Here is a 50,805-nt window from a genome sequence, read left to right on the forward strand (position 1 = left end):
CGGTGCCGTAGTCGGCACCGCCGCGAACCTCGTCCCGCAGGATGACCCGGCCACTCCCGGTTTTGACGGGATGGTGGAAGTCAACCATCCAGGCGGTGGGTGCTGGCAAGGCGTCACGCCCGACATCCGCCCCGGAGACGTGGTTCAGGTTCTAACCCCGGGTGTCGTGGACCAGACGACGGCCTCAAATGTCACGGTCACCCAGCCGGCCACGAAAATCAATTCCTCCACGGTGGTCATGAAGGGAACCGCGGTCGCGGCCGGCGGCGGCCAGATTCCCATCGATCAGCTGGAGGTCCGTGTCGTTGCCAACAAGCAGGCATTTGCCCTGAACGGGCGGCGGACGATCCGCGCCGGGGGCGCGGCCAAGGACGGCGGCACCCTTACCTACGACGGCCCGGGGCTGACTACCTGGACTGCCACGTGGCCCAACCTGGGCGGTGTCAGTCCGGTTGACGGGATCTCTGACGCCGACAGGGCCACATCACCTGCCAATGCCGAAAGCCGGGGCCTGTGGCTGGGAGTGAATCCCGGAACCTCAGCCGAAGGCACCATCTTCGAGTTCGGACAGATCGGCGGCCCCGCCGCGCCCTGCACCGCGCCTTTCGCTAAGGGACCGTCCACTCCGGATATGACAGCCGCGGCGGACACAGGTGTCTCGTCCACGGACAACATCACACGAATCACTACCCCCACGTTCACCGGAGCCGTTGCACTGCCGGATGCCACGACCGTTGACCTCTACGTGGACGGGGTGTCCAAAGGCACGGCGACGGTCGCCGCGAACGGGAGCTACTCGCTGACCCCGACGGCGGCGCTGACCGCCGGCCGGCACTCGATCACCGCCAGCGAGTTCACAGCCGGGGGGACGGAAACCATGTCCGCCGGCGCCCTCACCGTCACGATCGACACGGTCGGACCCGTGCTTACGGGAAAAGCGCCGGCACCTAACGCAATGGGAATCAGCCAGACCGGAAACGTCACGGCCAGCTTCAACGAGGCCATCTCCGGGCTGAGCAGCGCATCCTTCACACTGAAAAACAATCTTGGAGCCGCAGTTGCGGGTGCGGTCAGCTGGAACGCCGCGACGAGGGTTGCCACGATGAACCCCACAGCGACGCTCGCCGCGGACAAGCGGCACACCGCGGCCCTCGCATCAGGGATAAAGGACCTGGCCGGCAACCCCCTCGTTCCGGCATCCTGGGCGTTCACAACGGGCCCGCGACCGGTTGTAACAGCCAGGACGCCAGGGGTGTACGCCGCCGGTGTCAGCCGGGTCTCCAATCTCACGGCGACCATCAGTGAGGCCGTCAGCGGCGTCACCGGCGGAACCTTCGCTCTCAGGAACGCGGCGACCGGGGCACTCGTCGGCGCAGCAGTCAGCTACAACGCAACCACCCGGGTCGCAACGCTGAACCCGACCGCGACCCTGGCCGGACGCACAAAGTACACCACGGTGCTGTCCACCGGCATCCGGGACGCCGCGGGCAACCCACTCATTGGAACCTCGTGGAGCTTCACCACAGGCCCCTAGAGCCGGAAGAAAACTGAGAGGAAGTCCGGCCCCGCGCCAGCCCCAGGGTACCGGGCCGGACCCCGTCGTGGCCCAGCCCCCTTGCCCGCACGCCGCCAAGCACGGCACGCTGATCATTGGCACCGTCTCTCTCACCGACAGAAAACCACCACCGGACGCTCCACACGGGCCTGCGCTGAATCTTCCAATCCATGCCAGCAATACGCAGGGTCTGACGGCTCCGACGGGCGCAGCTTCGTTGTCAATGTGCCTTGACAGAGCGGCTTCGCACGGGCACGCTGACGTTATGGCGACATACAGCGGCGGGCCCACCGTCCATAGGGCAATGAAGGGGCCTCGATCGACGGGTGCGTCTATGTCGAGCCCGCAGAGTTGGAAGGCGGAGGTAGTCGCCACCCTGATGGCGATACAGCAGGTCCGCCAGACCTGCGACCACACTGAACTCGAGACCGTGAAGTACGCACGGAAGGCGGGCCTTTCCTGGGCAGAGATCGCCACCTCTCTCGGGGTAACGCGCCAAGCGGCATGGCATCGGTGGCACGGAATCGACGAGACCCTGCCGGAGGGCGACGCGTGGGGCCCCTTCTCACTGAATGACTCGGTGCCCGAGCGCTTTAGCGGCCCACGGTAGGCAAGCTTTTTCTCACGCCTCCATAATTGCATCCCAGCTCAATCTGCACTGCTCTCCGTACGGGTAAGACCATACTCGGATAAGGGCGCATACGTAGTGCACCAGGACCGCGGGTTAATTCCCCCAGTTGCCCCAGTAAGCACGGCAACGAACGCACCGACGCGTGGGTCATCAACCCCACCGACATCATCCCGTTGACGGACTACCCGCCCGGGACGAACATCTATCTGCGCGCTGAGCCCCTGCACCCCGGCGCGCAACCAACCCTGCTGGATCTGGGCGGGCACCGGATCACCGCGTTCCTGACCAACTCACCGCGCTGGCACGGCCCGTTCCTGGACGCCCGTCACCGGGCCCGCGGCCGGTGCGAGAGCCGCATCAAAACCCTGAAAAACACCGGCTTGGGCAAACTGCCGTTCTTCGACTTCGCAGCGAACCAGGCCTGGGCCAACATCGCCGTCCTGGCCAGCAACCTCGTCTCCTGGCTGCAGCTCACAGCACTCCCGGACGGGCACCACGCCAAGAATTGGGACATCAAAGCCTGGCGCTACCGGCTCTTCGCGACCGCCGGGAAAATCATCACCCGCGCCAGACGCAAGCACCTGCTGCTTCCCGAAAAAGCACCCGAGCGGGCACTCATCGCTCTGGTCCTGGACGCCGTCACACACCTGCGGGCCCCACTGCCCGTCCCCACCTGAGAACCAGCCACCAGAAACTGACTCGACGAACAGAACCATGCAGCATCACACCGGCCGTGGAACCGGCGCCCGCCCCGGGCGGCCCAATGAGTGATCCAGCACGCCCTCGACCCACCAGACCAAACCGCCAGCGAAAATCAGGCCCCGGGCGACGGCTCAGACAACCGACGAAAAATCGGGGCTAGGTGACAACGGCGGCACCTGTCGGCACATGATGCGCTGCCGGCCGTCTGACGTTGCGGCCCATGAACCTGTCCTTGAGCGTGGCCGCAGCCTGATTAAGGGTGCGGACACTTTAGGCCGCGGTTTTCAGCAGCCCTGTCGAATGACGGACACGTCCGAGTCTGAAATGCGAAGCAAAGCAGACGTCACGTTGTTTTCCCGGGTTGATTCTGTCAGAAAGTGGCCAGGGTCGGCCTCTGCCTGTACGCAAAAGTTACCTGGCAGTTCAAGGTCTTTGAGCTCAATGTACTGGCCTTCAAGATACCAGTCGTAGACGTCCACCCATCCCTCAGAAAGCCCCTGCCTTACCGTCAGCGCCGTGTCTTTCTCGTCCGTACCGCAGTCGAAGTCTGCGTCGTCGTATCTGCTGGGTTTGCCTTGGAGGTTTCCGTCGTCCCGCAGGCAAAAACCTTCTTTGCGGGATCCTGTCCACGTTGTGCCGTTTTCAGGCCGTATCTGGTAGCGCTCAAAATCCTGGACGTGAAAGTGGTCGTGTCCGTCAACCATTTCATACCGCATGATGGCTTTTGTCTTGACCGTTCGGGCGCTGCCATCAGATTTAAGGATGCTTTGCGAGACGGTGAGGTCAAGGTCCCCGACGCCGGCCCGGGACCCGGTCACGTCCAGCGGGGCATTGCCGCCGTTGAGCACGTTAGTTGTGAACCGGAGAACCTTCTGGTCCCCCTCATAGGCCACATGAAACGACTCCAGCGGCAACATGACCAAATCAGGGAGCAGGTCACCATTTGCCGCAGGGGACTCCTGCTGCACGGAAGCTGAACCCTGTGCCGTCGGAACGGACGCGGAGGGCCGCGCCGCCTCCGAGCCGGCGGGGGCCGTGCACGAGCTCATTGCTACCATCATTGCCGCGGCGAAGAAACAGCGCCCGCGGCTGGAAAAAGACATTCCAACCTCCAAATAGCACTAATGTCACGCTTGGTCCCCCGGCCGACTGACGCTACTGGTTCTGAGAGCATACTCCCACCACCCTGCGCCGTAAATAGGAGGACGACGCCACTGAGGAACAATCAAAATAGGGACATGGGTTTTCTCAACCGTCTGCTTACAAGAGAAGCTAGTAGCCAAAAAGTTCAATCACCCGTTTTTCACGTTGAAATTTAATCCCTTCACCAGGTTTCTCCTCATCATGCCGGGACACGCTTAGAGGACCAAGTTCAAGGATGTCGGGAGGCTCTGCCCCGGGACGGGAGCAGGTTATGGCGGCGGCGTGATTCGCGTACGCGGCGAGGGCGTGTAGGTCGCGCAGCCCAAGTGAGTACAACCTTGTCCTGGATCTCGCCCCGAGTGCTTTGAGTTGGGCAAGGCCGGAAATGAGGGCAGCCATGAAAGATTCGCCAGCGCCGGAAGGGTATGGGACAGCCAGGGATTCACCGGGCATCGCGGCGCATCCCTTACGCGAGAGGATTACCGGGCCGTCGGCGCCCCTGGTGAGAACGACCAGCGCTGGTCCGTGATGCAACCAGCTTTGCAGGCTCTTTAGCGGGATGCTGTCGGGGTAGAGCCAGCTGAGATCCTCTTCTCGGACCCTGACGATGTCGCTGGCGGTGACGAAGAGTTCGACCTGCCGGCGGATTGTTGTGGCGTCCGGAGTGAACGAGGGTCGGAAGTTGGGATCATAGCTGATGGTGGCATGCTCTCGGGCTGCCTGAACAAGTGCGAACGTGGCGTTGTTTCCTGGCGGGAGGACTGCGGCGAGGGATCCGGTATGAATGTGCGTTGATTCTTCGACCGCTGCTTGGGCCGGCAGTGACGCGCCGTGGATATCCCAACCGATGGACGCGGAATATTCAGCGTTGCCCTCGGCGTCCAGAGCGGTCATGAGGGTGGAGGTTGGTCCTATTCCGCAGTTGATCCCGATGACACTGTTTGACTTTAAATGTTTCTCGATGAGGTGTCCGTTCCAGTCGTTGGCGTAGTGCGTCACCAGCGTAACTGCCAGTCCAAGCCGGGCGGCTCCTACTGCGAGGTTGATGGGGCTTCCCGCGGGACGCACGAGCGGAAGGGGGTCGTTGTGGCTGGTGATTATGTCTACGAAGGATTCACCGACAACAGTCAGGTCTGCCTTCAGAGCTTCAATATCCGGCATGAGGTTCCTTCTTTTGGCCTTTATGGGCGCTGTGCCTGGTTCATTAGGGTGTGACGCCTATGAGCAGTGGTGTATCAGCAGTAGAGCTGCGCAGATCGTTTTGCTCAGCGGGAAGAGCTGACCATCTCATGTGCTCCCTGCGTGCGGGCAGGCGGTTGCCTTGTTGTTGTGGGTGTGTGGCAGACGGTGTCTATCCGTTCGAGTCCGGGGCACTCCCGGTTTTCCCCGCCCCTGCTTGATGGATGGTCCTTCCGCGGCGCGTACCTCAGGATCGCCGTGGCCGTCCTAGCCTGTTCACAGGTGAACCTGGTTCCGTTGTTCGGATCGACCCAGGGTTCGGGGTCTCCCGGGTGGGCGGTTAGCTCCAGGGCGGGCAAGGGCGCTGTGGGCGGGCCGTCGTTTTGTGTGACAAACAGGTCCGGGTGTTTTTGCGGGTCGCAGTAGACGCGGGGTCTGCGTTTCCGGATGAGTTCCTGGGAGCTGCCGGATCTATGCCCGGCCCAGTGAAGGCTGAGGGGCTCCGGGACCGGTTCCGGGCCATTTCTGTCTTGAGCGCGGTTGAACCACTCGTTGGCGTCGGTCTCTGGACAGGGGCCGTACTTTTCGTACCGGAGCCATGTCCCAGCGGCTTGGACATAGATCGCGTCCGGTTCATGGGCAGGGATGTAGACGGTGACTGTGAGGTGGCCGTTCAGGTCAGGCCCCCGTTCCGCGTGCTGTCCGGTCTCCGTCATTGCTTCGTTCATCTGACCGATTATTCTGAAACGGGTGGCTAAAGTGTGCCGGCCGCGATGTTCAGCATGCGCCGGAGAGGCTCGGCCGCTCCCCACAGCAGCTGGTCGCCTACGGTGAAGGCGCTGATGTACTGCGGACCCATCTCCATCTTCCGGATGCGGCCAACCGGGATGTCCAGGGTGCCCGAGACTGCCACGGGGGTCAGGTCGGCCATTGAGGCTTCCTTGGTGTTGGGCACCACCTTCGCCCACTCGTTGTCTTCATCGAGCAGCTTCTCGATTTCGGCAACGGACAGGTCTTCGCGAAGCTTGAGGGTGAGCGCCTGCGAGTGCGACCGCATGGCGCCAATCCGCACGCAGAGGCCGTCCATGATCACGTGGTCCTCGTCGGAGGTGCCAAGGATCTTGTTGGTCTCGACGCCGGCCTTCCACTCTTCCTTGGACTGGCCGTTGCCAAGGTCCGCGTCGATCCAGGGGATCAGGGACCCTGCCAGTGGCACGCCGAACTGGGTGGCGTCGATGGCGGTGCGCTGGTGGGCGAGGACCTTGCGGTCGATGTCCAGGATGGCCGACGCCGGGTCGTCCAGTTCCGTGCTGACCTCTGCGTTCAGCGTGCCGAACTGGCTCAGCAGCTCGCGCATGTGTCGCGCGCCGCCGCCGGACGCCGCCTGGTAGGTCATGGACGTGCCCCACTCCACAAGGCTGTTCCTGAAGAGGCCGCCCAGGCCCATCAGCATGCAGGACACCGTGCAGTTGCCGCCGATGAAGTCCTTGGTCCCGTTGGCGATGCCCTTGTCGATGACGTCGCGGTTGATGGGATCCAGCACGATGATCGAGTCCTCGTTCATGCGCAGCGTGGAGGCCGCGTCAATCCAGAGGCCGTCCCAGCCGCGGCTGCGGAGTTCGCCGTGGACCTGCTTGGTGTAGTCGCCGCCCTGGGCGGTGACGATAATCGGCAGCTTGGCCAGCGTCTCTACGTCGAAAGCGTCCTCGAGCTTGCCTGCCCCTTCTGCGAAGGAGGGGGCGGCACCTCCCGCGTTGGAGGTGGAGAAGAACACCGGGTTGATGTTGGCGAAGTCGCCCTCGTCCTGCATGCGCTGCATCAGGACAGAGCCGACCATGCCGCGCCATCCGACCAGGCCGACGGAGGGTGTAACCGCTGTAGTCATTGGGACTGCCTTAACTTTCTCGCGGCGCCGGGTGGTTTTCGGCGGTGAAGGAACAGGTAAAGGAACAGTGGGGGTGCTATCCGCAATCGGTCGCAGTCACATCGACGGCGTTTTGCGTTGTCGGTGCGCCCGCGCCGGATCCCTGTGGAGTCCGTGCGAAGCGGATTTCACGGTCCGGATCCGCACGTACTCGGGTGCCCTGTGTCGGGGGCCCCACGAAACGGCGGCGGGATTCGAGGTCTGACGTTCCCGATGAGACGCCGCGCGTGCCGGGTTGCCGGTGAATACTGTCGTTTCCGGTACGTCTGCGCCTTTCATGAGAAAGGCATCGGCGCCGACTGTTGACCCATTGTGCATCGTCACCCCGTAGTGGACGAAGGCTGAGACACCAAGGGAGCAGCGGTTGCCCACAACGATGTACCCGGACTTAAAGGTTCCGTCTTCCAGAGAATGGCCTTGGATAAGGGTTCCTTCGTTGAAGGCGCAGTCATCGCCGATGGTCACGAGTGTCTTCTCCGGTATGCCGAGCCCGGCGTCATAGAGCCGCTTGCCGACTTTGACGCCCAGCATTCTCCAGACCACGGGTTTGAAAGGAGTGCCGTTAAAGGGCGCTCCGGTCATCAGCTTCCAGAACCGCTCGTGATGCCAGTAATAGGAGTCGTAGATGGAACAGTATTGCGGCTTCAGAGGGCGGAAGCCCAGGACTGCATGCTCCACCAGCACGCTAAACAGTATGCGGAACAGCAGGAAAGCGAGCATCGACAGGGAGATCGCCAATACCCCAAGGAAGCTGTAGGTCGTGACGGTAACGGCGCCCCAAAGCGTCGCGGCAAAGAACAGGAACCAGTTCGCTGCCAGGAACAGCATCATGGTCACGATGTTGTGCCGGTTCTTTGCCTGGAGGAGCCGGTTCTTCGCCTCCTCGATCTTGAGCTCATCGAACCGTGCATCCCGCTGGACAGAGCGGGGAATCTCGAACGGGGGTGAACCGAGCAGACCCACGTCCGTCCGGGTCGGGCCGTCGATCGGGATCATCACTTTGGTGGCGAGGAGGCAGTTCTCACCGACGCGGGCTCCGATAGGAAAGGTGAGGTTATTTCCGAGGAAGTTGCGGCCGGCGATCCGTACCCGTGACAGGCGGAATGAAGTGCTGGAGAAGTCGGCGTTCATCATGTTCAGACCATCTGAAACCATTGTTCCTGTTCCCACAATGCTCAGGAAGGGGGATTCGTGGCTAAAAGCGGGGCCGAAGTTTGATCCGGTCTGCTCCACCTTGCACAGGTCGTAGCCCAGCGCACGCAGGTAGTGCACGATGTAGGAGCTGTCGCCAAAGAGTTCTTTATACACGCCGGCGTTGGAGATTCGGGCAATGAGTCGCTGGATGGCAAAATGCACTCCGTAGAGCGGATAGACCCTGTCGGTTTCGATGAAGTGATTGAGCAGACGCGGAACGCTGAGGACAAAGAGCAGCCCGGTGATCAACCCGACTATGAACAGGGTCAGAGTTGCGGCCATAACGTGGAGAAAGAAATTTGTGTCGTTCAGCTGCAGGTGCCCGGTGTCCAAGTATGAAGGCAGCAGCGCGGCGAGTCCAAGGATACCGACGGGAAGGACCAGGACAAGCCGGTTGACCAGCTGAAGAATGCTGAAAATGACTCTCCTGCGCGTAGTGCAGCTCACGGCGGGGACCCGCCGATAGTTGGTGCTGGTGAGTACTGCCGGGGAGCCGTGCCAGACCTGTCCATCGGGTACAGCCTGGGATGTCTGCAGTGAGGAGGCGTGTCCGAGTTGCGTGTCGTTCCCCATTGAAGTTCCGATGTCGAGAGTGGTTTCCTCCGACACAAGGACGTTTCTCCCCAGTGTCACCGGACCAGTCTCGATAATGCCCGGGCGGGCCCGGTAGCAGAGGAAGTAGGAGCCTTTGTGGATGACGGTGTTGTCGCCAACGGTGAGCAGGTCCGGGCACGCGGGCAGGGTCTTGGAGAAAATCACCACCCCCTTGCCAATCTTTGCCCCGAGGAGCCGCAGGTACAGCACGTATAGCGGTGAACCGGCGAACAGCACGAGGGGATTCGCCCGCGTCAGTGTCTTTACCGTCCAGAACCGGACATAATCCAGGCTCCAGATCCGGATTTGCCTTGGCCTCCAGCGGCCGACCAGGATCCACTTCAGGATGATCGGGGTCATGGACAGCAACAGGAACATGAGCGCGCCGAAGCCGACGGAACGCAGCCACATGTCAACGAGGTCGCGCCCTCCTGACACCCATTTGAAACCAAAGACCAGCAGCCAGGCGGCGTACATTGTGTAGCCCAGGAAAATCCACAGCTGGATGGCGCCGCACACTACGTATTTGAAGGTCGTGGGAAGCGGAACAGCTGCGTCCGTGATCAGATCGGTCCCGTACCCTGTCGGTCCCGTAGCTAATGCGGGTTGCACTTCTGTCAGCACCGCAGCCAATTGACGGACCGTGGGGTTCTGATAGATGTCCTGCATGGCCGGTGGCGTCAGGTCGGTCTCTCGTCTGATGCGGGCGCAAAAATGTGCCATCAGGAGAGAATTGGCGCCAAGGTCATTGAAGAAGTGCGCGTCGGTCGAGACGCGGTCAAGCCCCAGGATCACACCGAGTTGCTCCGCCAGAGAGGTTTCTGCCGGGGTTGCTGGGGCGGTGTAGGCTCCGGTGCCTGCCAAGCTTACCCGTTCCAACGGGCGCGGTAGTTGTTTCCGGTCGGCTTTGCCGCTGGGCATCATGGGGATGGTGGTGAGCTGCTCATAGTAGGCGGGCACCATGTAGCCGGGGAGCCGCGTGCGAAGCATCTGGTAAATGTCGGGGGTGTCCACGTTTTCAGCGTCATGGCGGAGCGTGTAGTACGCGGCCAGTTCTAGCTGTCCCGGTTGGGGCTCGAAGGTACCCACGACTGCCTGCGCGATTCCGGGGAACTGCAAAAGGAATGATTCGATTTCAGCCAGCTCGATGCGGTAGCCGCGGATTTTGACTTGGGTGTCGATTCGGCCGAGGTATTCGATTTCCCCTTCCTTGTTGATCCGGCCCAGATCCCCGGTGCGGTAGATTCTCCCTGAGGGGTTATGGCGGATTTTGAGGAAGTCGGGTATGAAGGCCCGGGCGGTCAGGTCCGGGCGGTTAACGTATCCCCTTGCCAGGCCGACGCCGGCGAGCCCGATTTCACCTGCTTCCCCCAGGGGCAGTGCGTGGCTGCCGTTGGGGTCAAGGATGACAGCGGAGTAGGTGGGCAGGGGCACGCCCAGGGAAATGGGCTTGTCAGGGTCCAACAGGGCCCACGTGGCAGTGACTGTGGCCTCGGTCGGCCCGTAGACATTCAGGAAGCGGCGGTCGGGTGTGTGCCATCGTGTCACCAGGTCCCGGGGGCAGGCCTCCCCGGAGACGAGCAGGAAGCGAAGCTCGGGAAGATCCTCGTCGATGGTAGCCAGAAGAGTCGGCACGCAGCACAGGGCGCTGATCCGTTTCCCTACCAGGTACTCGCTCAGTTCAGTTCCCAGGAGAGTAGAACCGGCGGGTTTGGGTACCAGCGTCGCCCCCGCGAGCCAGGACACCCAAATTTCTTCAACCGAGAAATCAAAGGCTATGGTCATGCCCTGATAGACGCGGTCGGTGGACTCGATGCCATACAGGGCGGAGGCGACGCGGACGAAATTGCAGATGCTTGCGTGCTCAATGGCGACGCCTTTGGGTCGGCCGGTAGAGCCTGATGTGTAGATGATGTAGGCGAGTTCGTCCGTGCTGCCGCGTGCCGGCGGTAGCTCGAGGCGGGTGGGGTTCTCCGCCTCGATATGCGCCTGCGCATGGTCCAGGCAGATGGTCAGCGCGGCCACTTCAGGCAGCAGGTCCTTCAGATGCGATAAGGAGAGGACCATGGTGGCATCGGCGTCTTCGATGATGAACTTCAGCCGGTCGGGAGGGAATCCGGGATCGAGGGGGACATAGGCTGCCCGGATTTTTAGCACCGCGAGCATTGCGATGTAGGCACGGCTGGGTTGGTCGAAGAGCAGCGCGATTCGGTCCCCGGGGCGTGCTCCGGAGACGAGCAGATGGCGTGCCAGCTGGTTCGCCTGCTGATCCAGCTCCAGGTACGTGAGGGTTGTGTCCTCGGCATCCACCGCCAGGTGATCGGCCCGTCCCTGTGCAGCAAGGGTGTCGCAGCGGTCCTCGAAGAGCTGATTCAGCCTTTCGCCTTCCCTCCACCGGACCACGTGGTCAGGGAAAGCCGAAGTCAGGATCGGTCCCGCCCCGTCCAACCCCGTGGTCAGGACACCACGCAGTTCAGCGGGCCGGATATCACCCTTGCGGGCCTTCACGTTCTCTGTCATTATGCTGATTCCTTGGTAAGCGACGATGGTCCCCACGCAGCCTGCTGCGAGTGTTCGTCGTCAGTTCGACCGGCGCATCGGCGCAAGGCGGTGTCCGGCGGTGGCGGGTTCCGGGGCATGAGGGTCGTCCAGCATTCTTCGCGTCCCCCGCCCAGGGCTGGCAGCGGCACGGCTTTTGGCGGGCTGGTTCTGCGGTTCCCTGATGCGTGGGGTAAGGCCGAATGCTGATCCAAGAGCCTGTATGGCGTCCCTGAGGTGGGCGGCTCCGGTAGTTGCCGCAAGGGTCGTTTCCGATATTTCGATGAGGTCGAGGTCAGCCTTGGCCTTTGACAGAGTGCTGAAGAAGGTCGCGAGGACTTGGGGAGACGACCTCATGCCGAGGCCGGTGAGCTCGACCTTGCCTGCGTGTGTCCTGTGCAGCAGATCCTCGAAGTCCAAGGCCTTCTGGCGGGTCCGCAATACGGCCAGGGCGCGCGTGAGCTGATCAGCAGGGAGCGAGAAGGCGACGTCGGTTCGGGCACCGGGGCAGCGTGTATCTTGAGCAATTGACTGTACGTGTATCCCTGACTGCCATAGCGATTCGAATAGCAAAGACGTTCTGCCAGGATCATCGGGAAGCCCGGTGACCACGATTTCCGAGATGGACTGGGCGCCTGCCACTTCTGTGATCACGGCATGCTCTGGCGCTGGTCTGCTAAAGGGCCGCCGGTCGAGGCCAGGCAGGATCAGTGTTCCGGGGTCGTCTGTGAATGAAGATCTGACATGGATGGGAAGACCGAACCGTCGTGCGTACTCCACGCTGCGCAGGTGCATGACCTTGCTACCACAAGCAGCGAGTTCGAGCATTTCTTCGCTGGACAAGGCTGCAATTTTCCGTGCTGTAGGAACAACGCGGGGGTCAGCTGTGTAGACGCCGTCTACGTCCGTGTAGATCTCGCAAACACCTGCTCCCAGGGCCGCGGCGAGTGCTACAGCGGTCAGATCAGAACCGCCCCGCCCCAGCGTGGTCACTCTCCTGCCTTTTTGCGTCCGGCCCTGGAATCCGGCGACGATAGGGATCCCGTCATGGTCCAGGCAGTTGCGGATTCGCCCCGGCCTAACATCGATGATGCGCGCCCTGCCGTGCACGCTGTCTGTTATCAGCCCGGCCTGGCTTCCTGTGAATGCGCGCGCGGCGTGGCCGGCATCGATCAGGGCAATGGCCAGCAGGGATGATGAGACGAGTTCGCCCATGCTCAGCAGGGCGTCCAACGTTCCTGGGTGCGGCTGCCGGGAAACGTCGGCGGCAAGATCGCACAGGTGATCGGTGGTGTCACCCATGGCCGAGACCACCGCCACGACCCGGTGGCCCGCTTCACGCGTTTGGGCTATCCGTCGGGCAGCGCGGCGGATCCCGGCAGCGTCTGCCACCGATGATCCTCCGAATTTCTGTACGATGAGCGCTCCCCCGGATGCGGTCGGATCGACCTCTTGGCGCAGCTGTTGGCTCCATCCAATCCACGGCGGGGTCTTGGGCGGGTAACGACCGTACGCGCTGCTCCCGGCCGTCGGCGTTCCCTGGCTTACTGTCTCTGCCGACTGTTCAGCCCCAAAGAAGTTGCCCTCTGCCGCAGAATCGAATTGCATGCTCATTTGCCTATCCCACAGTCCTTGAGTTCCTCTATGCGGTGCTTTCCACCCGGGGCGCAATCAGGCGACGGTCCTCAGGACAATCTTTTGGCCAGTGATGGCTTCGGCTGCTTCGGCCAGGATTTCCAGTCCATGGCGCAGCTCTGTGGTGCTGATGGTCAGGGCCGGCATGGTCTTGAGTACTTCGCCTTCGGGGCCGGACGTTTCCACGAGCAGTCCGCGGCTGAATGATTCGGCGGCAATTTTTCCTGCGGCCGTCGGATCTGGGTAATGAATCCCGGCGAGCAGGCCGCGGCCGCGTACTGTTGCCCCTTCAGTGGCATTTGCTATCAGCCTCAGGCCCTCATGCAACTGCGCTGTCACGGCTGCAATTTCTTGTTCGAATTTCCGGTCCTGCCAGAAGTGTTCCAAGGCCGCGGCCCCCGTGACGAATGCCGGGTTGTTGCCCCGGAAGGTGCCGTTGTGTTCCCCGGGTTTCCAGAGATCAAGTTCAGGCTTGAACAGCGTGAGCGCTAAGGGTAATCCGAAACCGGAGATGGACTTCGAAAGGCAGACAATGTCCGGGACGATGCCGGTGTTCTCGAAGCTGAAGAACGTCCCTGTCCGTCCGCAGCCGGCCTGCACGTCATCGACTATGAGCAAAATGTCGTGTTCGCGGCAGATCTCGGAGAGTTCCCGGAGCCACGACGCCCGTGCTGCTCTTAGGCCGCCTTCTCCCTGAACGGTTTCGACTATGACAGCTGCCGGCTTTTCGAGTCCTGATCCTGAATCAGCCAAGGCGGACCGGAGCCATAAAAAGTCAGGGGTCTCACCGGCCAGGAATCCGTCATATGGGATGCTGGACGCGTGAGTGAGCGGGATCCCGGCACCTTGGCGCTTCATGGAATTGCCAGTAACCGCCAACGAGCCAAGGGTCATCCCATGGAAGGCGTTGGTGAAACCAAGGACATGAAAGCGCCCTGTGGCCTTGCGGGCCAGTTTCAGCGCGGCCTCCACGCTGTTCGTGCCGGTGGGACCGGGAAACATGACTTTATAGTTGAGGTCCCTGGGTTTCAGGATCAGCTCGTGGAATGTCTCCAGGAAACGCCGTTTGGCCTTTGTTTTCATGTCCAGGGAATGAACGACGGCTCCGGAAAGCAGGTACTCCAGAAGCGGTCTCAGGAGTGCAGGGTGGTTGTGCCCGTAGTTCAGGGCTCCTGCGCCGGAAAAGAAATCGAGGTACTCGTGGCCGTCCTCACTGTAGAGAAAGCTGCCGGAGGCACGGTCGAAAACGGTGTTCCAACCACGGCAATAGGAACGGACTTCAGATTCGAGGGACTCGAAAATATCAGACACTTGGGGATTTCCTGCCAGCTACTGTAGAGGACCGGGCGACCTCGTCCGGTTTGACTTCGCTCTTCAATTGACAGCCGCACGGGGGGCTGCGAACACGAGTCGTCGATGCCTTGGATTTTCCCCAGTAGCGAATCCCGGGCTACCTACCGCCAGCCAACCTGCGGCTGCATTTACGGCAATTCCTACCTACAGAATCGAATCTATCCACACAACCGGGGGAAAAACACGAGTAATCGGTACCTGTTTTTCAGAGTCGTCTACTACCTGCTTCCGGTAGATGATCTCGTCTGCTGCAGGGTACTACGTGTGTCTCGTTAAAGCTCTTCCTACTGCCTAACCCGGGCAGTAGTTTTCATCCATGAAGGCGCTCCATCCGATGGCAAACCCGCTCACAAGGCAGGCGGAGCCTTCCTCGCTTTAACGCTGTTCCTGTCGGCATGCTCGTAGCCAATTGCAACGCCTCCTGCCCCAAAACATGCAACATCGCGCTCCACAGCCCAAGCGGTTCCGGGACCCCAGGCTCTCGTGCCGGCTCTGGGTGTGAAGGCGGGGGAAGTACGGGAAGCTTTCGCGAAGAGGAACCTCATCGGACACCTTCAGGCCCTGCAGAAAATCGCCGATGAAGAGGGAGGAAATCGAACTGCCGGCACGTCTGGATATGAGGCATCAGCCCGCTACGTCGAGGACCAGTTACGCGCCGCCGGCTACACCCCTATCCGGCACGTCTTCACCTATTGGGACGAAGACCAGGAAGCCGACAGGGAGATCTTCAACATCCTGGCTGACACAGCCGGAAGCGAAGAGCACACGATAGTTGTGGGCGGTCATTTGGATTCGGTATCCGAAGGCCCGGGGATAAACGACAACGCAAGCGGCGTGGCCGCCATCATCGAAACCGCTCGCTGGATGGCCGAAACCGGCGTCCAACCCAAAAACAGGGTGCGTTTCGCGTTCTGGGGAGGAGAAGAAATTGACCTGTTGGGTTCGCAGCATTACGTCGATGCACTCAACCAGCGTGAGATCGCCCAAACCGCCCTTAACAGCAACCTGGACATGGTGGCATCACCCAACGGCGGGCGCTTTATTCACGACGGCGACGGCTCCCGCTACGGCGACGCAGGCCCTCCCGGCTCACAGGAAATCGAGACCCTATTTCGTGACTACTTCGCAAAGAACTCCCTCCCGGCCGAGGCAACCGTATTCGACGGCGGATCCGACTACGAACCCTTCCTTCGGGCCGGCATCGCAGTCGGCGGGCTCTTCACGGGCGACGTCGGCACAAAACGGCAAATCAAGTAAGAGAATACGGCGGGACTAGGGACGAAGACCACGACGCGTGCTTTCACAAGAGCTGCGATACGGTTGAGAACATCAACCAAGAGCTGCTGAAAGACATGGCCGGGGCCCTGGGCTACGCCACCCTCGCTTTCGCCACGACAACCCAGATCCGACCGGACAAATGAGCACAACCCGCCGGAAAGGCCGCATGCAAAGATATGAGCCGGAGGCTATGTCCTATTAGGGATGGCCCCCCATGCGCCTTCCCTAAGGGCATGGATTCGCGGCTCGGCGTACTTGTTTCACTGGTCCAACAGCAGCGCCATCGCTGCCACGCCGGTATTGGGCAAGCCCAGAGGACCCGGATTCACATCCTCAACAACCCACCGTCCAGAACCGCTCGTCCACCCAGGCAGCAGGGGAAGGACACCAGCAACGTCGACCAGAGAAGGATCGAGAGACAACCCCCTGCCCAGCGCTTTAAGAATGGCCTCCTTACGCGTCCACAGCACTGTCTGTAGCAAAGGCCTCTGGGACGGCGGAAGTCTCTGGACATATTCGCGCTCACCGGCAGTCATCGCCACAGCCACGAATCCCTCGAACCCTGCGGACGCGCGGCACTCCAGATCCACCCCCACGCCCAGAACCAGCTCGTCCACCACCGCCGCCATAAGGCACCAGTCTCCGGACCTGCTCAAGCTACCCTGGACCAGAAGCCCGTCGGTACCGGTCCGGTAGCGGGGCGCTCCGTGTGCCCTGTCTTTACCGCTGCAACGCCCGCAGACGTAATCAGCGTAAAGGGAGCCAGGATTCACTCCCGCCACCCTCGCCACGTGCAACCGCAGTGCTATCCGCCCAGCCAAAAACCTGTCGCGCTGCACGGCGGTGCTAAGCCTTAACGCCAACCGCCTCTCCGCACCACCCAGGGTGCGTGCCTGTCCAAGGTCGACATCCGATAACTTCACAGCCGCCAGCATGGGCTTGCTACTGCCAGACTCTGATGACTTACCCACGACGCCTCCGCAAAGTAGCATCCACGGCAATCCTTAGATAACCCCCGAAGTTAGGCAAAGACTATACCCCGGTCATTTCTCGATGACACACCCCCTTGACTGGGGCCGAACCTCACCCGATGCCGCAAGTCGGAAAGTCCCGTGCCTGCAGCCCGCCCGTGACTACGGAATCAGCAGGGAGACGGTCTACCAGTACCTGCGCCACGCCAAATTGGACTGAACCGCTCCCCTGCCGGCGCCGTCGTTGTGCCATGGCCGTAGCTTGACGGAAGGCCGGTTATCGGCGGTTTAAATTTGGTCTGGAAATAGATGCCTTCCCCTCGATTCTTCGACTGTTGTCCGTTTCCATCTAAATCGGCGCAGTGTCAATACACCTGACGCAGTCTCGTCGATTGTTCATTACATCTGTCGCACCGCAGGTCAGAGCCACGTGTAATGGGCTTGCTGAGGTTAGCTTTCACCGATGTGCAGCCCGCGTCTACCGAACGCTGACGGTTTTGTCAGCCGGTCCTTTCGATGCGGTAGATAACAACCTGGTCGGGGTGGATTCTTGGGGAAGAGATTCCGACCTCGGTCAGAACTGTGGCGGGGAATTCCGCTCCGGGGAATTGCACGCCGTCCACCGTGGTGCTGCCCAGGGACCCAGCCGGGATCGACTGGCTGGTGGCGATCGGTTCGCCCCACCATTGCGGGGGTTGGAGCCCGGAGGGTGTGGTGCCGATGAAGACTGGCTCCACCCTGTATGTGGCCTGTGGGTCAAGGCCGCGCAGTTTCAGGCGGCCGGTGGGATCCGGGTAGAGACTGTCCAGGACTGCGACCGCGAAGATCGCTTGTGAGCGGTCGGGGCTGATGACGCCGTGGGCGATGATGTTCTGGTTTGGACTGTCCAGGCGGACGACGTCGCCGCCGAGTAGCAGTGTTCGTTCTTGTTTGTAGAAGTCGATCCACTGTGTCAGGGCGGTGATTTCTCCTACGGTGGCTTCTGCGAGGTCCCATTCGATGCCGAGGTGGCCGAAGATGGCGGTGCCGGCCCGGAATGCGAGGTCGTGCTGGCGGCCGGTGGTGTGGGACCGGCCGGAGGCGATGTGGGAACCCATGTATTCGGGTGGGAGCAGCTGGGTAGACCAGCGGAGCATGGTTTGCCGGTCGTGCGGGTCAATATTGTCCGATACCCAGACGCGGTCGGTGTGCTCCAGGACGCCCAGGTCGACGCGGGCCCCACCGGATGAGCACGATTCGATTTCAAGATTCGGATGCTCTGAACGGATTTCCCGCAGCAGTGAGTAAAACGCCAGCGTCTGTTCGTGCACCCCGGCCCTGCCTCCGTTGAGCTGGTTTCCGGCTTCGATCAGGTCGCGGTTGTGGTCCCATTTGATGTAGTCGATCCGGTACTCGGCCAACAATGCCAAAATCTGTTTCTTGACGTGTTCGTAGGCTTCGGGGATGCCGAGATTCAGGACCTGTTGGTGGCGGGATTCCACCGGCCAGTGGCTGCGGGCCGCCATGATCCATTCCGGGTGCTCCCGGGCGAGATCGCTGTCGGGATTGACCATCTCGGGTTCGAACCACAGGCCAAACTGCATTCCCAGGTCGTGGACGTGGTCCACGAGGGGGTGCAGGCCGGTCGGCCAGATGTCCGGGGAGACGACCCAGTCGCCCAGTCCGGAGGTGTCGTTGCGGCGTGAGCCGAACCATCCGTCGTCTAGGACGTACCGTTCAACGCCGATGGCGGCGGCACGGTCGGCCAGGTCGGTGAGTTTGTCGAGGTCGTGGTTGAAGTACACGGCTTCCCATACGTTCAGGGTTACGGGGCGATCTGCGGGGACGCGGGTGGCCCGGTTGCGGACGTGGGAGTGGAAGCGTCGTGCGATCCCGTCGAGTCCGGTCCCGTAGGAGGCGTAGACCCACGGGCTGCTGTACGTTTCGTTCCGGGTCAGCCGGATTTCCCCGGGCAGGAGCAGCTCGCCGCCCCCGATCAGTTGTTCACCGGTGGAGACGCGGTCGGCGAAGTGCTGGTGGTTGCCGCTCCAGGCTGTGTGGACGGCCCAGACCTGGCCATGGCCGAAACCGAATCCGGGAGTGCCGGCGTGCAGGACGTAGGCGCTGTCATGGCCTGTGCGGCCTTTGCGGTTTTCCCGCAGGTGGGTTCCCGTGCGCAGGGAGCCGCGCTGGGGGGTCCGTTCCCGCGTGTGGGCTCCGGCGAAGTCGAGCAGCTCGGTAGCTTCGGCCGGGATCGGGAAGGACAAGGCGAGGTCCTCAAGGGCGTATCGGTCCTCTGCGCTGAGATTTTCCAGTGCTGCCCGTCCCCGGAGCAGGCCGCCGGGCAGCAGTTCCAGGGTCAGTTCCAGTCGTAGGCGCCGGGTGTCATCGACGGCAGTGAAGACCGCGGTTCCGGGGCCGGAGGGGGTAAATCCGCTGGCAGGGTCACCATCGAGCGTGATCGCTTGGGTGCGGAATTTCGGGGACCATCCGGAACCGGCGAACGTGCCCCGCAGACCGGGCCGGCCTGTCCAGCCGCTGTCGTGCTCCGGCAGCAGTGCAGGCCGTGGGGGCAGGTCGATGGTGCTGGAACCTTGGACCGGGACACTTGCCCGGAGCAGGGTGGTCGCCTGCGATGCGGTAAGTTCGGGCAGTTCGGCTCCCCAATGGATGATCGCCGGCAACTGCCCGTTGGTGGCATCGATCAGCACGGTGACACCGGCCGTGTTCAGCTGCAGGATCGCGCTGGGGTGTCCGTGGTTCTTGGCGGGCATGCTGTTCCTCTTGGAGTGTGCGGGACGGGGCGGTGGTCGGTGTCGTGGTTCGGACCGGGTGTTGTTGTCAGGGACGCCCTGGCGGGGTCCCAGTGCACGGGCATCGGGTCGGAAATGATGCCTTCGAAAGAGCCGTCGCTGTTGGCGTCATGGCAGGCCATCATCATCCATTGGCCGGCGCGGTCTTGGATGAGCCGACCGCTGTAGAGTGCGGCCGGGGTGATGACGGTTGAGGCTGCGAGGTCATATGGTCCGGTTTGCTGCCCGACTTCGAGGCTCCAGATTCCGCCACCTTGGTGGCTGGGTGCTTTTGTGGCGGACAGTTTGTCGAGTCCGCAGGAGAAGAAGAGGACATTTCTGCCATCGATCGTGGTGGTCTGGGGAACCTCGACGTGCGCGAAACCGGCCCCGGGGCTGCTCAGGGGCGGCATTACGGACCAGGTGAGCAGGTCCTGTGAGCGTGCGTGTCCGATAACGCCGCGGTTGTCCACGTCCCCGGTGTTGGCCCTGGCCGTGATCAGCATGTGCCATCCGTCACCTGCCGGGTCGGCGAACACCCAGGGGTCCCGCCAGGCCTCTTCGGGCCAGGTGGAATCGCCGTATCTTTCATACCAGCGTGCGTCGGCTTCGATGATGGTGTCCCGTTGTTTGGTCCAGGTGCGCAGGTCCGGTGAGGTGGCGACGCCGATGGCCTCAATGTTGTGCGTTTCGTAGAACCGTGCCCCGGTGTAGAACATCCGCCAGGTCCCGTCCTGGCCCTGCACGACGCTCCCGGTCCAGGTCGATGTCGCGTCGAACGCGTCCGGGTCATCGGGTTCCAGCACGACGCCCTGCGGTTCCCAAGTCCTCAAGTCGGTTGAGGTGGCGTGCCCGATCCGGGCGTTGCTGTGCCGCAGCTCCGGGTCGCCCAGGCTTTTGGGGGCGTGGAGGTAGTACATGTGATAGCTGGCGCCGTCGTCGGCGAGCCAGAAGTCCCATACCCATGAGTCTTTGAGACGGAAAACCAAGTGAATGCACCTATCCTGTGTGGCGGCAGCGGCCCTTCGTGGAGGAACGCCGCGCGGTGTTTGTCAGCCTTTGACGGCGGAGCTGGAGATGCTGGCTACGAACCAGCGTTGGAAGATGAGGAAGACCGCCAGGACGGGGACGATGAACATCGTTCCGAAGGCCAGTACCTGGCCCCATTCGGGTGGTTGCTGGTTCTGGAAGATGCTGATGGCCAGTGGGAGCGGGCGGACGGTCGGGTCTGAGACCATCAGGACCGGCCAGAGGTACGATCCCCACTGGGCCAGGAAGGTCAGGATCGCGACCGTGGCGAACGCCGGTTTGGTGATCGGCACGACGACTTGGAAGAACGTCCTCAGGGGGCCGGCGCCGTCCAGGCGGGCTGCTTCCTCGATTTCCCCGGGGACGTCGAGGAAGAAGGTGTAGAAGAGGAAGATTGAGAACGCGTTGGCGATGAACGGAATGGCTTGGATGGCGATGGTGTCCCGTTGGCCGGAAAACATGTAGTACAGCGGCAGCGCGACGGCCTCGAACGGAATGATCGTCAGGACGACTACGAGCAGGAAGATGATCTTCTTGCCGCGCCACTGCATTCTGGCGAACGAATACGCGGCCATGGAATTTACGATCAGGCTGCCGGCGACCACCGCGGTGGTGACGATGATGGAGACAGCAGCGAACTGGCCGAAGTGCCCGGTGGCGTCTGAACTCAGGTGGTCAAAGACGCCCCTGTAATTATCGAAGGACAGGTTCGTCGGAACGAACCCGCTGAGACCGCTGAGGACCTCGGACGAGGGCCGGAAGCTTCCGATGATGAGGTAGTAGACGGGCAGGAAGAAGAACAGCGATACCACTGCCAGCAGCAGGTAGTGCAGGGCGGTCTGCCAGCGACGGGCACGTTTCATGCTTCCGCGCCGTTGGCGGGGTTTCAGGGCCGTTGACGTCGTCATTGGATGCCTCCTCGCTGGCGCGCCGCGGCGCGCTGAATGATTGCGATCACGGTGATGATCAGCATGAAGATCACGGTCATGGCTGCGGCCTGGCCAACGTTGTTGTTGTCGAAGCCTGTGTTGATGATCTGGGTCATCACGGTCTCGGTGGAGTTGCGGTCCACGCTGCCTGAACGGCTCAGCAGGTACACCTGGTCGAAGAGCCGGAAGGAGAAGATCGTGGTGATGAGGGCCACGAAGATCAGGGTGTTGCGGATCCCGGGCACGGTGACGTTGATGAACTGCGCCCATTTGCTGGCGCGGTCCAGGGATGCCGCCTCGTAGAGTTCCGCAGGGACGCTTTGCAGGGCTGCAAGGACGATGATCATTTGGAAGCTGACGCTTTGCCAGATCGACATGACGATGATCGCGCCCAGGGCGGTGGCCGGGTCCCCGAGCCAGTCGTGGCTGGTGATGGTCCCGCCGCTGAAGAGCCCCAGCAAGGCGTTGAGAAGCCCTTGGTCTCCCCGGGAGTAAATAAGCCGCCAGATCACGGCCGTTAGGGCCAAGGGGAAGACCAACGGCATGAAGATGAAGGTCCGGAAGACCACCATGCCGCGAAGCTGGCGGTTGACCAGGACGGCCAGGGCCAGGGCGAGCAGTGTCTGCACGGGGACGACGATCAGGGCGAAGGTGAAGTTGTTCAGCAGCGCCTGGCCGAAAGCAGCGGCCAGGTCGGGGTCGGTGAACAACCGGGTGTACTGTTCGAATCCGACAAAGCGCGCCGGCCGCGGGCTGTTGAGCTGCACGCGGTAGAAGGAGAGCACGACGGCGAGCACGAACGGTGCGACGAGGAAGATGGCCAGTCCGAGAAGGGCGGGGCTGGCGAAGAGCGGTCCGGCAAACCGGTGTCCGGTGAGACCGGATTTCGGCGGCCGCCTGACAGGGGCTGCGGGGGCCTGGAGCTGTTGCGTTTGCGTGGTCATGATGAGGGCTTTCGCTGTGGGCGAGTCCGGCGGGTCCGGCCGCGTGAAGTGACAGGCGGCCGGACCGCTACGGAGTTTTACTTCTTGTAGCCGTCGTTGTCGGCGAAGTTCTGGTCGATGGCTCGTGCGGCGGCGCTGAGGGCTTCCTTGGCGTCCTTGCCGGCATAGATGGCGGCCTCTGCTTTGCCGACCTGGTCGGTGAGGATCGGGTAGCCGGCAGTCACTGGCCTGGTGACGCTGACACAGGAATCCGTGATCTTGTCCTCCTGGCCGCAGGCCCTGCTCAATTGCTCGCCCAGCAGCTCCAGTTTCTTTCCCGGCCCGTAGAGGCCGGAAGCAGCCAGGGCCGTCTTCGTGGCGGGAGGGGCGCCGTTCGCGTCGGTGTAGGTGCCGACGCTGTCATCCGTCATCAGGAAGTCCAGGAATTTCCCGGCAGCGGCCCCGTTTTTCGTGGTGGCTCCCATGCCCCACGCAAACGTGCCGGACGTAGTCTTGGTGCCTTTGCCGAAGTTCGGCAGCGGGATCGAGACCAGATCCTCGCCCAGCGCCTTGTATGTCGGGTAGGTCCAGTGCCCGACCCAACTCAGCGCGACGCGGCCGCTGGTGAAGGCAAGCCCGTCGGCGTTCGGATCGGTGTACTTCTTCCAGCTGGCGAACTTCGTCAGCGACTTGATGTTCGCTTGCGAGTCCAGGGCGCCGGAGGCTTTGTTGTCCTTGAGCATCGTGCCGCCACCGGACCAGATGACCGGACCCGCGGAGCAGCAGGTCCCCCATTCACCGGCGAATCCGTACTGTTCGGACAGGTCCAGCGGTTTGCCGCCCGGGATCACCGTTGCCAGCTTGTCCAGAACACCAGTGAATTCATCGGCCGTCCAGGCCTTGTCCGGCGTCGTCGGGTAGGCCACGCCGGCGGCGTCCAGGAGCTTCTTGTTTCCCCAAAGCCCCAGCCCGGCGTTCATCATGCCAACGCCATAGACGGAATCATCGACAGTGTTCTGCGCCTTGATGGAATCTGTCTGGTTCGACAATGTCTCCTCGGACACCGATCCCTTCAGCGGAGCCATTTTGCCGTTGTACACAAAGCTGGCCAGGGTGGGGCCGTCAAAGTCCAGCACATCCGGCAGGTCCCCCGGGGCCGCGGAATTCACGGCCTTGGTGTACTGGTCGGAGGGGAAAAGCTTGAGGTTCACCTTGATTTTGCTCTGGGAGCTCTCGAAGTTCGAGATGATCTTCTTCAAGGCATCGTTCTCGGCCGCCTGGCCGTCGACGGCCCAAACGTTAATGGTGCCTTCGCCGCTGCCTGCCTCGACGGTCGGCCCGGCAGCACCGGTGCCCGGGCCGCCACAGCCAGTGAGAACCAGGGCGGCGATGGAAGCGGCAGCGGCCGCCGTGAGAATCCCCGCTCCACCGCGGGGCTTTGGAATGGTCATCATTGATCCCTTCGAAAAATTTTTATACTGCTCGAAATCGTGTGCGTTGCCTTTGCATACCGTCAGGCGGGAAGCGTGAGAAGGATCACTACTCGCCGATTCGAGAACGAGTCTACCCGGGTAGAATTTTTTCGGCAAGAGGCCCCATATCTGCCAGTTGAAAAAGTTTCCTGCCTCAAATCCCTGCTCCACGCGGGTAGACTGATCCTTATCGCAACGAAGTGAAAGGGCGGTCCTAATGGCAGGTCTGCAAGCGCACGCCAGATCCGGAAAGGTAACGCGGACCGATGTGGCCCGCTATGCCGGGGTCAGCACAGCCGTTGTCAGCTACGTCATCAACGGCGGACCGAAACCGGTCGCGGCAACCACAGCGGCCCGTGTCAGGGAAGCCATCAAGGCCCTGCAGTACCAGCCAAATGCCACGGCCCGCGCCCTGACCATGGGATCGACCCAACTCCTGGGAATGATCGTCCCTGACAGCACCAACCCCTACTTCGCGGAACTCACCGACGCCATCGCCCAAGCGGCAACCCCACGGGGTTACGCGCTCCTGACGGCGAACTCCCGCACGGACCCGAATATAGAGCGTCAGAACACCAGTAATTTTGTCTCCCGTCAGGTCGATGCGATCATCCTTGCCACTGTCCTAAGCCCCAGCGAGGTCGCAGCCATGCCGGTTCAGGGCATTCGACGCGTCCTGATCGACCAATCCAGTGCCGTTCACGGGATCCCGACGGTCAGTACGGACTTTGTCCAAGGCGCAACGACCGGGGTGAAGCACCTGATCTCGCACGGGCACCGCGACATTGCCATCCTGGTAGGCAAGGACATCGATCCTTCCAGAGTGGATCCTCGTGAGCGCGGCTGGAGGAATGCGCTGCATGAGGCGGCCCTGCCCGAAGGCCCGGTCGAATACACGGAGTTCACACGGCAGGGCGGCTACGAAGCCACCCGCCGGCTGCTGGACCTGCCACAGCGGCCAACAGCCATCTTTGCGAGCTCGGACCTGCTCGCCGTTGGTGCTCTCCGCGCCATCCATGAGGCCAATTTGTCCGTACCCGGCGATCTCGCCGTGGTGTCCTTCGACGGGACGTCGGAGTCAGAGTTCAGTTGGCCGCAACTGACCACGGTCAGGCAACGGATCGACGACATCGCCAATGCCGTCATCGACGCCGCCCTCACCCCCTCGGACGCCAACAACAACATTCAGCTCCTTCCCACTGAACTCATCGTCCGCCGATCCTGCGGATGCTGACGCTACGCTAGCCTGTCCCACCCTGCGCTGACCTGGCCGTCAACGCCCTCCACTACCGGCAGTGGTCGATGCTCACGTCCGGCAGCGCACGAAGGCGGAGGTACGCCCAGAACCTGGTTCACTTTTCCTAACGCGGATACCCATCTGAATTCGGCACGTGTCTGCTGTCCCAGCGTCGATCGGCCACTTGGAGGTCTACCTCGACCGCAGCTTTCTGAGACCACCTGACCATCCGCCACGTCCGGCAAACAGCCATAATCCCGATTTGACGCCTATAGGAGCATCGCCGTAGACAAAGAGGGCCAGGGATGGCCGGAGCTCTGCGACCGACAGCACTGGACTCAACAGCCGGCCGCGCCAGCGGACGCCTCCATGGGGTGCGAGCCCTGCGAGCAATGTTCCGCGCAGGGCTGGTGTGCCCTGCAGCGGCGGCGGGCCCTTCGACGCCCCAGCCTTTCCCCAAGGCTTACGAGACAGAGTTGTCTCAGCCCAACGGGGCGCTTTCACGGGCGACGTGCCGCAAGTGCTTCCGCCGGGTCCGGAACGTCCCCCAATGCTGTCCGGCCCCGGCGGAATGCCTATGCCACTGCAGCCGGTAATCCTGCCTGGTGCGTCCAGGTTCGGTTGTTCGGCCTGATCGGATGGCAGGATGGTGCCGTGACCAGGCATGGTGCGGTTCCTAACGCCGAGTGGGTGCTGATGTACCGGGGCGGGCTGACCCGCACCCGGATCGCCGCGCTCACCCGAGCACCGACCGCAACTGTCGGCTACCATCTGGCCGTGGCCGTGGCTGCGGACCCCGGCCTGCAGGCCGCCCACGAACAAGCCGCCGCCAAGGCACCTCTCCGAGTAAGCCCTCAGGGGCTGGCCCTGATGCGCGAGCTCGTCGCCATGGTGCAGGAAACCGGCCGCTACCCTTCCCGCACCGCGGAGGAGGTGGGCGAGCGGACGCTGGCGTCCTGGCTGGATCGGCGCCGCGACGACGATGCAGCCGGCAAACTGGCGCTGGCGTTCCGCAACGGGCTGGCCGTCCTGCCGGATTGGCAGCGGCCCCCGCGAGCCGTGGCCGATGAGGCCCGGTGGCAGGACAGGCTCGAGGCCCTGGCGGAGTACCGTGCGGCCGGGCATGACTGGCCTCTGCACAAGTCCTCCGTGGCCGGCGAAGAACACGACCTCGGAGTCTGGCTGCATTCCCAGCGCCAAAAGGCCAGCCGCGGTGAGCTCAACCCTGCCAAGGCCGGGGCGCTGGATGAGGCGGTGCCGGGCTGGCGCAAGGGCCGGCAACGCGGCCGGAAACCCCGGAACAGCACCGGACAGACCGACCAGCGCCCGGCAACCGCCGGAAGGGGTGGCACAGCGCCGGGGCATTGATACTCTGGCTGTCCGCATTCACGTGCAGAAAGGACACTGGGATTGGGGCTCAGACGTCTCTTTCAACGCACAGCCCCGCCCCCGGCCCCCGCCATCGCTTCATAGGCGCCCGCGGTCGCCCAAGCCGGGTCACCGTCACCGGAGCAGCCGCCTCTGACGGCGGAGCAGGCCGAGGAGCTGCGTGATGCCTGGGCCGAGCTGACCGAGGCCGCACAGCGGCAGTTTTTCATGGCCGCCAACACAGGGCCGTGAGGGCGTTGCGATTGGCGGTGCGTTGATGATCGAGTAGTGACCGGGAGGCCAGCAGTATCCTAATCGCGGCCCTGGTACCTGCGGCGCGGGGTTCTGTGACCTGGTCGCGCGGTCGTCCCAGGACTGAACGGGCCGCCGCTTCCGCGTCGATCGGATCCGATTTGCCGGTAAGGGCCCGCGATGAGCGACTGGGTGGCCTGACCTCGCCTACGTCAATGCCAGCGGCAAGTAGGGCCTGGGTGAGCCGGCCTCCGTAGGAGGACGTGCCCTCGACGGCCGCGAAGACCCTCTGCCCACCAGTGCGCCGTCGGATCCAGGTGATCGCGCGGTCCATCCCCGATGAGGTGGCAGGGAAGGCCGCGGTATCGACCACGGCGCCTGTGGAGGCATGAACGGTCGTGAAAGTGTGGGTGCGGGCGTGGGTATCGACTCCAACAACGAACTCAAAGTCCTCGGCGATAATTGCCATCGTGTGTTCTCCTCCTATTGAACCGGACAGGTGGGCAGGGCCTGTCTGGGTTGCATCGGAGACGCATCTGTAACGGGTCACACCAGAGGCGGACAGTCTTCTGATCAGGTCATCCGGGGCGGGCAGGCCGGTGCCCGGGGAACGGGGCGGACGCGTCATTTTCAAGACACCGCATACGCGGGTCGGATATACCCTGAGTCACGCCCCACTCTCCGGGACTAGCCTGCCAGCTGGCCTCGGGCCGGCTACTGACCATTACAGATCTACCCGCTGGTCACGGATCTTGCCGCCGACGGTGTTCCCGTGGCGGTGACCTGCAGGGTGTTGGGATTCAGCAAGCAAGGCTATTACCGGTGGAGGGCCAGCCCGGTGACGGAACGGGACTGGGCGGATGCGCATCTGGTCAACGCCGCCCTGGACATTCACGTTGAGGATCCTGCCTTCGGATACCGGTTCGTCGCCGACGAACTCCCTGAGAAGGGCATTACGGCGGGCGAGAACAGGGTCCAGCGTTTGTGTCGGGACCACGGGATCTGGTCGGTGTTCTCGAAGAAGCGTGGCCTGAACCGCAGACCCGGGCCGCCGGTCCATGATGACTTGGTGGAACGGGATTTCACCGCCGGGGAACCGAACGAACTCTGGCTGACGGACATCACCGAGCACCCGACTGCCGAGGGCAAGCTCCACCTCTGCGCGGTGAAGGATGTCTATTCCGGCAGGATCGTGGGCTACTCGATGGACTCGCGGATGAAGTCCTCGCTGGCGGTGTCCGCGCTGGAGAACGCGGTGCGTGCACGCCGCCCGGCGACGACTGTGGTGCACTCGGATAGTGAGACTGTCCTTACCGGTATTCCCGGGGGTCCTTGACTCGGACAGTGATGGACGCGACAGGATGCTGGTGCCGGGTGCGCCCCGGGGTTCTTGACTCTCACTCCGATCGACAGCTGTTGTCTTTCCCCGGATCTGTCAGTCCCCAGGGAGTACCCGGTGAGGCGCTACGCCTCGCCGCCGCTGTGACCTAAGGAGAGCCTGCGCCAAAGGTGCTCATCACTGTCTTGTCCGCCGGTCGGTCGATGCGCGGGGCCGTGCCCCTTGCACACCCGATGAACCGGAGGAAGTTGACATGACCAGAACGCCCGCAACCAGCGACCCGGACCAGGCACCGACGCCTGTCTTCGCCGGCGTCGACACGCACAAGGAACTCCACGTCGCCGCCGTCATCGACGCCGGCGAGACAGTGTTAAGCACCAGGAGCTTCCCGACAACACGCACCGGATACCGGGCGATGCTCGCCTGGATCGGAGAGTTCGGTGACCTGGCCCGGATCGGCGTCGAGGGCACCGGATCCTACGGCGCCGGCCTGACCCGACACCTCGCCAAAGCCGGCGTGATGATCCTGGAGGTCGACCGGCCCGACCGGTCCGACCGCCGCCGCAAAGGCAAGGACGACGATCTCGATGCCATCAATGCAGCCCGCGCCGCACTGCACGGCCGACGCACCAGCATCCCCAAAAGCAAGGACGGCGCGGTCGAAGCGCTGCGTGTGCTGCGCGTCACCCGCGCCCACGCGGTCCGGGAGCGCCGCAGCGCCCTGCAGCTCCTTCGGATGTCGATCGTCTCCGCGCCGGAGGAACTTCGCGACCAGGTCCGCCACCTGACCCGGATGCAGCTGATCCGCACCCTCGCTGCATGGCGGCCGGACGTGTCAAACGCGACCGATCCCGTCACCGCCTATCGGGTCTCGCTGAAGTCCCTGGCCCGCCGCTACCTGGAACTCACCGACGAAATAACCGATCTGGACGAGCTCATCAACCCGATCGTCGAAGCCCTCGCACCCCAACTCCTCGAGCGCGTCGGAATCGGCATCGAAGTCGCCGGACAGCTCCTCGTGACGGCCGGTGACAACCCCGACCGGATGAAGTCCGAAGCCGCATTCGCGATGCTCTGCGGCGTTTCACCCCTGCCCGCGTCCTCGGGAATGACACAACGGCATCGACTCAACCGCGGCGGTGACCGCCAAGCCAACCGCGCCCTGCACCTCGCGGTGATCAGCCGGATCAGACTCGACCCGAGAACACAGGCCTACGTCGCGAAAAAGACCGCCGAGGGACACTCCAAGATGGAGATCATCCGCTGCCTGAAGCGATACCTCGCCCGCGAGGTCTACTTCATCCTCAACCCCGGCCGCCAGCACATCGTCCCGAACACCAGACAACACCGAACTGCTGCTTGACACTTAGGAGAGCATCCGAGGGTCACAGTTCCGGTCACGCCGGTTCGTCGAATCACTCCGGCATCACCGGCTCCCAGGATCGATGGGCAGGGTCGGTGCGTGCGCCGACAACGCCGCGATGGAATCGTTCTTCTCGTTGCTGCAGAAAAACGTCCTGGACCGCCAGCGGTGGCTCACCAGACAGGACCTCCGACTGGCCATCACGACCTGGATCGAGCGGACCTACCACCGCCGGCGACGGCAAAGACGGCTGGGCAAACTCACGCCAATCGAATATGAAACAATCAACCGAACCGCGCTCACAGCGGCCTAAGACCCCGAGTCAACAAAAGCCGGGGCAGTCCCTTCCGTGAGGATAAGCCGTTCCGCTCGGGATTCCGTCAATTCGTAGCGGATGCAACCTTTTTCCTTGTCGACCTCGCAGACGGCCTTGGTGAGCGCAGCCTCCACCTTTTCCACTCGCCCGGCTTCGGACTGAAAGTCGCGGTGAGGTGGACCTGGTTGCTGGCTGCCTCCTGCTGACATGGTTTTCCCATTTCTGTTTAGTGCCGCAAAGGGCGCAATTGACATGATCTAGTTCACATGCAATGGTATCAACATCAGACGGTCAGACCAACGGGCCATGCAGAAATTTTGCTGTTCTACAAGGAAGTAGCTCATGAATCTTTACTCACTGATGCAGAAGCGGACCGAGGAGCAGGGGCCTATCCGTGTTGGCGTCATTGGCGCCGGTAAGTTCGCTTCCATGTTCCTGACCCAGGCGCTTAACACCGAAGGAATCCATGTCGTAGGTGTCGCCGATATCGATGTGCCCAAAGCCAAAGGCGCACTGCAGCGGACCGGCTGGCCAGCGGACCGGTACGCCGCGAACAACTTCACCGAGGCGCTGCGCAACGGGACAACCTTTGTCACGGACAGTTCAGCCGACCTGATCGAGCTCCCTCAGATCGAAGTGATTCTGGAGATAACCGGAAACCCGATTGTCGGAACCGCTCACGCCGTGAAGAGCATCGACAACGGCAAGCACATCATCATGGTTAACGTTGAAGCCGATTGCATGGTCGGACCGATCCTCCGGCGTCGCGCCGAAGCCGCTGGCGTCGTGTACTCCATGGCGTACGGGGACCAGCCTGCGCTGATCTGTGAAATGGTCGACTGGTGCCGGACGGTTGGGTTCGACATCGTTGCTGCAGGCAAAGGCACAAAGTACCTTCCCGAATACAACTACTCCACACCGGACACCGTCTGGAACTACTACGGCTTCAGCGACGAGCAGCTGGCATCGGGTGACTTCAACCCCAAAATGTTCAACTCCTTCCTGGATGGTACTAAGTCGGCGATCGAGATGGCAGCGGTGGCCAACGGTACCGGCCTCACCCCGCAGGACGAAGGCCTCTTCTTCCCGCCTGCCGGCGTTGATGACCTGCCTCACGTCTACCGTGAAAAGTCAGTCGGAGGCATCCTCACCCGCCGCGGCACCGTTGAGATCGCTTCGAGCCTTCACCGTGACGGGACTGAAGTCGATCGGGATCTGCGCTGGGGCGTGTACGTCACCTTCGAAGCCAAGACCGATTACGCTGTGCAGTGCTTTGCCGAGTATGGCGTCAAAACGGATTCCACTGGACGTTACGGTTCTCTGTACCGGCCTTACCACATGATCGGGCTCGAGCTCGGGGTCAGCATCGCTTCGGCGGTACTGAGGGGCGAAGCCACAGGCGCCCCCACGGACTTCCGCGGAGACGTCATGACCACAGCCAAGAAAGACCTCAAAGCCGGCGAAACCTTGGACGGGGAAGGCGGTTACACCGCTTTCGGCAAGCTCGCCCCGGCTAAAATTTCGCTGGAGCGAAATGCCCTGCCCCTGGGCCTGGCCCACGGGATGAAGCTCAAGCGTGACGTTCCAAAGGACGGCACCGTTTCATGGGACGACGTTGATGCCGACGAGACTCTCCTCGCCGTCCAGATCCGTCGCCAGCTTGAAAACGAGTTCCGCTCCGAAATGCTCCTGACCCGCTAGGTCAGACCATCAGGCCGACGAATTAGGATGAGAGGGCCGTAGGCGGCGGGCCGGCGGCAGGAATCGATGAGGTGGTCGGCATGACGGCAGAAGCATGGGAACCGGTACAAAGGGTAAGGACCTATGAACAGGTCATGACCCAGATTGAAGACCGGATTCTGGACGGGCGACTAAAAGCCGGAGACAAGCTGCCCAGCGAACGGGATCTCTCCGCTCTGCTGGGCGTCTCCAGGCCCTCACTGCGGGAGTCGCTGCGCGTACTGGAAGCCCTGGGAATCGTGGACATCCGCCCAGGGGGCGGAGCCGAAGGAGGAGCCGTACTGGTCGGCGAGCCCGGGTCAGGGTTCGTGAACCTCCTCAAGCTCCAACTGGCGCTTGGCCAGTTCAAGCAAACCGAAGTCCTCGAAACCCGCATTGCCCTTGAGACCTGGTGCTGCGAGGAAGCCGCAGAACGGGCATCCGAGAATGACCACCAGGAGCTTGCGCAGATCCTCGACCGGATGGACGCCCCGGACATTACGACGGCGGAGTTCAACCGTCTGGACGCTGCCTTCCACGTCCGTATTGCCGAATCGACGGGCAATACGCTCACAGCACACCTGATGGGGTCCCTTAGGACCGCCATCAACCGGCAAATGATTGAAGCGTACGCCCGGCTTGAGAACTGGAAAGAAACAGCCACGACCGTGAGGCACGAGCACCGCCAAATTCTCGATGCCCTCCAGCGCCGGGAAGCAACCGAGGCCAGGCAGGCCGTGGGCGAACACATCCGCAGCTTTTACAACATAGGAAAAAAGGTCGAGGCCTGAACCAGCTTCGGTGACGCCGGCACCCCGGCTCACCTGGTGCAGCGCCTGCGGCAACGCGGGGCAGGGAATATCCCTGCCCCATATCGAAGGAGATATGAACGCAGATGAGCGCTCTTATGCAAACAAAGGCTCAGCAGGCTGAGCTCGGTTCACCTGACAAACGCAAGGTCGCCATCGGCAGCGCCGTCGGCACGACCATCGAAAACTACGACTTCCTGGCATACGGAACAGCAGCCGCCCTGTACTTTGGGACCGCCTTCTTCCCGGGCAGCGACCCCCTGTCCGCAACACTTCTCGCGTTCGCCACCCTGGCCGTGGGATTCGCGATGAGGCCACTTGGCGGACTCATTGGCGGTTACCTCGGCGACAAGTACGGCCGCAAACCCGTATTGGTCGGCGCCCTCCTCGTTATGGGCGCCTCCACCTTCCTTATCGGGCTCCTCCCCACCTACGAACAAGTGGGGGTCCTTGCCCCCATCCTCCTCGTTGCAATCCGCATCGTGCAGGGGCTGGCCTTCGGCGCCGAATGGGGTGGGGCAATCATGATGACCTTTGAGCACGCACCCTGGCGCAAGCGCGGCCAGTACACCGGAATCCCCCAGGCCGGCGTCCCCCTGGGCCTGCTGCTGGCAAACCTCGTCTTCCTGGCAACGACCGGCTGGAACAACGAATGGTCCTGGCGCGTGCCTTTCCTAGCCAGCTCCCTCCTGATCATCGCCGGCATCATCATCCGCCTGAAGGTCAGCGAATCCCCGGAATTCGAGGAAACAAAGGCACGCGGCGAGCTCCTCAAAAACCCCCTGCTGACCGTGATCAAGGACGACTGGCGCACCATCCTGCGCGTCATCGGCCTCCGCTTGGCCGAATCCGGCGGCTTCTATGTCATCGTCACCTACCTGCTCTCCTACATCACCACCAACAAGATTGTTGACCGCCAGACAGGCCTCACCGGACTCGTACTCGCAGCAGCCATCGGCGTCGTCACCACCATTCTCTGGGGCCGCCTCACCGACGGCATAGGACGCCGCAAGCTTTACCTCATCGGCTGCGCAGGAATCGTCCTCTTCGGCTTCCCCATGTTCCTCATGGTCAACACCGCCGTTCCCTTCCTGATCATCCTCGTCTACATCATCGGCCTCCCGATCTTGCACGACATGCTGGCAGGCGCCCAGGGCGCCTGGTTCTCTGAGCTCTTCCACGCCAACACCCGCACATCCGGTGCCTCCATCGGATACCAGTTCTCCGCCGCCATTTCGGGCTTCATCCCGCTCATCGCCGCAGCGACGGCCGCGGCCTGGGGGTGGAGCGGTGTGTCCATCGTCTACCTGGGATGCGGCGCCATCGGACTGATCGCAGCCCTCGCTACCCGGGAAACATGGGGTGACCGGGAAAAGAAGGCAGTCGACCAACTCATCGAGGCCGGCAACTAGATCACAACAACCCTCGTGTCCGGGACCCAGGTTGGGTCCCGGACACGAGGCCCACTCCCCCAGAAAGTAGCACAATGAAAACCGTTGTTCTCGATGACGACCCCACCGGCACCCAATCAGCCAGCGACGTGGGCGTGCTGCTGGACTTCAACCAAGACCTGATCGCGGAAGCGCTCACGACCTCCCACAGCGTCTACATTCAAACCAACAGCCGGGCAATCGATGAAGAAGCTGCACGGAAACTAGTTGCCCAGGTCAGGGAAGACTCCCTGACCGCCGGAGCAAAACTTGGCGAGGACATCCAGTTCGTCCTGCGCGGTGACTCAACTCTTCGCGGACACGTCTTCGCCGAAAGCGAAGTGTTCCTCAGCGAGAACTCCATCATTCTATTCGTCCCCGCATTCCCCGATGGGGGCCGCACAACGCGGGGCGGCGTCCACTACGTCAACATAAACGGCATCGACATGGCGGCGCACGAAACGGAGTACGCCCTCGACCCGGTTTTTCCGTTCAGTACCGGAAAGCTCGACGACTACGTCAAAGACAAAAGCGGCCGCCCCTCAGTACTGGTAGGACTCGACGAAATCCGTGCAGGAACTCGCCTTGCCCAACTTCTCGTGTCCGCAGAGCCCGGAACGGTAATCCTCCCAGACGCCGAGACCAACGACGACATCCGGCTGATAGCCCGCGCCGTTCAAGAGGCCAATGAAATCGGAGCATCCATCGTTATCCGTTGCGCCGCACCCCTCGCGGCAGCCTTAGCAGACGTCGAAAGCGCCGGACTTCTGGCGGCCCCGTTAGTGCTGTCACCCAGCCGCACCCTACTGGTCTGCGGGTCCCACACCGCGGGAGCCACTGCGCAACTGGCTGCCCTCGAAGAAAACTGGGGCCACCCAAGGTTCATCGACACAGAAGAAGCCCTCAACGACCCCGTGCAAACAGGCCGGGACGCAGCCGAATACCTCAAACACGACCTGGAAACCAGAGGCTTCGCGATGGTGGCAAGCGGCCGGCACCGTTCCGGTGCCCACAACACGCTGAACCACGGAGAAAGGGTTATGGCGGCTCTGGCAACCGCCGTCCAGGAACTCGCTAATGACGTTGACATCGTGATTGCCAAAGGAGGAATCACCTCGGCCGAGGTAGCACGGCACGGTCTATCAGCCAAACGGGCACACGTTCTCGGACAGGTTCTCCCAGGCGTTTCGGTATGGTCCATAGACGTGTCGCCCGAACACGCAGTGACTTACATCGTCGTTCCCGGCAACGTCGGCAGCGAAGACACCCTGACCAATGTCGTCGCTGCTGTCGGCAGGTGACAACGAGCGATACGCTCCCCCGAATAAAGCCAGTCGCGTAGGTGCCGGCGGAACCACAGCGCCCGGCCCACCTACAGAACGGCCGATAGCGGAGGTTATGTAAGGCTATGGCTGAAAGGGCTTCCCTGAGGGCTGCCGGCAGCCTCTAGGGACAGACCTCGCGCTGCTTCGGTAAAAATATGGGCGGCAGCCAGCGGCTTTCAAAAGACCGAGTGCCTCGTCGTCCGCACCCTCGGAGCATGGAGGAAAATTAGCTCAAGCTTGCACCCTGACGCTGATATGTGTCGGCAAGCGACTTCAGGTCGAGCGCAACGTATCTCGGTTGTGTGGCAATGGGGTAGGTGGAGTAGACCACCAGTTTGATAAAAGGTCCCCACGTTAGATCCTTGGTTTTTCAATGACGTGATCGAGCGTTGCTTTCTCATCGTCGTCAAGCTCAAAGCGAGAGGAGTGGTGTGTGAGGGCTACAACCTCTTTGGCCTTGCCGAAAAGGTTCCGCTCCTCCTTGAGTTCAAACCGTGGGTTCCTTTGAGCTTCGTTCTTGATGTCGTCCAAATAGGGCCCGTAGTGATTGAAAACCCAAGATAGGTTCGTCACCTGACGCCCTATTGGTCAGAGCCAATCGCCAGTCAGCCAGGTAGATCATCTTCGTTAGCCGAGCCTTCGAGAGCTCAGATTTATGCGGATACCGGGCGCAGAGATAAGCCATCGCTTCTCAAGCTGGGCCATTAGAACCCCCTCTTCCTTAGCCTCGACCATGTTAGGGAGCATGTCTAGAGACGTAAATAGGAACGTCTGCAGGGCTTGCCATGAACTGCTGGTGTTAAGACTTTCATACACCGTACCTGTGACACCGCGAGGTTTCAGGCTTTCGAGGACCAACACTCCGACATGCTTTTCGGGCGTACTGCGTTTGTCCGATATTCGGATGGCAAAGAGGGCTGCGTCTGCGCATGGTGAGGCCTGACACGACGTTTCCGTCCATCTTGTAGTCCTTGAGAAGCTTCTTCCTGTAGGCAGCCTCGTTGTGAGTAGCAAGGTCAACCTGCGACTTTCTGCCTTCCCTCCAGGCAGCGCCGATGACTCCTTGGTCTTCGGGGTACAGCGCCCTTCCAGGGACGCTCAGGCTAGGATTGTCAGAAATCCGAGCCACCATGACGAATGCATTGCCGTTGTGCGTGTAGCAGCTAATTCTCGTGGTGTCGTTCCACAAGTTCAGCTCGTCCCATAGTGCCCGTAGAGATATCTCCAGAACGCCTTTTAAGGCTGCTTGGTGCTCTGCCAGGCGACCTTCGTTTTTGTCGTAAGCATCGCGTAGCACTCTGGCCACAGGGGAAATACTGGACGAGAACATCCAGTTTTGTGAATCCACCCTGCTTGCATGAAGATTGCTGCGCCCCGGGCCAAGAATAAACGGCGCTGGAACGTGCGCCCTTCACCCGCAGGGCAGATCCTGCACCAAAGGCAGTGATCATGGTCCTATCTGACAAGCGGCGTCTGCCACCAAGGGGAGTGTCCGCGGTAACAGCTAGTCGGCGTCGTAGGTGTTGGCGATGTAGACGTCGCATGGCGCATTGTGCGCGACGCTGTTGGCGACGCTGCCCAGGAGGCGTCCGATGCCCTGCATCCTGCGGTTGCCTACAACGATGATGCGGGCCTTCATGGTGACAGCCTCTTGGATGAGGGCATCTGCGGGCCGGCCCCAGGCCGCAGAGTAGGTCACCTCTACGCCTTCGCCGAGGGATTCCGCCACAGTACGCGCTACGTGCTCGGCTGCATCGGCGTCGGTGACGATCCACTTCTCACTGCCGCTGCCAACCACTTCGGTCCGGCTAGTGTCAAAGGCCGACACCACGTGGAGCGACGCGTTTAAGGCGACTGCGAGGTCGCGGGCCGATTCGGCTGCCTTTTTTGATGTTCCGCTGCCGTCAACTCCTACAATGATGATTCCACTCATGTGAATGTTCCTTTGCTTGGTTCTGCTGCACTAGTAAGGCACGCTAGGGCGTGAGCGCCAGCATAGCTGCGGGCCTGCCCTTGAGGTGAAACCGAAGGGACTGGACCCGAGTGCTAGACCGGACCCAGTCCCTTCAGGGTGCTGGAATCAATGATTGTCAGTAACTCCCACTCCAGCGGTTGTGGAACGGGGACTTACGGGTGCTTGGCTATGAATTCCTTGGCGTTTTCCTTGGTTGTCAGGATGCCGTCCTGCAGCTGAACCTCCGGTACTGACTCCTTGTTGATCAGCTTGAGCGCTGAATCTACGGCCAATGTGGCTATTCCTACTGAAGGCTGGGTCTCCGTCGCCCCCAACGTGCCGTTAATTATTGCCTCAAGGCCGGCAGGGTCGCCGTCATGTCCGACGATCAGGATGTCATCTCTCCCGGCGCTGCGGGCCGCTTGGGCCGCTCCCAAGGCAAGTGAGTCTGCGTGGGCGACGAAGATGGTAATTTCCGGATGTGCCTGCAGCATGTCAGTGGCGATGGCGAAGCCCTCCGCTTGGCTCCATGTCTGGGAGGCCTGGCGAGCCACTTCTTTGATGCCTGGCGCTTTTGACAGGGCATTGGTGAAGCCCTTGTCCCGGTCAATCTCAGGAGTAGTTCCGATCTGGCCCTGGATGGTACCGAGGACGCCCTTGCCCTTGGTCTGTTCCACAACCCATTCGCCCAGCTCCGTGGACGAGGCGATGCTGTCGGTGGCTATGAAGGTATCTCCTGGAGCGCCTTCCGGGTTGCGGTCAACGGTGACGACAGGGATGCCTGCCGCTTTGGCGGTACGGACGGGCACGGTGGCTGCCGTGGCACCTGCCGCAACGTAGATGATGGCGTCTACGTTCTTGGTGACGAAGTCTTCAACTTGGGCGACCTGTTTTTCGGAGTTGTCGTTGGCGTCGGCGACGACAACCTGGATGCCCTTGGCCGCGGCTTCCTTTTCGACGGACATGCGTACCTGATTGAAGAAGGGGGAAACGACGTTGGGGACGGCGAGACCGATCGTTATGTCTTTAGCTTCAGTGGTGTTTCCTGTAGTCGCGGTGCCGCCGCAGGCGGTGAGGGATATTGCCGCCAGCAGCGTTGCTGATCCGGCGATGATCTTGCGGAACATCGTTCTCCTATTGCATTAGAACCTGGCCAATGGCCGAGGGATGAGGGAGGGAGGAAGCCCTGACCCGGTCACTGCTAATGGGATTGACCGTCTGAATTTCTATTCAGTCAGGACTTAATATGAAAAGATACTATGTGAGCCAGGTAACAGTAGTCAAGGGTTCGGCAGCAAACCGTCGCTGCCATCTCCGAGGAGGCGTCGAGGCCCCCCACGTCATCCACCGCGGCGATCGGCGTGCACTCGGTCCCCTGAAGCAGCCTGCCATTTTCGGGCCCGCGCATGATCGGCGCACCGCCCAGCAAGGCACTGCACGAGGGGTCCATATCGCGGGCGTGACCGAGGAAGCCGCCAAAGTCATGTCGTCGGCCGCGTCCAGATCGCTCCCACCAAACGCCCCGCGGGCGTACCGTTCTCCGACGCCTGCGAAATCGCCATCCAGTACGGCAAGGAAAGGGTCACAGGACAAGAAGAAGTTTCCGAGTCCAACTCGAGCACGTCACCACGAAGGCGCTAGAGCTTGAAGCCGCTGAGGGGCTGAACGCCTTCGGACGCGGAGTGGAGCGGCAACTGCATTCATCTTGAAAAGGACGGATACATGCCGTTTTGGGGCTCGCCTGCGACTACAAACGGAGACCCTTACTCAATGACCTCACCGGTGGTTTCGTAGGTGGCGATTTTGCCGATCCGGCGTTTGTGGCGATCGTCGTTGCTGAAGGGTTCCTGCAGGAAGGCCTCGATGAGTGCCGTGGCTTCCTCGACGCTGTGCTGTCGGCCGCCCACGGCCACGACGTTGGCATCGTTGTGTTGCCGCGCCAAGGTCGCGGTGGAGCGGTTCCAGACAAGCGCCGCCCGGACGCCCTGGACCTTGTTGGATGCGATTTGCTCTCCGTTTCCGGACCCACCGAGCACGATACCCAGGGCGTGCACTCCGGCACTCTGGTCTGCGACGACGGCCCGTGCTGCGTTGATGCAGAACGAAGGGTAGTCATCCTGGGCGTCGTATTCCTTGGGTCCGTGGTCACGGACTTCGTAGCCCTTGGCCGCCAGATAGCTGACCAGATGGGTGCTCAGATCCATGCCGGCATGGTCGGTGGCGATGTGGACGCGCGGAAGTGCGGGGGCTGTGGTCATGGTGGGTCCGTTCTGTCATCAGCGCCGCGCTTCAGGCGGGCTGGAAAGTCATTCGGCTTCCCCAGAGTACAAGCACTCAGGGTTGACATCGCAAATGTGGCATAGGTAACATATTCACACACAGTCGCTACTGAATGGATATTAACCATGTTAACAGCAGATGCTTCCCAGGCCGCGTCCTGGCGATCTCTCCGCAAGGAGGTCTTGGCCGGTGACGCCGACTTCCGCTCCGAGAAGTTGCACGAGCGCGCCCAGGCCACCCGCCGCTCGATTCTGAAAATGATTACCGACGCCGGCCAGGGCCACATCGGCGGAGACTTCTCCGTCACGGACATCCTGACCGTCCTTTTTGACGCTGTCATGAACGTCGATCCCGAGGATCACCGCAAGGAAGACCGCGATCACTTCATCCTCAGCAAGGGCCACTGTGCAGCTGCGCTGTACTCGACTCTCGCCCACAGCGGCTTCTTCCCGGTCTCGGAGCTCGATACCTTCATGGCGCCGCTGTCGGCCTTGAACGGGCACCCGAACAGGGTGAAGGTCCCTGGTGTGGAAACGAACACCGGCCCGCTGGGCCATGGCCTGCCGGTTGCCGTAGGCACGGCAATCGGCGCCAAGCTGCTGGGCAACGGCACCCGCGTCTTCGTCGTCACCGGCGACGGTGAAATGCAGGAGGGCAGCAACTGGGAAGCGCTGATGTCCGCCTCCCACCAGAAGCTGGACAACCTGACTCTCATCGTTGACCGGAACCGGCTCCAGCAAGGCGCCCGGACGGAAGAAACCAACGGACTGGACCCGCTCGATGCCCGGCTCGCCGCTTTCGGCATGGAAGTCAGGATCGTCGACGGCCACAACTACAACGAACTCATCGACGCCCTGACCCCGTCCACCACAGGCTCCCCCGTCGCCATCATCGCCAACACCATTAAGGGCAAAGGCGTCTCCTTCATCGAAGACCGCGTCGAATGGCACCACAAAGTACCGTCCAAAGAACAAACCCTTCAGGCTTTCCAGGAGCTGTCATGACGACAACAACCGTGCAGACCGACGCACCCACATTCGATAACCGCCAGGACTTCGCGGACGAACTCATCAATCTGGCCCGCACCAACGACCGAGTCGTCGCCGTGTGCAACGACTCTGTCGGCTCCAGCAACCTGACCAAGTTCCGTGAGGAGTTCCCGGACCGGCTGATCAACGTCGGTATCGCCGAGCAGAACATGGTCGGTGTCGGCGCAGGCCTGGCCAACGCCGGCTTCATTCCCTTCGTGTGCGCAGCGGGACCCTTCCTGACCGGACGTTCCCTGGAACAGATCAAGGCTGATGTCGCCTACAGCCAGCACAACGTCATTCTGTGCGGGATGAGCCCGGGCATGGCCTACGGTGAACTGGGCCCTACCCACCACTCCGTTGAGGATTTCTCCTGGCTGCGGGCGCTGCCAGGACTTGACATCGTCGTTCCTGCCGACGGTCCTCAGACTCGCGCCGCGGTCCGCAACGCCGTGGCCGACCCGCGGCCGACCTACATCCGTGTTGGCCGGTTCAAGGTCCCGCACGTCTCCGAGGACAACGCCGGGCTGGAACGCGGCAAGTTCGTCGTCGCCCGTGAGGGAACCGACGTAACCTTGATCGCCACCGGCACCGAGGTGTCCCGGGCGCTGTGGGCCGCTGCATCGCTTGCCGCCGAGGGCGTCTCGGCACGCGTCCTGAACGCCGCCTACCTGAGCCCGTTGGACGAGGATGCGATCAGGGACGCGGCCCGCCAGACCGGTGGGATCATCACCGCGGAGGAAGCCAATGTCGCCGGCGGTCTTGGCGCGGCAGTAGCCAGCGTCGTAGGCCAGCTGGAAGACGGAGCCCGCGTTCCGCTGCGCATCCTTGGCCTGAAAGACCATTTTTCTCCCACCGGCAGCACCGCCTTCCTGCTTGACCACTTCGGTCTCACCGCCGATCACATCGCTGCTGCAGCACGTGAGGTCCTGAACCGTGACTAATACGGCCCCAGCCGCTGCCCGATCCGCCGTTGTTGTCGCGGTGGATCAGGGCACGAGTGGAACCAAGGCCCTGGTCATGGACGGCTCGGGCGCAATCATCGCCCGGGCACAGGTAAGCCTCACGCAGCAGCACCCACAGTCCGGCTGGGTCGAACAGGACCCGATCGTGATCCGCGACAGTGTAATTTCAGCTGTTACCGAGAGCCTCAAAGGCCTCGACAACGCAGTCTTGGGCTTGGGTGTAAGCACCCAGCGCGAGTCGGCAATGATCTGGGATCGCGAAACCGGCCATCCCCTGGGGCCGATCCTGGGTTGGCAGGACCGCCGGACCGCCGGGCAGGCAAAAAACCTGGTCAACGACGGTGCGGACCTTCTTGTTCGCCGGTCAACGGGATTACCCATTGACCCGATGTTCTCAGCTCTGAAGATTCAATGGCTGCTGGACAGCGTCGATCCCGACCGCCGCCTCAGCAGGGCGGGCAAGATCGCCGCCGGCACAGTCGACTCCTGGCTGCTGCACTGCCTCACGGGTGAACACCGGATCGAAGCAGGCAACGCAAGCCGGACCCAATTATTGAACCTGGATGCAGTGGACTGGGACCAGGAGCTGTTGGAGCTGTTCAACGTGCCGCATCAGGTCCTGCCCACTATCCTTCCGTCGAACGCCCCAAGCGCCCACCTGACGGGACTGATCGACAGTGCGCGTGTGAATGCTGTCATGGGCGACTCGCACTCGGCGCTCTACGCACATGGAGTCCGCAGTCCTGGAACCGTCAAGGCGACTTATGGAACTGGCAGCTCAATCATGGGCCTGCTGCAGGAAGGGGTTCAGCCTGCCGACATGGCCGGGCTGGTCCGGACCCTTGCCTGGCACGACGGTACGCCGCGGTACGCCTTCGAAGGCAACATCCTCGCCGCAGGCGCCACTGCAGTCTGGCTGTCCCAGGTTCTGGATGTGGACGTCTCTCACTTGGATTCGCTGGCCCGGACCGTGGACGACACGGACGGGGTCAACCTTGTTCCGGCCTTCGCCGGACTGGGCGCACCCTGGTGGGACGAACGGGCGGAGGCGGCGATCAGCGGCCTTAGCCTGGGCACGACCGCAGCCCATATGGCCCGGGCGGCGTTCGAATCGATCGCGTTGCAGATCGAAGACGTGCTCCAGGCCGCAGAGACATCCGTTTCGCCGCGCATCGGTTCTGTTCTGGCCGACGGCGGTCCGACATCAAACACGTGGTTAATGCAGCTGCAGTCGGACCTGAGTCAGCGGACCGTGCTGCGCAGTGCAGTACCGGATCTTTCAGCTCTCGGGGTGGCCCACATGACCGCCATCGAGACCGGGCTGTGCAGCCGTGAAGCGGTCGAAGGCCTCTCCCGGAACCGGACAGAGATCACCCCGATGATGGCGGCGCAGGCAGCGGAAAACAGGCGGTCCAGCTGGTCCCGGGCCGTGGCCCGGGCACGCTGGACTCCCGAAGTCCCGCCCCGCGTCCCGAACTCACCCGGCACAATGCACAGCGCATTGGCCCCGGCATCAAGGGAGTAAACGCAAATGAACACTCTGATCGGTTCAACGATCTTTCAGGGGCACTTCACCGGACGGCGCGCCCTGGTCACCGGCGGAGCCAGCGGCATCGGCTATGGCATAGCCCAGGCCTTCGCCGAAGCCGGCGCTTCGGTGCTTCTCGTGGACCGCAGCCCCGGCGTGAGCGACTCAGCGGCCAAGCTTCGCGAAGCCGGGTACGACGTCGAGCACGCCGTGGCCGATGTTACCGACGAGGCGCAGGTCAAAGCGGCCTTCGCCAGAACCGTTGAGCTCTGGGGCGGGCTCGACATCCTCATTAACAACGCCGGGATCATCACCATCGCCAACCTCGAAGACCTCAGCCTGGACGAATTCAACAAGGTCCTGGCAGTGAACACCACGGCGGTGTTCCTGTGCTGCCGGGAAGCGGCTCCCCTGCTGAAGGCCAGCGGCCATGGTGTCATCCTGAATGCCTCCAGCGGACAGGGCCGGCAGGGATTCATCTTCACCCCGCACTACGCCGCCAGCAAGTTCGGCGTAATCGGCCTGAGCCAGTCCCTGGCGAAGGAACTCGCCCCCGCAGGCGTCCGGGTCAACAGCTACTGCCCCGGCATCGTCAAGACCGAGATGTGGGAGTACAACGACCGCGAATGGGGCTCCCGGCTGGGTGACTACAAGCCCGGCGAGCTGATCCAGGAGTGGATCGACGCCATACCCCTCAAGCGTCCTGCCGAAGCCACCGACGTGGCGAACCTTCTGCTGTTCCTCGCCTCGGACGCGGGCAGCTACATCACCGGACAGGCCATCAACATTGATGGCGGAATGTTCATGAACTAGCCCCAAACCTCTACTGCCAACGGAGTCAATCATGAGTCAACAACTAGCCCACCGGCCCGGCGGAGCGCCCAGCGGGGACACTGCCAAGGCACCCATGTTCTCGCAACTGAGCGCACGACTGTTTTCAGGCAGCGGCGGCGCACTGCTCGGCCTGATCGTGCTCTTCATCATCCTCAGCATCATGGCACCGAACTTTTTTAGCGCCCGAAACCTGATCAACGTCCTTGACCAGGTGACTGTCCTCGGAATTCTCGCTGTTGGTGCCACCGCCGTGATTATCACCGGAGGCATCGATCTGTCCGTCGGAGCAGTCTTGGGCCTGTGCACCATGGTCCTTGGATGGCTCTCCCACCAGGGCGGATGGCCCATGTGGGCAGCGATGCTCGCGGCTATCGCGGTCGGAGCGGTGGCCGGGTGCCTCAACGGGATCGGCATCACCTACGCCCATCTGCCACCGTTTATCGCCACTTTGGCCATGCTCTCCATAGCCCGCGGCCTGGCAAACCTGATCACCGACGGCCAGCAGATCGTGGGCTACCCGGAATGGTTCTTCAATCTTTCCTCCGAACGCTACCTCGGGTTCTTCTCGGTAACCCTGCTGGTCGTCGCAGCCCTGTACTTCCTGGGCTGGGCGTGGCTGAAGTACCGCGCATCGGGACGTTCCATCTACGCCATTGGCGGCGGCGCAGAGGTGGCCCGCCTGGCAGGCATCCACGTCAAGAAGGTCACCATCTGGGTTTATGTCGCCGCAGGTGCACTGGCCGGCCTCGGTGGAATCGCGTTGGCCAGCCGTCTGGACTCCTCCCAGCCCAGCGCCGGGACCGGCTATGAACTTGACGTCATCGCCGCCGTCGTCATCGGCGGGGCCAGCCTGAACGGCGGCGTCGGACGCATCGGCGGAACGATCATTGGTGTTCTGCTGATCGGCGTGCTGCGCAACGGCCTGAACCTGCTGGGCGTTTCACCGTTCATCCAGCAGATCGTCATCGGCCTCGTCATCGCCATCGCCGTAATGGCAGACGTGCTCCGGCGCAAGAAGGCCTAACCGGTCCCATCCCTCACCAGCACCACCAACCAAGCAGTACCCCCAATCGGATTTATCAATGGAGATGAAAATGTTTAAGAAAATTGCAGTAGCCGCGGTTGCCGTGGCCACCACCTTTTCCCTGGCAGCCTGCGGCGGCGGAAACGCCGGCACCGGCGGAGGCGGTGGCGGCGGGGAGAAGCAGAAGACCATCGGCCTGGCCGTAGCAAACCAGCAGGCAGACTTCTTCAATCAGATCCGCCAGTCCGTCGAAGCGGCCGCGAAGGAACAAAACGTCAAGGTCGTCGTCGCCGACGCAAAGGGTGACTCCAATACCCAAGTTTCGCAGATCCAGGACTTCATCACCCAGCAGGTGGACGCGATCATCTACATCCCCGCCGGTGCGACCGCGGCAACCGTCCCGGTCCGCGCTGCCAAGTCAGCGAACATCCCACTCGTCGCCGTTGACCGCAACCCCGAAGGCGCACCCGGTGACACCTTCATCGCCACCGACAGCGTCGGGGCCGCAAAGACCCTGGGTGAATGGGTCGGCAAGCAGGTCGATGGCAAGGGACAGCTCGGCGTCATTCAGGGCCAGATCGGAACCACCCCTGAAGTCGCCCGCGATACGGGCTTCAAGGAAGCCATGAAGCAGTTCCCCGGCATCAAGGAAGTCGCCCGCCAGGCCTCCCAGCAGTGGGCCCAGGACGAGGGCTACCAGCTCGCCACCGACATGCTTCAGGCGAACCCGAGCATCAACATCTTCTTCGGCCGAGCCGACGCACTGGCCCTCGGAGCAGCACAGGCCGTCCGCAACGCCGGCGTCAAGGGCGTCACCATCGTCGGGTTCGACGGCGACAAAGCCGGCCTGGAAGCGGTAAAGAACGGCACCCTGGCTGCAACCATCACCCAGCCCACCCAGGGCATGGGCAAGCTCGCCCTCGAATCCGCAATCAAGCTGGCCAACGGCGAAAAGCCTCCGGCTGAGCAGCTCCAGGAAGGCATCCTGACCACCAAGGACAACGTCGACCCCTTCATCACCAAGCACCCCTAACCCGTCCCGTGGGTGGTGCCCTCTTGGGGCACCACCCATCAGGCCGTTTCCCTAGCCAATGGAGCCCCACATGCCTACTGCGGACAACCGCGGACTTCGCGTCCGCGGCGCCACGAAAAAATATCCCGGCACCATCGCCGTCCAGGACATCGACCTGGACATCAACCCCGGGGAAGTCGTTGCCCTGCTCGGAGAAAACGGGGCCGGCAAATCCACCCTCTCCAGCATCATCGCCGGAGTCACCCAGCCCACCACCGGGACCATGACCTGGAACGGAGAGCCCTACGCTCCGACATCCCCAGGGGACGCCATCGCCTCCGGCATCGGCCTGATCCACCAGGAAATGCGCCTGCTGCCCGACCTCACCGTCGCCGAGAACGTCATGATCGGACGATGGCCCATGCGCAACGGGTTCCTCGACTCACGCACCATGCGCGAGAAAGCCGAGAACCAGCTCAAGCGCCTGGGCTTCAACGGCAGCATGGACGCCAAAGTCCGGGACCTCAGCGTCGCCGGCCAGCAACAGGTCGAAATCGCCAAAGCCCTCATGCTGGACGCCTCACTGCTCATCCTCGATGAGCCCACCGCCGCACTTGGCCAGGCCGAGACTGACGCCCTCTTCGAATGCGTCAGGGCCTTGAAGGCCGAAGGCGTGTCGTTCATCTACGTCAGCCACCGCCTGGCCGAAATTGCCCTGATCGCCGACCGCATCGTCGTGCTCAGGGACGGCAAGAAGATCACCGAACACGCCTCCGGAGAAGTTCTTCCCTCACAGCTCGTCGAAGAAATGGTCGGACGACCCGTGGACCGCCTCTTCCCCGAGGTGCCGCCCCCCACGGATCAGACCGTCCTGGAAGTCAAAGACCTGCACGACAAGGCCGGGGACTTCCTGGACGTATCCTTCAAAGTCCACGCAGGCGAAATCTTCGGCATCGCCGGAATCGTGGGGGCCGGCCGCTCCGAACTCGTCCGCGCCATCGCCGGTTCCCAGCACCGCATCGGCAAGGTGGTGCTCGACGGCCGCGAATTGAGGCCGGATGACCCCATGGCCGCCATCAAGGCCGGCATCGTGCTGATACCGGAGGACCGCAAACAGCAGGGACTGGTGGTCAGCGACACCATCGAGAACAACATCGCCCTGCCGAACATGGCCAAGATCAGTTCAGCAGGCTGGATTGCCCCGGCAAAGGTGCGCAGCCTCGCCGCGACAGTAGCCAAGAGCATGGGGATGAAGGGAAACGTCGCCCTTCCGGTGTCATCGCTCTCCGGCGGCAACCAGCAGAAGGTCGTGATCGGCAAATGGCTCGAACGTAATCCGCGGCTGATCATCCTGGACGAACCCACCCGGGGCATCGACGTAGGTGCACGGGCCTCCATTTACGAAGTCATCGCAGACCTGGCCCGCGCCGGCAATGCCGTGATCGTGGTCAGCTCCGACCTGGAGGAAGTGCTGGGCCTGGCACACCGGGTCATGGTCCTGGCCAGGGGACGGAACCAGGGAATTCTGGAGGCAACCGAGGCCACCCCATCTAAAGTCATGTCACTGGCCACACTCTAAGAGAAAGGAGGAACGTGAGATAATTGGACATTTGGCTGACGAGAAGCGAAGGAACGCCGTGGCACTGAAAACCAGGACTTTCACCCCCCAACAACTGGGCCTGATGGTCAAGGCCGCGCGGATGTATCACGAGCAGAACCTGAGCCAGGCCGAGATCGCCGAGCGGCTGAACGTCTCCCAGTCCCGGGTCTCCCGGTGGCTGACCGACGCTGCGCGTGAAGGCATCGTCCGGACCATCGTCGTTGCGCCGACGGGAACGGAATCGGACCTGGAAGATGCTGTGGCGGCGAAGTACGGTCTGCGGGCTGTCGTCATCGCCGATCTGCAGACCGAGGATGAAGCAGCGATCATCAGAGGGATCGGCGCGGCAGCCGCGGGATACCTTGATGTCACTCTCACCGGCCGGAACCGGGTCGGGCTGTCATCCTGGTCCTCAACCCTGCTGGCAACCGTCGATGCCATGTCACCCCGGAACGTCAAAACCGCAGAGAGCATTGTCCAGGTCATCGGCGGGGTGGGGAATCCTGAGGTTCAGGTGCGGGCGACGCACCTGGCGGACCGTCTGGCTACCGTCACCAAGGCGGTGCGCAAGTATCTTCCCGCACCCGGCATCGTCTCCAGTCGCGGCGGCCGCGACGCCTTGCTGGAAGACCCATTCGTCGCCGATATCGCCGTCGAATGGGACCGGCTGGACACCCTTCTGGTGGGCATCGGCAGCATCGAACCGTCACCGCTGCTGCGCGAGTCAGGCAATTCACTCAACGAATCCAACCTCAGTACCCTTGCCGCGTCAGGAGCGGTAGGCGACATCTGCCTTCGGTTCTTCGACAAACACGGAACGCTCATCGAATCCGAACTCAACGACAGAGTTCTGGGCATCAGCCCGGAGCAGATGTTCAGAGTCGACAGGCGCATTGGCGTCGCCGGGGGTGCCCGGAAGTATGCGGCGATTCGTGCCGCTGCCGAGGGCAACTGGATCAACGTACTTATCACCGACAAAGAAACCGCGCTGAGACTGGAATCAGATAAAGCGCCCTCAACTCTTCAAGGACAAACATGAATCCGCAGCTCACCTTCGGCCTGGATGGCCGGACAGCTCTCATCACAGGAGGCGGGTCCGGAATCGGGCAGGCCATCGCCTACGGCATTGCCCAGCAAAATGGAAACATCGGCATCGTCGACCTCCCCGGCGAAGGACCCGACGAGACCCTGCACCACATTAAGGAGGCGGGAGGGCGCGGCATCTTCGTTCCCGCAGACGTCACCAACGCCGAGCAACTCGAGGAGGCTGTCGCCAAGATCGAGGCAGACCTCGGTCCGCTCACCATGGCCGTCAACTCCGCCGGCATAGCCAACGCGGCACCCGCCGAGGATATGCCGCTGGCACAGTGGCAGAAGGTCTACGACATTGACGTCACCGGAGTGTTCCTCAGCTGCCAGGCAGAAGCCCGGGCCATGCTCCGCAACGGCGGGGGCTCCATCGTTAACATCGCCTCCATGTCCGGAACCATCGTTAACCGCGGCCTGTTGCAGGCCCACTACAACAGTGCCAAGGCAGCGGTTATCCACATGAGCAAATCCCTCGCGGTGGAGTGGGCCGAGCGCGGCATCCGAGTCAACGCCCTTAGCCCCGGATACACGATGACCAAGATGAACTCCCGCCCGGAGATGGTCCACCAGATGGAAGTTTTTGCGCAGGAGACGCCGATGAAGCGGATCGCCGATCCGTCGGAAATGGCCGGCCCGGCCGTCTTCCTTCTCTCGGACGCGGCCACGTTCTGTACCGGCATCGACCTGCTGATCGACGGCGGTTTCTGCGCCCAATAGCGCGAACGGGACACGGGTCAGCTGGCTCCCGGGCATTTGCCCGGGCCAGCTGACCGGGCAGGCATATCAGTTCAGGGCGGAGGCGAGCTGCGCGATGCTGATGACAGGAAGTCCCTTTTCCCGGCCCAGTTCCAGCAGCCCGGGAAGCCTCATCATCTCCCGGTCATCGGCCACGACTTCGGCGATGACACCAACCGGGGTGAGGCCGGCAAGCTTCAGCAGGTCAACGGCGGCTTCGGTGTGGCCGGGACGCTGCCGCACTCCCCCATCGACGGCACGAAGGGAAAGAATGTGGCCGGGATGAATCAGGTCTGTCGGGCCGGAGGAAGGATCCGCGAGAACCCGCAAGGTCCGTGCCCTGTCCGTCGCGCTGATACCGGTCGTTGACTGGCCGGCGGTATCCACCGTGATCGTGTACGCAGTGCGGAGGGAGTCCTTGTTGTCCTCCGTCATCAGCGGCAGCTCCAGGACATCCGCCAGCTCGTTCGTCATCGGCGCACACTCGAAGCCGCTGGAAACCCGGAGGATCCAAGCCAGCCACTCCGGGGTCGCGTACTGCGCGGCCATGATGATGTCGCCTTCGTTCTCGCGGTCTTCGTCATCAACCGCGATGACGGGCAGGCCCGCCTGAAGCGCGGCGATTGGTGTCAATGCCAGCTCCCCCCTAGTCCGCATCAATCAACAGAAGGACATGATTCCCATGTCAGCGAACAATTTTTCCGAAACTTGGCCGTCCAGCTCCCCCAAGCTGTCCTGGACAGACCTGGACCAGCGTGCGGTTGACACTGTGCGTGTCCTGGCCGCGGACGCCGTGGAGAAGGTGGGCAACGGCCACCCCGGCACGGCGATGAGCCTGGCTCCGGCCGCTTACCTTCTCTTCCAGAAGATGATGCGGCACGACCCGAAGAACCCGGACTGGATCGGCCGCGACCGTTTTGTCCTCTCCCCCGGCCACACGTCCCTGACGCTGTACATCCAGCTGTTCCTCTCCGGCTACGGCCTGGAACTGAAGGACCTGGAAGCGCTCCGCACGTGGGGCTCGCTGACTCCGGGCCACCCGGAATACAAGCACACCGCCGGTGTTGAGATCACCACCGGTCCGCTGGGCCAGGGCCTGGCCTCCTCGGTGGGCTTTGCGTACTCCCAGCGCCGCCAGCGCGGCCTGTTCGACGCCGACGCCGCCCCCGGCACCAGCCCGTTCGACCACACCATCTGGGTTATCGCTTCCGACGGCGACCTCCAGGAAGGTGTTACCTCTGAGGCTTCCTCCCTCGCCGGCCACCAGGAGCTCGGCAACCTCGTGGTCATTTACGACGAGAACCACATCTCCATCGAGGACGACACCGACATCGCCTTCACTGAAGACGTTCTCAAGCGCTACGAGGCCTACGGCTGGCACACCCAGCGCGTGGACTGGACCAAGACCGGCGACTACAAGGAAGACATCCAGGAGCTGCACTCGGCACTGGTGGCCGCCAAGGCGGAAACCTCCAAGCCGTCCATCATCTCGCTGCGCACCATCATCGGCTACCCGGCACCGAAGAAGCAGAACACGGGCAAGATCCACGGCTCCGCCCTGGGTTCGGAAGAAGTGGCAGCACTGAAGAACGTCCTCGGCTTCGACCCCGAGAAGTCCTTCGAGGTGGACGAGGACGTGCTGGCCCACGCCCGTGCCGTCGTCGACCGCGGTGCCCACGCCCGCAAGGAATGGGAAGAGTCCTTCTCCGCCTGGCAGTCCGCCAACCCCGAAGCCGCTGCCCTGCTGGAGCGCGTAGAAGCCCGCCAGCTCCCCGCC

At 62.4% G+C, this 50,805-nt stretch carries 37 protein-coding genes and 5 pseudogenes; 23 read left to right on the forward strand and 19 right to left on the reverse strand.

All coding sequences use genetic code 11. The features are described 5' to 3' along the window. The 3 genes and pseudogenes from J7I85_RS21295 to J7I85_RS21305 all read left to right on the forward strand — a co-directional run. On the forward strand, nucleotides 1-1,534 hold a 1,534-nt coding region (locus tag J7I85_RS21295), incomplete at its 5' end, for an Ig-like domain-containing protein (protein WP_214856962.1). Between the two features lie 400 nt (nucleotides 1,535-1,934). Then, nucleotides 1,935-2,165 carry a hypothetical protein gene (locus tag J7I85_RS21300; protein WP_214856963.1) on the forward strand — a complete coding sequence of 77 codons (231 nt, stop codon included), beginning with the start codon at nucleotides 1,935-1,937 and terminating at the stop codon, nucleotides 2,163-2,165. 143 nt (nucleotides 2,166-2,308) lie between these two features. Next, nucleotides 2,309-2,863: pseudogene (locus J7I85_RS21305) on the forward strand (transposase); the annotation flags it as partial. Nucleotides 2,864-3,172: 309 nt separating this feature from the next. Here J7I85_RS21305 and J7I85_RS25280 read toward each other — a convergent pair. The 7 genes from J7I85_RS25280 to ectB all read right to left on the reverse strand — a co-directional run bounded on the left by J7I85_RS25280 (nucleotide 3,173) and on the right by ectB (nucleotide 14,406). Beyond that, nucleotides 3,173-3,856 (reverse strand): lysyl oxidase family protein, encoded by a 684-nt coding sequence (locus J7I85_RS25280; RefSeq protein ID WP_214856964.1) that lies wholly within the window; start codon nucleotides 3,854-3,856, stop codon nucleotides 3,173-3,175. 304 nt (nucleotides 3,857-4,160) lie between these two features. After that, complete coding sequence (locus tag J7I85_RS21315) at nucleotides 4,161-5,192, reverse strand: PfkB family carbohydrate kinase (RefSeq protein WP_214856965.1); 1,032 nt, start codon at nucleotides 5,190-5,192, stop codon at nucleotides 4,161-4,163. A gap of 104 nt (nucleotides 5,193-5,296) precedes the next feature. Further along, nucleotides 5,297-5,938, reverse strand: coding sequence for a hypothetical protein (locus J7I85_RS21320; protein WP_214856966.1), 642 nt, complete (start codon nucleotides 5,936-5,938; stop codon nucleotides 5,297-5,299). A gap of 26 nt (nucleotides 5,939-5,964) precedes the next feature. Next, nucleotides 5,965-7,095 (reverse strand): aspartate-semialdehyde dehydrogenase, encoded by a 1,131-nt coding sequence (asd, locus tag J7I85_RS21325; protein ID WP_214856967.1) that lies wholly within the window; start codon nucleotides 7,093-7,095, stop codon nucleotides 5,965-5,967. 96 nt (nucleotides 7,096-7,191) lie between these two features. Further along, entirely contained in the window at nucleotides 7,192-11,442 is a 4,251-nt protein-coding gene (locus tag J7I85_RS21330; RefSeq protein ID WP_214856968.1) for a Pls/PosA family non-ribosomal peptide synthetase, read from the reverse strand. 60 nt (nucleotides 11,443-11,502) lie between these two features. Then, complete coding sequence (locus J7I85_RS21335; RefSeq protein ID WP_251024671.1) at nucleotides 11,503-13,074, reverse strand: aspartate kinase; 1,572 nt, start codon at nucleotides 13,072-13,074, stop codon at nucleotides 11,503-11,505. Between the two features lie 57 nt (nucleotides 13,075-13,131). After that, nucleotides 13,132-14,406, reverse strand: coding sequence for a diaminobutyrate--2-oxoglutarate transaminase (gene ectB / locus J7I85_RS21340; RefSeq protein WP_214856969.1), 1,275 nt, complete (start codon nucleotides 14,404-14,406; stop codon nucleotides 13,132-13,134). Nucleotides 14,407-14,946: 540 nt separating this feature from the next. On the opposite strand from ectB, the gene J7I85_RS25800 reads away from it, so the two are divergent. After that, nucleotides 14,947-15,705 carry a M20/M25/M40 family metallo-hydrolase gene (locus tag J7I85_RS25800; RefSeq protein WP_308159593.1) on the forward strand — a complete coding sequence of 253 codons (759 nt, stop codon included), beginning with the start codon at nucleotides 14,947-14,949 and terminating at the stop codon, nucleotides 15,703-15,705. 281 nt (nucleotides 15,706-15,986) lie between these two features. On the opposite strand, the gene J7I85_RS25805 is transcribed toward J7I85_RS25800, so the two are convergent. From J7I85_RS25805 to J7I85_RS21375, 6 genes are all read right to left on the reverse strand, one after another. Then, nucleotides 15,987-16,697 carry a 4'-phosphopantetheinyl transferase superfamily protein gene (locus J7I85_RS25805; protein WP_214856970.1) on the reverse strand — a complete coding sequence of 237 codons (711 nt, stop codon included), beginning with the start codon at nucleotides 16,695-16,697 and terminating at the stop codon, nucleotides 15,987-15,989. A 500-nt stretch (nucleotides 16,698-17,197) separates the two neighbouring features. Beyond that, nucleotides 17,198-19,450, reverse strand: a complete 2,253-nt coding sequence (locus J7I85_RS21355; RefSeq protein WP_214856971.1) for an alpha-galactosidase — start codon at nucleotides 19,448-19,450, stop codon at nucleotides 17,198-17,200. Beyond that, on the reverse strand, nucleotides 19,405-20,457 hold the full coding sequence (locus J7I85_RS21360) for a glycoside hydrolase family 68 protein (protein WP_214856972.1): 1,053 nt from the start codon (nucleotides 20,455-20,457) through the stop codon (nucleotides 19,405-19,407). The genes J7I85_RS21355 and J7I85_RS21360 overlap by 46 nt, the downstream gene beginning before the upstream one ends. A gap of 63 nt (nucleotides 20,458-20,520) precedes the next feature. Next, nucleotides 20,521-21,405: a carbohydrate ABC transporter permease gene (locus J7I85_RS21365; RefSeq protein ID WP_214856973.1), complete on the reverse strand. Its 885-nt coding sequence runs from the start codon at nucleotides 21,403-21,405 to the stop codon at nucleotides 20,521-20,523. Further along, on the reverse strand, nucleotides 21,402-22,370 hold the full coding sequence (locus tag J7I85_RS21370) for a carbohydrate ABC transporter permease (RefSeq protein ID WP_214856974.1): 969 nt from the start codon (nucleotides 22,368-22,370) through the stop codon (nucleotides 21,402-21,404). Before J7I85_RS21370 ends, J7I85_RS21365 begins: the two co-directional genes overlap by 4 nt. Nucleotides 22,371-22,447: 77 nt before the next feature. Then, nucleotides 22,448-23,800, reverse strand: a complete 1,353-nt coding sequence (locus tag J7I85_RS21375; RefSeq protein WP_251024672.1) for an extracellular solute-binding protein — start codon at nucleotides 23,798-23,800, stop codon at nucleotides 22,448-22,450. A 238-nt stretch (nucleotides 23,801-24,038) separates the two neighbouring features. Here J7I85_RS21375 and J7I85_RS21380 point away from each other — a divergent pair, with 238 nt between their 5' ends. Beyond that, a complete protein-coding gene (locus tag J7I85_RS21380; protein WP_214856976.1) occupies nucleotides 24,039-25,055 on the forward strand; it encodes a LacI family DNA-binding transcriptional regulator in 1,017 nt (338 codons plus the stop codon). A gap of 657 nt (nucleotides 25,056-25,712) precedes the next feature. After that, complete coding sequence (locus tag J7I85_RS21385) at nucleotides 25,713-26,426, forward strand: helicase associated domain-containing protein (protein WP_308159594.1); 714 nt, start codon at nucleotides 25,713-25,715, stop codon at nucleotides 26,424-26,426. Between the two features lie 226 nt (nucleotides 26,427-26,652). Here the strand turns inward: J7I85_RS21385 and J7I85_RS21390 are convergent, their stop codons facing one another. After that, nucleotides 26,653-27,306 carry a transposase gene (locus tag J7I85_RS21390; RefSeq protein ID WP_308159595.1) on the reverse strand — a complete coding sequence of 218 codons (654 nt, stop codon included), beginning with the start codon at nucleotides 27,304-27,306 and terminating at the stop codon, nucleotides 26,653-26,655. 93 nt (nucleotides 27,307-27,399) lie between these two features. On the opposite strand from J7I85_RS21390, the pseudogene J7I85_RS21395 reads away from it, so the two are divergent. The 7 genes and pseudogenes from J7I85_RS21395 to J7I85_RS21430 all read left to right on the forward strand — a co-directional run. Further along, nucleotides 27,400-27,975 (forward strand): annotated as a pseudogene (locus tag J7I85_RS21395) (IS3 family transposase); the annotation flags it as partial. Between the two features lie 295 nt (nucleotides 27,976-28,270). After that, nucleotides 28,271-29,380, forward strand: coding sequence for an IS110 family transposase (locus J7I85_RS21400; protein ID WP_214856978.1), 1,110 nt, complete (start codon nucleotides 28,271-28,273; stop codon nucleotides 29,378-29,380). Between the two features lie 10 nt (nucleotides 29,381-29,390). After that, nucleotides 29,391-29,693 (forward strand): annotated as a pseudogene (locus tag J7I85_RS21405) (integrase core domain-containing protein); the annotation flags it as partial. Between the two features lie 345 nt (nucleotides 29,694-30,038). Next, nucleotides 30,039-31,397, forward strand: coding sequence for an NAD(P)H-dependent oxidoreductase (locus J7I85_RS21415; protein WP_214856980.1), 1,359 nt, complete (start codon nucleotides 30,039-30,041; stop codon nucleotides 31,395-31,397). Nucleotides 31,398-31,477: 80 nt separating this feature from the next. Beyond that, on the forward strand, nucleotides 31,478-32,206 hold the full coding sequence (locus tag J7I85_RS21420; RefSeq protein WP_285289637.1) for a FadR/GntR family transcriptional regulator: 729 nt from the start codon (nucleotides 31,478-31,480) through the stop codon (nucleotides 32,204-32,206). A 104-nt stretch (nucleotides 32,207-32,310) separates the two neighbouring features. Further along, nucleotides 32,311-33,636, forward strand: coding sequence for an MFS transporter (locus J7I85_RS21425; protein WP_251024673.1), 1,326 nt, complete (start codon nucleotides 32,311-32,313; stop codon nucleotides 33,634-33,636). 74 nt (nucleotides 33,637-33,710) lie between these two features. Further along, on the forward strand, nucleotides 33,711-34,955 hold the full coding sequence (locus J7I85_RS21430; protein WP_214856982.1) for a four-carbon acid sugar kinase family protein: 1,245 nt from the start codon (nucleotides 33,711-33,713) through the stop codon (nucleotides 34,953-34,955). A 378-nt stretch (nucleotides 34,956-35,333) separates the two neighbouring features. On the opposite strand, the gene J7I85_RS21435 is transcribed toward J7I85_RS21430, so the two are convergent. The 4 genes from J7I85_RS21435 to J7I85_RS21450 form a co-directional block, all read right to left on the reverse strand. Then, nucleotides 35,334-35,552, reverse strand: coding sequence for a SocA family protein (locus J7I85_RS21435; RefSeq protein ID WP_214856983.1), 219 nt, complete (start codon nucleotides 35,550-35,552; stop codon nucleotides 35,334-35,336). A 931-nt stretch (nucleotides 35,553-36,483) separates the two neighbouring features. Further along, on the reverse strand, nucleotides 36,484-36,912 hold the full coding sequence (locus tag J7I85_RS21440) for a universal stress protein (protein ID WP_214856984.1): 429 nt from the start codon (nucleotides 36,910-36,912) through the stop codon (nucleotides 36,484-36,486). A 194-nt stretch (nucleotides 36,913-37,106) separates the two neighbouring features. After that, nucleotides 37,107-38,060, reverse strand: coding sequence for a substrate-binding domain-containing protein (locus tag J7I85_RS21445; protein ID WP_214856985.1), 954 nt, complete (start codon nucleotides 38,058-38,060; stop codon nucleotides 37,107-37,109). A 636-nt stretch (nucleotides 38,061-38,696) separates the two neighbouring features. Further along, complete coding sequence (locus J7I85_RS21450) at nucleotides 38,697-39,191, reverse strand: ribose-5-phosphate isomerase (RefSeq protein WP_214856986.1); 495 nt, start codon at nucleotides 39,189-39,191, stop codon at nucleotides 38,697-38,699. Nucleotides 39,192-39,338: 147 nt separating this feature from the next. On the opposite strand from J7I85_RS21450, the gene J7I85_RS21455 reads away from it, so the two are divergent. The 9 genes from J7I85_RS21455 to J7I85_RS21495 all read left to right on the forward strand — a co-directional run bounded on the left by J7I85_RS21455 (nucleotide 39,339) and on the right by J7I85_RS21495 (nucleotide 49,010). Further along, nucleotides 39,339-40,217 carry a transketolase gene (locus tag J7I85_RS21455; protein ID WP_214856987.1) on the forward strand — a complete coding sequence of 293 codons (879 nt, stop codon included), beginning with the start codon at nucleotides 39,339-39,341 and terminating at the stop codon, nucleotides 40,215-40,217. Then, nucleotides 40,214-41,185, forward strand: coding sequence for a transketolase family protein (locus J7I85_RS21460; RefSeq protein ID WP_214856988.1), 972 nt, complete (start codon nucleotides 40,214-40,216; stop codon nucleotides 41,183-41,185). Before J7I85_RS21455 ends, J7I85_RS21460 begins: the two co-directional genes overlap by 4 nt. Further along, nucleotides 41,178-42,731 carry a glycerol kinase gene (locus J7I85_RS25810; protein ID WP_214856989.1) on the forward strand — a complete coding sequence of 518 codons (1,554 nt, stop codon included), beginning with the start codon at nucleotides 41,178-41,180 and terminating at the stop codon, nucleotides 42,729-42,731. The genes J7I85_RS21460 and J7I85_RS25810 overlap by 8 nt, the downstream gene beginning before the upstream one ends. A 6-nt stretch (nucleotides 42,732-42,737) precedes the next feature. Beyond that, a complete protein-coding gene (locus tag J7I85_RS21470) occupies nucleotides 42,738-43,547 on the forward strand; it encodes an SDR family NAD(P)-dependent oxidoreductase (RefSeq protein ID WP_214856990.1) in 810 nt (269 codons plus the stop codon). Between the two features lie 31 nt (nucleotides 43,548-43,578). Then, complete coding sequence (locus J7I85_RS21475) at nucleotides 43,579-44,592, forward strand: ABC transporter permease (protein WP_214856991.1); 1,014 nt, start codon at nucleotides 43,579-43,581, stop codon at nucleotides 44,590-44,592. Between the two features lie 70 nt (nucleotides 44,593-44,662). Then, nucleotides 44,663-45,625 carry a substrate-binding domain-containing protein gene (locus J7I85_RS21480; protein ID WP_214856992.1) on the forward strand — a complete coding sequence of 321 codons (963 nt, stop codon included), beginning with the start codon at nucleotides 44,663-44,665 and terminating at the stop codon, nucleotides 45,623-45,625. A gap of 70 nt (nucleotides 45,626-45,695) precedes the next feature. Beyond that, the gene (locus tag J7I85_RS21485) at nucleotides 45,696-47,183 is read left to right on the forward strand and encodes a sugar ABC transporter ATP-binding protein (protein WP_214856993.1); all 1,488 of its coding nucleotides are present in this window, start codon (nucleotides 45,696-45,698) and stop codon (nucleotides 47,181-47,183) included. Nucleotides 47,184-47,241: 58 nt separating this feature from the next. Then, nucleotides 47,242-48,243 (forward strand): sugar-binding transcriptional regulator, encoded by a 1,002-nt coding sequence (locus J7I85_RS21490; protein ID WP_308159597.1) that lies wholly within the window; start codon nucleotides 47,242-47,244, stop codon nucleotides 48,241-48,243. Next, nucleotides 48,240-49,010 carry an SDR family oxidoreductase gene (locus J7I85_RS21495; protein WP_214856994.1) on the forward strand — a complete coding sequence of 257 codons (771 nt, stop codon included), beginning with the start codon at nucleotides 48,240-48,242 and terminating at the stop codon, nucleotides 49,008-49,010. Before J7I85_RS21490 ends, J7I85_RS21495 begins: the two co-directional genes overlap by 4 nt. A 72-nt stretch (nucleotides 49,011-49,082) precedes the next feature. Here the strand turns inward: J7I85_RS21495 and ribB are convergent. Further along, a pseudogene (gene ribB, locus J7I85_RS21500) lies at nucleotides 49,083-49,685 on the reverse strand (3,4-dihydroxy-2-butanone-4-phosphate synthase); the annotation flags it as partial. A 25-nt stretch (nucleotides 49,686-49,710) separates the two neighbouring features. Between ribB and J7I85_RS21505 the strand changes: the two are divergent. Continuing rightward, nucleotides 49,711-50,805: pseudogene (locus J7I85_RS21505) on the forward strand (transketolase); the annotation flags it as partial.

Source organism: Arthrobacter sp. ISL-65 (genome assembly GCF_018613795.1).
Lineage (GTDB): Bacteria > Actinomycetota > Actinomycetes > Actinomycetales > Micrococcaceae > Arthrobacter.

Coding starts and splice junctions, on each gene's coding strand:
- J7I85_RS21450 (WP_214856986.1), bottom strand. CDS start 39,191: ATGACCACAGCCCCCGCACTTCCGCGCGTCCACATCGCCACCGACCAT.
- J7I85_RS21315 (WP_214856965.1), bottom strand. CDS start 5,192: ATGCCGGATATTGAAGCTCTGAAGGCAGACCTGACTGTTGTCGGTGAA.
- J7I85_RS21460 (WP_214856988.1), top strand. CDS start 40,214: ATGACGACAACAACCGTGCAGACCGACGCACCCACATTCGATAACCGC.
- J7I85_RS21300 (WP_214856963.1), top strand. CDS start 1,935: ATGGCGATACAGCAGGTCCGCCAGACCTGCGACCACACTGAACTCGAG.
- J7I85_RS21440 (WP_214856984.1), bottom strand. CDS start 36,912: ATGAGTGGAATCATCATTGTAGGAGTTGACGGCAGCGGAACATCAAAA.
- J7I85_RS21470 (WP_214856990.1), top strand. CDS start 42,738: ATGAACACTCTGATCGGTTCAACGATCTTTCAGGGGCACTTCACCGGA.
- J7I85_RS21485 (WP_214856993.1), top strand. CDS start 45,696: ATGCCTACTGCGGACAACCGCGGACTTCGCGTCCGCGGCGCCACGAAA.
- J7I85_RS21400 (WP_214856978.1), top strand. CDS start 28,271: ATGACCAGAACGCCCGCAACCAGCGACCCGGACCAGGCACCGACGCCT.
- J7I85_RS21355 (WP_214856971.1), bottom strand. CDS start 19,450: ATGCCCGCCAAGAACCACGGACACCCCAGCGCGATCCTGCAGCTGAAC.
- J7I85_RS21380 (WP_214856976.1), top strand. CDS start 24,039: ATGGCAGGTCTGCAAGCGCACGCCAGATCCGGAAAGGTAACGCGGACC.
- J7I85_RS21455 (WP_214856987.1), top strand. CDS start 39,339: ATGTTAACAGCAGATGCTTCCCAGGCCGCGTCCTGGCGATCTCTCCGC.
- J7I85_RS21425 (WP_251024673.1), top strand. CDS start 32,311: ATGAGCGCTCTTATGCAAACAAAGGCTCAGCAGGCTGAGCTCGGTTCA.
- J7I85_RS21415 (WP_214856980.1), top strand. CDS start 30,039: ATGAATCTTTACTCACTGATGCAGAAGCGGACCGAGGAGCAGGGGCCT.
- J7I85_RS21475 (WP_214856991.1), top strand. CDS start 43,579: ATGAGTCAACAACTAGCCCACCGGCCCGGCGGAGCGCCCAGCGGGGAC.
- J7I85_RS21320 (WP_214856966.1), bottom strand. CDS start 5,938: ATGAACGAAGCAATGACGGAGACCGGACAGCACGCGGAACGGGGGCCT.
- J7I85_RS21430 (WP_214856982.1), top strand. CDS start 33,711: ATGAAAACCGTTGTTCTCGATGACGACCCCACCGGCACCCAATCAGCC.
- J7I85_RS21480 (WP_214856992.1), top strand. CDS start 44,663: ATGTTTAAGAAAATTGCAGTAGCCGCGGTTGCCGTGGCCACCACCTTT.
- J7I85_RS21390 (WP_308159595.1), bottom strand. CDS start 27,306: ATGACGCGTCCGCCCCGTTCCCCGGGCACCGGCCTGCCCGCCCCGGAT.
- J7I85_RS21365 (WP_214856973.1), bottom strand. CDS start 21,405: ATGACGACGTCAACGGCCCTGAAACCCCGCCAACGGCGCGGAAGCATG.
- J7I85_RS21335 (WP_251024671.1), bottom strand. CDS start 13,074: ATGAGCATGCAATTCGATTCTGCGGCAGAGGGCAACTTCTTTGGGGCT.
- J7I85_RS21375 (WP_251024672.1), bottom strand. CDS start 23,800: ATGACCATTCCAAAGCCCCGCGGTGGAGCGGGGATTCTCACGGCGGCC.
- asd (WP_214856967.1), bottom strand. CDS start 7,095: ATGACTACAGCGGTTACACCCTCCGTCGGCCTGGTCGGATGGCGCGGC.
- J7I85_RS21370 (WP_214856974.1), bottom strand. CDS start 22,370: ATGACCACGCAAACGCAACAGCTCCAGGCCCCCGCAGCCCCTGTCAGG.
- J7I85_RS21445 (WP_214856985.1), bottom strand. CDS start 38,060: ATGTTCCGCAAGATCATCGCCGGATCAGCAACGCTGCTGGCGGCAATA.
- J7I85_RS21420 (WP_285289637.1), top strand. CDS start 31,478: ATGACGGCAGAAGCATGGGAACCGGTACAAAGGGTAAGGACCTATGAA.
- J7I85_RS21330 (WP_214856968.1), bottom strand. CDS start 11,442: ATGACAGAGAACGTGAAGGCCCGCAAGGGTGATATCCGGCCCGCTGAA.
- J7I85_RS21495 (WP_214856994.1), top strand. CDS start 48,240: ATGAATCCGCAGCTCACCTTCGGCCTGGATGGCCGGACAGCTCTCATC.